Source organism: Pseudooceanicola profundus (assembly GCF_054919315.1).
Window position 1 is genome coordinate 1,919,919 of sequence record NZ_CM142898.1, and the last position, 55,176, is coordinate 1,975,094.

Consider the following 55,176-nt stretch of genomic DNA (forward strand, 5'->3'; position numbering starts at 1 on the left):
AATCTCGCTTTCTTTGCGCCCGTCAATAACAAAGGCTCTATAGATTTCACGGACAAGATCGACTTCTTCGGAAGGGCCCAAGGCTAGGATCACGCGGTCAGTTTGGATGCTCTTGTGCTCGCCGCGCCTCAACACGCCTTTGATGGCTCCATGCTCGTCGATTAGGGTTCGTCGCAAGCCGAAACCGGCTGGCCCCCCTTGGCGATATCCTTTTTCGATCAGCCGACCTTGCCCGGCGAAGACTTTGGTGGATAGCTCGCGGCTGTATTCACCAGCCATCGCCCGCTTGACGCCCTTGACGATGGTTGAGACAGGGCTGCCATCATTCTCGAACTGCTCGGCACAGTACTGAACGGAAATTCCGGCACGTCGGCAGATATACTCGTAATATGCGCTTTCGTCTGCGTCCTGAAACCGGCCCCAGCGGCTGACATCATAGACCAGAACGACCGTGAAATCAGCGCTGCCGTTCTGCACATCCTCGATCAGTTGTCGGAGTGCATCGCGTCCCTCGAGCTTCAGGCCGCTTTTTCCCGCATCTGCGTAAGTGCGCACCACTTCTATGCTACGCGCCTGAGCATATTGCCGGATCGCGTCAGATTGGTTTTCCGTCGAATATTTCTGATGATCAGTTGACATGCGGACGTATTCGGCTGCCCGAACAGGATGATCCGGCTTCCATGAGCATTCATCGCGAGGTTCCTGGCTCTTCAAAATCTTGCCCCTTCACCGTTCTGGCAGCGGTGGTCCGGGCGACCTACCGCTGCAGCGCCTGACAGGTCTGTGCCGTAGCTCCGCACTGTCGTGAATCTAACAGCGGAGGAAGCGGAATATGTTGCCGAAAAAGGGCAGGAGATTGCCGGTATGGGAGGGCGTCCTCAGTGGGCGCGATGCCTATACTCAGACCATCGCCGAACTGTTGCGAAAGGAGCATGGGGACAGCCACCGCGCGGTCAAGCAACTGATGCGCCAGACGCATGCGAGCGAGCGTGCGGTCAAGCACTGGCTTTCTGGACAACATGGCCCGGATACGGTGTTTTTCCTACGCTTAGCGGTTTCATCGCCAATCATTCGCGTCTTCTTGCTCGGCCTGATCGAGAAGCCAGCTGCGAACAGCTCGGCTGACCATGTGGATCGGAATTCTCTTTCGGCGGCACGGGCGGCATATGTCGCGGGTGAGAATACGACCGCCGTCCCGAGAAAGCGCCAATGGCACAATGACCCTATGTATGACCCTGATCGTGACACTATAGATGACCCTGAACCAGCGGAACTTAACGAGCGCCAGCGTTGGTTCCTCGTTCGAGTTGAGGCGGGTGATCGCTGTAGCGCAAATGAGATTGTTTCAGCCTGGCAAGTAAGCCTGAAAAGCGCGCGCCGAGATATCGCGGGCCTGAAAGCGCAACGCCTCATCCAGTATGTCGGGTCACGGCGAAAGGGCTGTTACAAAAGGTGCGTGCGACGAAGTAGATGACGGCTGCAGATTTGCCTTCCGGGGATCACGCCGTCATGAGACGCGCTTTGTTGCGACGCGCAAATTCGGACTAAGGTGACTGCAGCGTGACTCTTTACACTTCGTGTGTTTTGTTAAGAGTTGTTCAAGGCCAAGCCTTACCATGCGGAGACTTGTGAGAGGCACCAGAACCATGCCCACCCGGCGAAGTGTCAAGAGTGTGGATGACCGGGCGACCGACGCCCATGTGCGGAGCCGTGACTACCTTGGTCAGCCGGATATCAATCGGCTTCTCGCTGCCGCCAAAAAGGGCCGCCACGGGGTTCGCGACCACCTTTTGATCCTGATGATGTTTCGGCATGGCCTGCGCGTCTCCGAAGTGATCGCGCTTCGACAGCGAGATGTGGATCTCGCGCAGTCGCGGATCTGGATCACACGGCTGAAGAACGGGCTCAGCGTCGAGCAGCCAGTCGCTGGCGACGAGTTGCGGGCTATCAAACGCTGGCTCGCGCGCAGGGACGATGCACTGCCCTGGCTCTTCGTCTCCGAGCGCAAGCTGCCGCTCACACGGCAGGCCGTGAACTACATTGTCGGGACCGCTGGCACCCGTGCCGGACTCGAGCGCGTCCATCCACATATGCTACGCCATTCCTGCGGTTTCGCGCTGGCCAATAAGGGCCGCGATCTGCGAGTCATTCAGGACTACCTCGGCCACCGAGATCCCCGACACACAGCGCATTACACGCGGACGGCGGCGCACCGGTTCGACCACCTCTGGTAGGCGGAAGCTGCAGTGCCTAAGACGAGGAGGAAGCGGCGAACAACCGACATTCACTGCGGACGCAAGTTCATTCTCAACAGGACGGACTACAGGTAAAACTACGTGCCCTATAGAAGGCCGAAACGACCTGTACTCGGATTGCCCGTAAACACAGTCAGAGCCACCTGGTCCGCGATGCGCTCCGGCGGATGCTGGTTTTCGATGATGATGATTTGACTGTCCTGGCCGTGGTGCTCGATGAGATAGTCGTAGAAGCGTTCTTTCAAGTCTGTGCCTCTCAGAGCAATATCTTCTTCACCTTCCGGTTTGAAATAGGCGAGCAACGGGGAGTCGAGGACCACAAAGCCAGGATGAGATAGACCGTTCAACTGGCAGTATTCGAGCAGGGCAATATTAACTGCGGCATGAGTTATTGCGCGAAGGCCTTTGCCACGACTCGACCTTGGTTTTCCGTCAATAACGAAATCTGACGAGTCCTTGTCGTAGTACACGTGGCATTCACCGGGGAAACTCCAGGCTTTCAATATCTCGGAGACCGTTGAAGAAAACTCGTGCGCAACGGATTCCGGTATGCCGGTCGCCACTTCTGAACCTGTAGTCTGAGGACTATCGTCATCTTCGACCAAGCAGGTTTTTCTGGCGACGAGCTTGTCGTATCGGACATATAGATCAGCGGCCCTTTGGGCACTGGAGCGCTCCTCCACGAGCGCGGAAAAGGAAGCCCGCACCTCGGTGACGTCAGGTCCAACGGTTTCCTGAATCTCTTTACTCAGCTTGTCGTAGTCAGCTTCGACAATCTCCAAATCGACCGCAAGCCCTTCGGCTTCCGCCGTCAAGTCCGCAGCCGTCGTCTGGAGTTCTGCCTGGAGGCGTTGAATTTTTTCGATCTCCGCCGTCGCCGCAGCAACGACGGCCTCGACATCGCCATCGCATGTTTCATCAAGGTGCTGCGCGTCCGGGTCTGCGCCGCAAAGCGGACAGGCCACCCGCTCGACATGGGCAAACATCGAGCCGCTCTCTTGAATAGCTGTCAGCCTCTTGAGATCGACATCATAATGCTGGGAAAGCAATCTGAAGCGGGCGAGAAGATCCCTGATTTCGTCGAGCCTCTCCGATGCTTCCTGCTTTTCTTCGAATAGACGCCTCCGCATACTAACAAGCTCGTCGAGGATCTTCTGTGAAGCAGAAAGTTCTTCGCGTCGGGTTTCGATAGAAACTTCCAGTCTCTCGAGCTGCTGTTCCAGCTCTTCCTGATCCTCGCCGAGGTCTTCTATCTCTATCTGTAGGTCCGAGAGAAGCTCGTCGATAAGTGCGATTTGGCGAGAATTGTCGGGGGATTGATCGGCATCAGGCACAACCGCAGAATCGTCGATACCGGTCAGCAGCAGTTTGACTGTCGCGATCTCTGAAGTCTTTGTTGTGTATTGACCGCTCCAGAAAGGCGATCCAGCATACTGAATTTCGCCTTCCTGAATTATCACGAGCCTCGCAAGATTTCTGAAGCTCAGACTCTGGGTCGTGCCCTTCGCTTTGCTCTTGAGGATGCGCTTTCCGAGGAGGCCGATCTTGTCGAGGAGATATCCTGAAAGGTTGTCTGTTTTGTCGTGTGCGTGTTTTTGTTTAAGCGTCTTAGGCTCGAGTTTATCACCTTCACTCAGATCAAACACCTGAAAATTGCCGCCGGACATCGAGCGTTTCAGCTTGAAGTTTACGTCTCCGATCGCCGTGAGACTGAGGTCGAGTTGATCATACTTTGCCCGTTCCGGAATTTCCTTAAGTGCAGACCCACCCAACATAAAGTCGATTGAATCCGCGAGAAATGATTTTCCGGTGTCGGAAGCACCGCAGATCACATTGACACCGGAATGAAACTCGAGCTGTGCCTCGGCCTTTGGACCCCGAAAATGTATGCTTCTAAGCTGGAGATAGCTGTCGCTCATACGCCATCTCCTAACTTCTGGACGGACTGGAACTGGCTCGACCAGTTCGCAAAGAACTGATGCGTAAAGCGTCGGACTTCATCAGTCGGCATATGGGCAAAGCGTTGCACAGCCCACAAAGCTCGCTCTTTCAGGTTCACAGAATACTCGTCGCTCAATGAGGCGATGAACGGAGCGGCAACCTCACCGGCGACATAGGTGAATCCCTCCTTTGTAGGCAGTCTTCGCACGAGACCACGACTCATCATCAGAATCAGGCCCTTTTCAATCAGGCCACGCCGAACCAGCAGCTCTCCGGCACGCAGCGGCAACGGGGCATGCAGGCTTTCCGGGCCTTGGGCGTCACCGGAATGGACGACCAGATAGTCCATCTCAACCAGACGCTGCAGATCGAACGCCGCGGGAAAGGCGGCATGCAAGATTGCCAGCGACCGTACACCGGTCTCCAACGGGCTATTGAACGGTGTGGGTCTGAGATCGCTATCCATTGTCCGGCACCCAGATCAAACGGTCGTCGTTGGCCAACTGGTGACAAATCCCCTGACAGTCCTGCTTCTTAGTTACAGACGAGAGCGGATTTGCCGTGAGCGAGAGCGCAGCCGCCTGTGTTAGCGTCGTGCGCATCCTTTCGAACCCGTCTTGATGATGACTCTCGCAGATATCGATGACCCCGTGCCAAACCTCGTCTTGTAGCGCTGCGTAAGTTCCTTCCGGCACCGTGTCACGCGCAAAATTGCGCAACGACTCGGCATGGTAGAAGCGCTCTCTCTGGCGCAGGAAGTCACGCTTTATGGGAGCATGGGCCTCAAGTGCAACCGGATCGCACATGGCTGTCCCGAGCTGATCACCATAGGCGTCCAGAAGCTGTCTGATGTAGCGACTTTCTGTTTCCTTCGGTGTCGTGGGCGGCTTGTTTGGGTGGGGACGCGGTGGCAAACCTCCACCGAAACGGACGGCGTGATAGCCAGTCGTGCTATGCCCTTCGATCAACTCGACATGAGACTTTGAGGTAAAAATCCTGAAGTCAAAAGCGTCAAAGTGATCTTCGAGAGCGCCGGTAAGAGGAATCTCTGCGGTCGATGTAATCTCCTTCTCGCAATGCTTTTCCCAGTTTTCGCGTGCCTTGGCTTTGAGCGTATCAGGTTTATTGAGCAATTTTTCGAGCGACGTGCCAATACCTTGAGAGGCAGCGAAAAAGTGCCGCCTTGGCGGCAAGTACTCATTTTTGAAAGAGTAGTAGATGATCTTTCCTAGTTCGACCCAGATATCACTCGGCCGTAGGGGGTGATCATAGCGCTTACACTGGTAGTTATCCCAAACGCCCTGGAATCCATTCTCGGAAGTGAACCCCGCGATATCTACACCTAAATCGCCTGATCCACCGAAACGCCTGACTTTGACGTACGCACCCGATAGGCTGGTAGACCATTCTTCGATAAAGTCTTCCCAGTCGTCAGGACTGAAAGTGCGGATACGCATGGCCTTGGGGATCGGCACACCGCTGCTCACATGTTCCGCTGATGCTACGGAAGCCAGAGGCTTTGGTTTAATTTCACTCAAATCGCAATCTTCAATCAAGCCGCGCAACCTCAATCCTTCGAAACCGTAATTGAACTACCAATGGGTGCCCGGGTCCCAAAGATCAGATGGTTCCGAAGCAAATTTGCCTTAGAGCAACTCGAAAGGTTGCGTCACTTTGAACATTGTCAGCCTTTGAGGAGCTCGTCAAATCGAGCTTCTCCAATCAGGTCGCCGCTGTAGTGCAGCTCTTGGCGCAACGCGAATGTGCAATCTGCGTCAGTTCCGGACAGGCCCGACCAAGGCGCTGAAAGCGCCTTCCTGCGCCGCTACATTGTCCATAATGACAGTTTTCCTCTTGCGCCGTCCCATTCCTCGCCCTGCTGAGAGAAGCCGACTTTCGAGAGTATGGTCTTCATCGAAGAATCGTCAGTGGTGGCATAGCAGGTTAACCGATCCTCCGTAATCGCCGCCTCCACAAGCCGCTGACCAAGTTTTTGCCGCCTGTAATCTTCATGTACGGAGACGTAGCCAACTTCTGGCGCGTTCGAGTGATGAGAGATATCCACCTTAGCTTTCGCAAAGACCCTTTTTCGGTAGCTATCCTCCGGCTCCTTGATTGATACGACACCCACGATGACCGAGCCGTCTCGACATAGCCCAAGCTTTCGCGATTTTCGCAGCCGTAAGGCAATTGTGTCTTCATCGGCGGGTAGAGCCCCACCTATTTTGACAAGGTGCGCAGCAACCGCGATATCCGCGTCAGAAAATTCACTGGGTGCCTTCAACTCTATATCGGACATTGTGCTCCTCTGCCTTCAACGCAATATTAACAGAACTCCCTAAGCGTCAGACGGAAGCTTCCTAAAATCTGCGATGCAGCACAACCCAGCATCTTACGGTCGGTTTCTGGTCGACGCGCATCGTAGTCCATCCGCAGACAATCCCCGCTCGACCGGTGCCGACCCTGCACGACGCTGAGAGAGACCAATCTCGTGAAGCTGCTGCGCAGTATTGCACACCATTGCGAAGGTCCGGCAAGGGCCGTCGGCTTCAGGGAGTAGGAGGCAGGAGGGAGCTGCGCGGTTTGTCCGCTTCAGTAGGTTCTCCGTTCATCTGGAGAATTCGGTCAATTTGCCAGTTGCGCACAGACAAAGTTGGCGCGTGTTGCAATGTCGGCGCGCGGCAACTCAGTGATTTGGTATCCGAGCGCGGTGTAGGTCTCCCGCATGACGGCGCAGGTCGCTTCGGCCTCGGCGCGGGTCTGCTTGCGTTCGGTGTCCCGTGTGAAGATCTCATCCCAGTAGGGGGTAAGGAAGACGCGGGCGTTGTAGCGGGCTGCCTTGGCCGCTGTAGCGACGTGGGGCGGCAGGTGGAGGCTGCAGAGGATCAGGTAGCCCATTATGTCGGGAATGCCGCGGTCGAAGATCACGGGGGCAGACAGAGCCCGTGCGGCTCTGTGGGCGCTCAGATCGCGTTCCAGCATCCGCTCCGCGTAGGCCATGCGGTCCGCCCAGGGGAGGGCGTCTCCGCCGCGCGCCATCTCCTCGCGAATGATCGCTCGGCCGGATTCGGGGGTCGTATGAAAGCCGCGTCGGGCAAGCTCGGTGATCAGGCTGGTTTTGCCCGCACCGGGACCGCCCGTCACGACGAAGAAATGGTCGCTCATGGGCCATCCTCGGATTTGACAGGGGAAAGCGCTGTGAAGTGATCGACACGCCAAGAGCGGCGATCAAGGCAGCATGGATTTTCGTAGGGAAAACAGCACCCGTCTGCGCGACAGAGGCAAATCCTCTGACAAGAAAGGCAGAACTATCTGGTGCGTTTCAGGGGAATTTGGTGGAGCCTAGGGGGATCGAACCCCTGACCTCTTGCATGCCATGCAAGCGCTCTCCCAGCTGAGCTAAGGCCCCGTACCAAGACCCGTTCGGGTCTGTGCGGCGTTCTCTATGGGATGGCCGGGGCGGGATCAAGCGGAAAAATCACGCCCCGGGGAATTTCTTGCCGTCGCTTGCGCGACGTAAACTTACGACTCGTCGTCGTCGCCTGCGACGTCGGCCAGATCGTCCAGCGAGACGTTGTCGTCGTCGTCGTCCTCGTCCAGCAGATCATCATCGATGTCCACGTCGACGTCGTCTTCCAGATCATCGTTGTCCGCGTCCGACGCATCGGTACGCGACTTCTTGGACTGCGAATCCTCCGCGTCGGCCGCGATCATGCGGCTGCGGTTCGCTTCCACTTCCACGACCTCGCCCGTGTAGGGGCTGACGATCGGGTTCTTGTTCAGATCGTAAAAGCGTTTGCCCGTGGTCGGGCAGACGCGCTTCACGCCCCATTCTTCCTTGGGCATCGGGCTCACCTTTCGATGGTCTCTCTTGTCGACGATCCGCGCCACCTGCCATAAGCAGGACAGGGTGTCAAAGCCTTTCCGCCCGGTCTGCAACGCCTGTCAACCCATGCCGGGAAACCGGTGCAGGATCGGGACACTTGCGGAGGGCAGCGGCAGCAACAACGGCCGGACCGGCCTTCGAGGGGCTCATATGGGGCAGCATATCCTTCCGGGCAACCCCCCGGTGGAGATCAATCTGAAACGATCGGGGCGCGCGCGGCGGATGTCGCTGCGCGTCTCCTCGCTCGATGGCCGCGTGACGCTGACCCTGCCGCGCGGGGTGAGCGAGCGCGACGGGCTCGCCTTCGCCAGCGAGAAGGCCGACTGGCTGCGCCGCCAGCTGGCGGGCCAAGGGGCGCCGGTGGCCGTGGGAATCGGGGCAGAAGTGCCCCTGGGCGGGCGTTTGCTGCCCGTTCTGGGCGCCGAAACGGGCCGCGCGCCCCGGGTAGAGGCCGATGCGATCCGCGTGCCCGGAAACCCCGAGACCGCGCCGCGCCGTGTGCAGGCCCTGCTGCGCCAGATCGCGGGGCAGCAATTGGCCGAGGCTTCGGATCTCTACGCCGGGCGGCTGGGGCGGCGCTACGAGGCGATCACCCTGCGCGATACCCGCTCCCGCTGGGGGTCCTGCACCTCGACGGGCGGGCTGATGTACTCCTGGCGGCTGGTGATGGCGCCGAAGGCGGTGCTCGACTACGTGGCGGCGCATGAGGTGGCGCATCTGGCGGAGATGAATCACTCCGCGGCCTTCTGGCTTCTGGTCGAGCAGATCCATGGCGACTATGCGGCGCCGCGGGACTGGTTGCGGCGTCATGGGGCGGGGCTGCATCGCTACCGATTCGAGTGAGGTTGGTGTGGGAGGGGGGCTGTCTGCCCCCCGGCTGCTGCGCAGCCGCCCCCCGAGGATATTTGTGAGCGAAAGATGAATAGGGTCCGGTATTGACCGCCGGCTCGTTTGTGATCACATGTCGGTCATGCTGCTCACGCCACGCCCCGAAAGCCCCCGTTCCGATCCGACGCCCGCCGCCCATGACCGGGTCTATCGCGGGCTGCGCACCCGTATCATGCATGGGGCCATCGCGCCGGGGCAGGCGCTGACCCTGCGCGGCATCGGGGCGGAGTTCGGCGTCTCCATGACGCCGGCGCGGGAGGCCGTGCGGCGGCTGGTGGCGGAAGGGGCCTTGCAGCTCTCCTCCTCGGGACGGGTCTCCACGCCGGAGCTCACGAACGAGCGGATCGAGGAGTTGGCGGCGCTGCGGGCACTGCTGGAGGTCGAACTGGCGAGCCGGGCCCTGCCGCGGGCGCATATGGCGCTGATCGACCGGTTGCAGACCATCAACGCCTCCATTGGCGAGGTGATCGAGGCCCATGACGCCGTGGGCTATATCCGCACCAATCTCGAGTTCCACCGGACGCTCTATTTGCGGGCGCAGGCGCCGGCGATGCTGGCCATGGCCGAGACGGTCTGGCTGCAGCTGGGGCCCACGATGCGCAAGCTCTATGGCCGTTTGCAGCGCCGCGAGACGCCGCATTTCCACAAGCTGATCATTGCCGCGCTGAAGGCCGGCGACGAGCCGGGGCTGCGGCTGGCGGTGCGGTCCGACGTGACGCAGGGCCTGCGGATGCTGACGACCTAACCCTCGCCGAGGTAGGCGCGCAGCGCCGGTGTCGGATCGTCCAGCAGGGTGATCGGCGCCGGGGGTGCGGCGTGGTTGTCGGAGACGAGGATCAGCCTGTCGGCGATGCGGCGGGCATCCTCCGGCGCATGGGTGACCATGAGCAGCGTGGCGCCGGTCTCCTCCACCACCGCGCGCACGAGGGCGAGCATCTCGGCGCGCAGGGCGGGGCCGAGGGCGGCGAAGGGTTCATCCAGCAGCAGCAGCGGGCGGTTCTGGACCAGCACGCGGGCCAGTGCCGCGCGGCTCTGCTGGCCGCCGGAGAGCGCGCCGGGGCGCCGGTCGCCGAGGCCGTCGAGACCCACGCGGGCGAGGGCCACGCGGACGCGGGCGTGATCGTCGGGGGTGAGGCGCAGGTTGGGCTTGAGCCCGAGCGCCACGTTGCGGGCGATGTCGAGATGCGGGAAGAGATTGCCATCCTGGAACAGCATTGCCACGGGGCGCGCGGCGGGGGCGAGGGGCGTCAGGTCCCTGTCCTCCCAGAGGATGCGGCCCGTGAGGGGCGGCAGGAAGCCCGCGATGGCATTGAGCAACGTGGATTTCCCAGCGCCCGAGGGGCCGATCAGGGCGCAGCGGCTGCCCGGCGGCAGGCTAAGGTCCGCGGTCAGGGAGAATTCGCCCTGTTGCAGGGTCAGGTGATCAAGCCTCAGCACCGGCGCGCCCCCATCGGTCGAAGATCCAGAACAGCCCGAAGCTGAGCGCCAGCAGGACCAGCGCCGCCCCCTGCGCGGCCTGCATCTGGTAGGCGCCCATCAGGCGGTGCATCTGCAGCGGCAGCGTCGCCTGCTGCGGGTCGGCAAAGAGCGCGATCACCCCGAGGTCGCCCATGGCGAGGGCGGCGGTGAGGCCGGCGGCAAAGCCGAGGGCGGGGCGCAGGCGCGGCAGGGTGAGCAGGCGCAGCCGGGCGAGGCCTGTGAGGCCGAGGTGATCGGCGAGGCGACCGTGCTCCGCCTCGATCTTTGCCGCGACGGGGGCGAGGATGCGCAGGGCGAAGGGCAGGGCCATGAGCGTGTTGACCAGCACCGTCACCGGCAGGGCGAGGGTGGCCGGGGCCGCGAAGGGCAGCACCAGCAGGAAGAGCCCGGTCCCGAGGACGAGGCCGGAGACCGCAAGCGGCAGCAGGCCCGCCGTTTCGACCCAGGTGCGGCGCGCAAGCGCCATGGCAAGCGCAAGCGCCATGGTGGTGGCGGTGGCGGCAAGGCTGACCACCAGCGAGTTCAGCGTGGCGGGCCAGAGGCTGGCGGGCAGGCGGGTGAGGCCGCCGATTCCGTTCAGCACGATCACCGCCAGCGGGACCAGCAGGAAGGCGGCGGCCAGGGCGATTGCGGCGCCGTCGATCAGGCGCAGCGGCAGGCTGCCCGCGTCCCAGCGGGTCACGGGCCGGTCGAGGCCGCTGCCGAAGCCCGCGGGCCGCCCGATGCGCAGCGAGATCAGCGCGGCCCCGGCCACGAGGGCCAGCTGGATCAGGGCCAGTGTGGCGGCGCGGGTCAGGTCGAAGTCGAAGCGGAAGCTCTGGTAGATGGCGAGCTCGACCGTGGTGGCGGCGGGGCCGCCGCCGAGGGTGAGCGCCACGGCGAAGGAGGACAGGCAGATCGCGAAGATCACCAGCGCCGTGCCGGGCAGCGTGGCGCGCAGCATGGGCGCCTCCAGCAGGCGGAAGACCCCGGCCGGGCGCAGGCCCAGCTGCGCGGCGAGGCGGAAGCGTTCCGCGGGGATCGCCTGCCAGCCCTGAAGGATCAGCCGCACGGCGAGGGGCAGGTTGAAGAAGACATGGGCCAGAACCACCCCGTGCAGCCCGTAGATGCGGATCGCCGGCAGGCCGAGGGCGGTGAGCCCCTCGTTCACCAGCCCGCCGCGTCCGAAGACGGCGAGAAGGGCGAGCACGGCGACGATCACCGGCAGCAGGAAGGGCGCGCCCATCAGCGTGATGACGAAGCCCCGGCCGGGAAAGCGACGGCGGGCAAGGGCGCGGGCCACGGGCACCGCCAGCAGGGTCGAGATCAGGGCCGAGAGCAGCGCCTGCCAGAGCGTGAAGCGCAGCGCGGCCAGATCGGCGGGGCCGAGGCGGAAGAGGCCCATGACGGAGGCCGGGCCCGGGGTGTCCGTTGCCGCCCGCCACAGGATCGCGGCGAGCGGCAGGACGAGGGCGAGACAGACGGCCCCCGCGGCGAGGCGCCCGGCAAGGGCCCCCGGTCCGTGAGTGGGGGCGGTGGCCGTCCAGCGGCGACGGGCCGGAAATTGATCCGCCGCCTGTGTCTCGCCTCGTGTCGCGTGCATCGGGTCAGGGCTCCGACGTGAGGTCGACCGACGCCCGGCTCCTTGGGCCGGGCGTTGCACGGGGCCGGGCAGGTGGTGCCGGGGCCCTGGGCGGGGCCTGCATCGGGCCTGTCACTTCGCTGTGCATTGCGCCCGTCACTTGGCGAGCGCGGCGCGCCATTCCTCGAGCGCGGCATCGCGGGCGGCCTGCGCCTCCGCGACCGGCAGGAGCAGCGGCGTGGTGGGGACGGTGAGCGTCTCGTAGCCCTCGGGCAGGCCCGCATCGGGGATCACGGCCGGGTACATCCAGTTCGTCGTGGGGATCGCGGATTGCACCGCCTCGCCGGTCAGGAACTGGAGGAACTGCTGCGCCAGCTCGGGCTGATCGGAGGAGGCCAGCCTGGCCGCCACTTCGACCTGCATGTAATTGCCCTCGTCGAAGGCGAGCGCGGTCTTGCCGGCGTCATCCTCGGCGATCAGGTGATAGGCGGGCGAGGTGGTGTAGGAGAGCACGAGGTCGGCCTCGCCCTCGAGGAAGAGGCCATAGGCCTCGGACCAGCCGGGGGTGACGGTGACGATATTGTCGGCCAGCGCCTCCCAGATCGCCGGGGCCTCGTCGCCGTAGGCCTGTTTCACCCAGAGCAGCAGGCCGAGACCGGGGGTTGAGCTGCGCGGGTCCTCGATCACGATGGAGGCGTCGCTGTCGGCCAGTGCGCGGAAGCTCGTGGGCCGGGGGCCGTCTGTGAGGCCGACGAAGGCGAAATAGCCCCAGTCGAAGGGCACGAAGGTCTCGTCCGTCCAGTCGATCGGCAGGCTGTACTCGGCGGTGACGTCCGAGGCGGCGAAGAGGCCGCTCTCCGCGGCCGCGCCCATCAGCGCCGTGTCGAGGCCGAGCACCACGTCGGCCTCGGTGCGGGCCCCTTCGAGCCGCAGCCGCGAGAGCAGCGCTGCGCCGTCGCCTGCAGTGACGAAGGTCACGTCGCAGCCGCAGGTCTTTTCGAATTCCGCCTCGATCACGGGGCCGGGGCCCCATTCGGTGGCGAGGCTGTCGTAGGTGTAGACGGTGAGCTCAGGGGTCTGCGCGGCGGCCTGTGTGGCCATGAGCAGTCCCGCAGCAATTGCCAGATGTCGCATTGTCATCCTCCACTTGCGACGGGCGGGGCAAGTATCGGATGGCCGTGAAGCGCGGATCCGGACCTTCCCTCCGCCGGTCTTAACCGGTTCAGGTTCAACGGGTTCGCGGATCAGCGCATCTCAGCCCCTGTGGGGCACCCCGAGGTGGGGGCGACACTAGTGAGCGGCGGGGCGGCTGGCAAGGGGGGCGGTCGGGCCTGCGCGAGGGTGGCGAGGGGGCAGGGGGGCTGTCTGCCCCCCCGGGCCTGCGGCCCTCCCCCCGAGGATACTTGTGAACAGTGGATGGGGGGCGGGCGGCGCGCCGGAGCCTTGCGCAATTGAACTGCGGGGCGGTTCGGGATAACGGGGGGCGAAGTCAGGAGGACGCGCCCCATGTCGATGAACAGCTTTGGCCATCTTTTCCGTGTCACCACCTGGGGCGAGAGCCACGGGCCGGCGCTGGGGGCGACCGTGGATGGCTGCCCTCCGGGGGTCGAGATCGACGAGGCGATGCTCCAGCAGTGGCTGGACAAGCGCAAGCCGGGCCAGTCGAAGTACACCACCCAGCGGCGCGAGCCCGACCAGGTGGAGATCCTCTCGGGCGTCTTCGAGGGCAAGACCACCGGGACCCCGGTGCAGCTGATGATCCGCAACACCGACCAGCGGTCGAAGGATTACTCCGAGATCTCGCAGACCTTCCGGCCCGGTCACGCCGACATCACCTATTTCCAGAAGTACGGCATCCGCGACTATCGCGGTGGTGGGCGCTCCTCGGCGCGGGAGACCGCGGCGCGTGTGGCGGCCGGCGGGCTGGCGCGGGCGGCGCTGGCACAGCTGGCCCCCGAGGTGAAGATCACCGGCTACATGGTGCAGATGGGGCCGAAGGCGATCGACCGGTCGCGGCTGGACCTCGGCCAGGTCGGCGAGAACCCCTTCTGGTGCCCCGACGCGGTGGCGGCGCAGGACTGGGCCGACTACCTCGACAGCCTGCGCAAGAGCGGCAATTCCGTGGGCGCCGTGGTCGAGGTCATCGCCTCGGGCGTGCCGGCGGGGCTGGGCGCGCCGGTCTATGGCAAGCTCGACACCGAGCTGGCCGCGGCGATGATGTCGATCAATGCCGTGAAGGGTGTCGAGATCGGCGAGGGCATGGCCGCCGCCGCGCTGACCGGCGAGGAGAATGCCGACGAGATCTTCATGGGCAATGACGGCAAGCCGGTCTACGGCTCGAACCATGCGGGCGGCATCCTCGGAGGGATCTCCACCGGGCAGGACCTCGTGGTGCGCTTCGCGGTCAAGCCGACCTCCTCGATCCTGCGCCCGCGCGCCTCGATCACGCTGGAGGGCAAGCCCGCCGAGGTGATCACCAAGGGGCGTCACGATCCCTGTGTCGGCATCCGTGCCGTGCCGGTGGGCGAGGCGATGATGGCCTGCGTGGTTCTGGATCACCTGCTGCTGCACCGCGGGCAGATCGGCGATGCGGGCGGCAGGATCGGCTGAGCGCCCCCCTTAGCTGCCTGCTGCGTAGGACCCCCCCTGTTCTGGCGTATAGTTTGAACGCCCCTGCACGTGTATCTCACAAACCGGAATTGACGTGACGCCAGATGGCGTCACGATTGGCCCGAGTTGATTGGCCGTCTCCGCCCGTGCCCCGGCCCGGGTGGTGCGGCTGCTTGAGAACATGGTGTTGCGGATGTTGACGCTCTATTACGCCCCGATGAGTCGCGCCTCGCGGGTCTATCAACTTTGTGTCGAGCTCGGGGCGCTGCGGAATGTGAACGTGGTCCCGGTCTCGATCGTGCGCAACGACGGCTCCGGCTGGGTCGATGCGATCAACCCCCACCCCGAGGGCAAGGTGCCCCTGCTGGATCATGATGGCGAGCATATCTGGGAAACCGCCGCGATCTTCGCCTACCTGACCGATCTCTTCCCCGAGAACGGGCTGGCGCCGATGGCGGGGCATACCGGGCGCGGGCAGTACCTGTCGTGGCTCACCTGGTACGCGGGCACGCTGGAGCCGGTGATGCACTTCCATCTCTACAAGGTCGAGCATCCGGCCCTGCAGCGGACCTTCCGCAGCCTGCGCGAGGTAGGTCGGCGACTGGAGGCGGCGTTGAGCGGCGGCGGCTATCTCATGGGGCCGCAGTACAGCGCGGCGGATCTGCTGATTGCGGATGCCTTTGCCGCGGTGCCCGACGCGATGCCCCCGGGGGCTGCGGTGGCAGAGTGGGTCCGGCGCTGCCGGAACCGGCCCTCGGTCACCGATACGATGATCTTCGACAAGCAGCTGGCGGCGGAGTGACGCGGCCCGCGTAGGGCGGGCCGCAGGGTGTCGAGCCGCAGCTCCGGGGCGCGGACCGATGTCGTCGGCCCGCGGGTCCCGTGAGACCTTAGCCCGTGCGCCGCGCCCGGCCGAGTTGCACTGCGAGGATGCCCGCGGCCACCACGCCGACGCCGAGGATGTCGAGAGGGCGCACCGCTTCGCCCAGGACGATGGCCGCGACCAGCACCCCGAAGAAGGGGTTCAGGAAGTGGAATGTCGCCGCCCGCACCGCGCCGATCCGGTTCACCAGCGTGAACCAGACCCATGTGGCCAGCAGCCCCGGCACGAAGACCGTGTAGGTGAAGGCCCAGAGCAACTCGGGCGCATAGGCCAGCGGACGTTCGTCGAGGAAGAGCGCCGCAACGAAGAGGAACGCGCTGCCGGCCAGCATCTGGAGCCCGACCACCATCAGCACGTTGCCGCCCGAGGAGGCGCCCCGCGCGCTGAGGGTCGCGATGGAGAGCGCCAGCGTGCCCGCAAGGCAGAGCGCCACGCCGATCGGATCGGTGCCTGTGCCAAGCCGCGTGCCCATGATCAGGATCACGCCCGCCACGCCGAGGCCCAGCCCCAGCACCGTCATGCGGTTTAGCCGGTCGCCGAGCACGGCCCAGCCGATAAGCCCGACCATCAGCGGCATGGTGGAGGCGATGATCGAGGCGAGCGAGGCCTCGATCCATTGCATCGCGATGAAGAAGAGCCCGAGGTAGAGCGCGTTCTGGCACAGGCCGAAGATCACCGTGCCGCGCCATTGCGGGCGGGTCAGGCGCCAGCTCTGGCCAAGGGCGCGGGCAATCGCGACGCCGACGAGGCCGGAGATCAGGAAGCGCAGCGCCAGCGAGGCCACCGGCGGGGCGTGGGCCACGATTACCCGGGCCGAGGAGAAGGCCGAGGACCAGAGCAGGGAGAACAGGACGCCCATGGCGATGGCGCGAATATCCATCTTGGCCAACCTCTTGTATTCAGGAAACAACAAAAGGGCCGCCCGGGCATCGGCCCGGCGGCCCTGAAGGGATGTCGGAGGCCGCGCGGAGGGCGCAGCCGGTCCGAGATCAGCCGTTCACGCTGTCTTTCAGCGCCTTGGCGATCGTCATCTTGACGACCTTGTCGGCTTCCTTCTTGATCTGCTCGCCGGTGGCGGGGTTGCGCACCATGCGCTCGGGGCGCTCACGGCAGTAGATCTTGCCAACGCCGGGCAGGGTCACGGCGCCGCCCTCTGCGACTTCCTTGGTGATCACCGAAACGACGGCGTCCAGCGCGGTCGAGGCGGTTTTCTTGTCTGCGCCCATTTCTTCGGCCAGTGCGGCAACGAGTTGGGTCTTGGTCATCGGTTTGGCCATTTCTGGTCTCCTTTTCACTGCCCGATGTCTTGGGCGTATCGGTCAACATCTAACCGGATATTGGGGAAAAACACAATAAATAGTGGTCTTCAAGGGGTATAAAGTCACCTCTTGTAGACAACTGTGACGAACAACGCGCGGTTGAGTGAATCATAGGAAAGCCGTCTCGTCGAAAGAGCGCAGTTTCCGGCTGTGGATCCGCTCCAGCGGCATGTCGCGCAGGGTTTCCATGGCGCGAATGCCGATCATCAGGTGGCGCGCCACCTGGGTCTTGTAAAAGTCGCTGGCCATGCCGGGCAGCTTCAACTCTCCGTGCAGCGGCTTGTCGCTGACACAGAGCAGCGTCCCGTAGGGCACGCGGAAGCGGAAGCCGTTGGCGGCGATGGTGGCACTTTCCATGTCCAGCGCCACGGCGCGGGACTGGCTGAGGCGCTGCACGGGGCCGGAGTGGTCCCTGAGCTCCCAGTTCCGGTTGTCGAGGCTGGCGACGGTGCCCGTGCGCATGACGCGCTTCAGGTCGTAGCCGGTCAGGGCGGTCTCTGCCTCGACGGCATCTTCAAGCGCGACCTGGATCTCCGCCAGGGCCGGGATCGGCACCCAGAGCGGCAGGTCGTCGTCCAGCACCTTGTCCTCGCGCAGGTAGGCATGGGCGAGGACGAAATCGCCGAGGCTCTGCGAGTTCCGCAGCCCCGCGCAATGGCCGACCATGAGCCAGGCATGGGGCCGCAGCACGGCGATATGGTCCGTCGCCGTCTTGGCGTTGGAGGGGCCGACGCCGATGTTCACCAGCGTGATGCCCTGACTGTCGGGCCGCTTGAGGTGATAGGTCGGCATCTGCGGCATCTTGGCCGCCACCGGCAGATCGCCGAGCGCCTCGGTGATCTCGGCGTTCCCGGTCGAGACGAAGCTGGTGTAGCCGCTCTCGGGATCGGCCAGCATCCGGCGGGCGTAGGCCTCGAATTCCGAGACGTAGAACTGGTAGTTCGTGAATAGAACGTGGTTCTGGAAATGCTCGGGGTCGGTAGCCGTGTAATGGGCCAGCCGCGCCAGCGAGTAATCCACCCGCTGCGCCGTGAAGGGCGCCAGCGAGAGCGTGCCGTCGGGCGCGGGCTGGGCCGTGCCGTTCACGATGTCGTCGTTGGTCGTCGTCAGGTCCGGCACGTCGAAGACGTCGCGCAGCGGGAAGCTGGCCGCGCCCTCGTGCGGGACGGTCAGGGCGCTGTCGCGGGCGACGGCGAAATGCACCGGCATCGGCGTGTCCGACAGGCCCACCTGCACCGGCACCCCGTGGTTTTCCAGCAGCAGCTTGATCTGCTGTTCGAGGTAGTTGCGGAACAGGTCGGGCCGGGTGATGGTCGCGGCATAGGTGCCCGGCGCCGCCACGTGGCCGAAGCTGAGGCGGCTGTCGATCTTGGCGTGGGTCGTGGTGGTGATCCGGACCTCGGGATAGAAGGCGCGCACGCGCTGATCCGGCTGACCATCGGAGAGGGCGGCCACGAACTCGGCCTTGAGGAACTCTGTCGCGCCTTCATAGAGGGCGATCAGCCGGTCCACCGCCGGGCGGGCGCTGTCGAAGACTTCTGCGGCGGGCAGCTGCGGGCTGCGGTATGTCGTCTGCGCGTATTCCATCGGGTCCTTGCCGGTTCGGGCCGGTTTTGGCCTATCTGCCTTGAAAACAAGGGGGAGGGCAAGCCCAGATACGGCGCGATTCAGGCGGTTCGCGGCCATGGGCGGGCATTTGCCTTGACTTGATGCCCTGCCCGACACACTTCGCTGGCATGACCCTGCTTCTGTCCTTCGGCCACGGCTATTCCGCCCGCGCCCTGACCCGCCACCTGCTGCCCGAGGGCTGGCAGGTCCATGGCACCACGCGCAGCGAGGAAAAGGCCCGGGCGCTCGCCGCCTCCGGGGTGATCCCGCACATCTTTCCGCGTGCCGACCTGACCCCGGTTCTGGCGCGCGCCACCCATGTGCTGATCTCCGCCGGGCCCGATGCCGAGGGCGATCCGGTGCTGCGCGAGATGCGCGAGGCCTTCGTTGCGGCCGCGCCCCGGCTGGAATGGGTGGGCTACCTCTCCACCACCGGGGTCTACGGCGATCACGCGGGCGGCTGGGTCGACGAGGCGACGCCGCTGACGCCCTCCACCCGGCGCGGCCAGTGGCGGGCCGGCGCCGAGGCCGAATGGCAGGCGATCCCCGGGCTGCCGCTGCATATCTTCCGGCTGGCGGGGATCTATGGCCCGGGCCGTGGCCCCTTTGCCAAGGTGCGCGCGGGCAAGGCGCGGCGCATCCTCAAGCCCGGGCAGGTCTTCAGCCGCATCCACGTGGAGGATATCGCGCAGGTCCTTGCAGCCTCCATCGCGCGGCCCGATCCCGGCGCGGTCTACAACCTCTGCGATGACGAGGCCGCCCCGCCTGAGGACGTGATCACCTACGCGGCAGGGCTGCTCGGCGTCGATCCGCCGCCGGAGGAGGATTTCCGCACTGCCGAGATGACGCCCATGGCGCGCAGCTTCTATGCCGAGAGCAAGCGGGTGCGGAACGACCGTATCAAGGAGGACCTGGGGGTGCAGCTGCTCTACCCTGACTACCGCAGTGGGCTGAAGGCCCTGCTGGAGGAGGAAGACCGCGCAGCGGGCCCCTCGCCGACGAATCCATGAAACCGGATGCGCTCCAGCGCGTTGGCTGTCCATGAGCTCCACCGAGATGACATATGCCCCTCCCACGGCTGCGACCCGCGCGGAACCCGAACTGCGCAGCCTGACGGACATCCTCGACGCCCTCGACCGCATTGCAGGCGATGCGCGGGTGTCGGTCCGCGATATCCTCGACGAGATGGGCGTACGGTCGTTTGCGCCCATCCTGCTGGTGCCCTCGATGATCCTCGTCTCGCCGCTCTCGGGGATTCCCGGGCTGCCGACGCTGGGGGCGCTTTTCATCTTCCTGCTGACCGCACAGAAGCTGATGGGCCGTTCCCGCACTTGGCTGCCGCAGTTCTTGCTGCGCCGGACCGTGGATGGTGCCAAGTTCGGCCGGGCCATCGACTGGCTGCGCAAGCCCGCGGGCTGGATCGACCGGCGCACGCACCAGCGGCTGTCGCTGATGGTGCGGCGCCCGATGAGCATGGTGAACATGCTTGTGATCATGGGGATCTGCGTGATCATCCCCTTCCTTGAGGTGCTGCCGATGGTGACCTCGATCTTCGCTACGGCGATCACCTTCTACGCGATCTCGATGCTGGCGCGGGACGGGCTCTTTGCCGTGCTCGGGCACATCTGGTCGGGGGCGGCGCTCTTCGGGATCTGGTGGCTGGTCAGCACGGGCGCCGGAGTCTGAATGCCGGAGTCTGAGTTGCGTGTGAACCGCTGACGGGGTTCTCGGCCGTGAGGTCGGATGCCTCCGGCGGGGATATTTGGGAGCGAAAGATGAAGGGGCCGTGGCCCCCTTTTTGTTGCGTCAGGCGCGGGACTGAAGCTGGGCGACGCCGAGGGTGTCGAGGACCTTGGCCTCGATATCCGAAGCGTTCAGCTTCGCCACGGCGTACATGTCCGCGGGGCTGGCCTGGTCGATGAAGATGTCGGGCAGGACCATGGAGCGGTATTTCAGGCCGCTGTCGAAGACGCCTTCCTCGGCCAAAAGCTGGGCCACGTGGCTGCCGAAGCCGCCGATCGCGCCTTCCTCGATGGTGATCAGCGCCTCGTGGTGGCGGGCGAGTTGCAGGATCAGGTCGCGGTCCAGCGGCTTGGCAAAGCGGGCGTCGGCCACGGTGGCCCTGATGCCGCGGGCGTCGAGCGCCTCGCAGGCTTTCAGCGTCTCGCCAAGGCGGGTGCCGAAGGAGAGCAGCGCCACGCGGCTGCCCTCGCGGATCATGCGGCCCTTGCCGATTTCCAGCACCTCGCCGCGTTCCGGCATTGTGACGCCTTCGCCCTCGCCACGGGGGTAGCGGAAGGCGATCGGACCTTCGTCATGGGCGGCGGCGGTGGCCACCATGTGGACCAGCTCCGCCTCGTCCGCGGCGGCCATCACGGTGATGCCGGGCAGGTTGGCGAGGAAGGCGGTGTCGAAGCTGCCCGCGTGGGTCGCGCCATCGGCGCCCACGAGGCCCGCACGGTCGATGGCGAAGCGCACGGGCAGGCGCTGGATCGCCACGTCGTGCACGATCTGGTCGTAGCCGCGCTGCAGGAAGGTGGAGTAGAGCGCGCAGAAGGGCTTGAGCCCGCCCGCCGCGAGGCCCGCGGCAAAGGTCACCGCGTGCTGTTCCGCGATGCCCACGTCGAAGAGCCGCGAGGGGTATCGCTCGGCAAAGAGGTTGAGGCCGGTGCCATCGGGCATGGCCGCGGTGACGGCGCAGATCCGGCTGTCCTCGGCGGCTTCCTTCAGCAGGCTCTCGGCGAAGACCTTGGTGTAGCTCGGCGCGTTGGAGGGCGCCTTGTGCTGCTTGCCGGTGAGCACGTCGAACTTGGCCGTGGCGTGGCCCTTGTCGTCGGCCTTCTCCGCCGGGGCGTAGCCCTTGCCCTTCTTGGTGATCACATGCAGCAGGATCGGCCCGGTCGCCCGCGCCTTGACGGTGCGCAGCACCGGCAGCAGCTGCTCCATGTCGTGCCCGTCCAGCGGGCCGACATAGGAGAAGCCCAGTTCCTCGAACAGCGTGCCGCCGACGGTAAGGCTCTTCAGCAGTTCCTTGGCGCGCTTGGCGCCTTCCTGGAAGGGGGGAGGCAGCAGCGAGACGGCGCCCTTGGCGGCGGCCTTGAACTCCTGGAACGGGGCCCCGGCATAGAGCCGCGACAGGTAGGAGGAAAGCGCGCCCACCGGCGGGGCGATCGACATCTCGTTGTCGTTCAGGATCACGATCAGCCGCTTCTTCAGCGCGCCGGCGTTGTTCATCGCCTCGAAGGCCATGCCCGCCGACATTGCCCCGTCGCCGATCACCGCGATGGCGTCGCCCAGGCCCTCGGGCACCTGTCCGCCCAGATCCCGCGCCACGGCAAAGCCGAGCGCCGCCGAGATCGAGGTCGAGCTGTGCGCGGCGCCGAAGGGGTCGTAGGGGCTTTCCGAGCGCTTGGTGAAGCCCGAGAGACCGTCCTTCTGGCGCAGGGTCCGCATCCGGTCGCGGCGACCGGTGAGGATCTTGTGCGGGTAGGACTGGTGGCTGACGTCCCAGATGAGCTTGTCGCGCGGGGTGTCGAAGACCGCGTGCAGCGCCACGGTCAGTTCCACCACGCCGAGGCCCGCGCCGAGATGGCCGCCGGTCTCGGAGACGGCGGCGATGGTCTCGGTCCGCAATTCGTCGGCGACTTGGCGCAGCTGCGCGTCGCTGAAACCCTTGAGGTCGGCGGGGATCCGGACCTTGTCCAGAAGGGGCGTCTCGGGTGTGGTCATGTCAGCCTCCGGGGCCTTTTCGCGCAAGCTGCGTCAGCTGTCGCGCGAGATAACGAAGCGGGCCGCCTGCCGCAAGCTTTCGGCGGCCTCGCCATAGGGGGCGAGGGCGTCGCAGGCCTCCTGCGCCAGGGCCGCGGCCCGCGCACGGGCAGGCTCCAGTCCCAGCAGCGAGACGAAGGTCGCCTTGCCGGCGGCCGCGTCCTTCTGCAGCCGCTTGCCGGCGGTTTCCTCGTCACCCTCTACGTCCAAGATGTCGTCCGCGATCTGGAAGGCAAGGCCCATGGCGCGCGCATAGGCCGCGAGCGGCGCGGGATCGGCCCCGGCCATGACGGCGCCTGCACAGGCGGACCATTCGAAGAGCGCACCGGTCTTGCCGGCCTGCAGCTCGGTGATTTGCTCCAGCGTCAACGGGGTCTCGGCGGTTTCGGCCGCGATGTCGAGCTCTTGCCCGCGCACCATGCCGCGCGCGCCCGCAGCCCGGGCGAGCGCGCCCACGAGGTCGCCCCGGCTCGCGGCGGAGGCCGCCAGTTCGAAGGCGAGGCTCTGCAGCGCATCGCCGGCGAGGACGGCGGTCGCTTCGTCCCATTTCACGTGCACCGTGGGCTGGCCCCGGCGCAGGTCGTCGTCGTCCATGCAGGGCAGGTCGTCGTGGATCAGCGAATAGGCATGCATCGCCTCGATGGCGGCGGCAGCCTTCAGCGCCTCGGCGCGGGGCACGTCATGCAGCCGCGCGCTCTCCAGCACGAGGAAGGCCCGCAGGCGCTTGCCGCCCTGCACGCCATAGCGCATGGCTGCGCCGACTTCGCCCGGGGTCTCCGCAAGGGTGGCGTCGAGAAAGCCTGCGACCGCGTCAGCCGCCTGCGTCAGGGAGGTGCGGAACACTCACAGCCCCTCGACCGGTTTCAGGCCCGCGGGGTTGCCCTCGCCGTCGAGGGTGATCGCGGCCACCTTCTCCTCGGCTTCCTTCAGCTTGGCCTCGCAGCGCTTCTTCAGCTCGGCGCCACGTTCGTAGAGACGGATCGATTCCTCCAGCGGAACGTCGCCCCGCTCGAGCCGGCCCACGACGGTTTCCAGCTCTTTCATGGCATCCTCGAAGCTCATTTCGGCGACGGGGGTCTGCGCGGTCTCGGTCATGATGCGTCCTCGGTCTGGCGGTCGCGCGCACCATAGACGCCACGGGGGGCGGGTTCAATCGGCCCCTGCCGTGGCGGATGGGGGCTGCCGGTTGACCGCCGTCCGGCGACAGTCCAATGATCACCGCCATGACCGACTTCATCCGTCCGACACAGGACAGCCACCCGAGGATCGCCGAGGCCCTGCGCGAGGGGCTGCTGACGCTCTGCGTAACCGATCCGGCCCTCACGGGCGCCCATCCCGGCGAGATGCTGCGCTTCGTCCCCGGCCGACGGGTGGTCTTCGACGGCACTCTCGACGGGCGGCCCGCGATCTTCCGCATGGCGAAGTCGGACCGGGACGCAGAGGCCTTCGCCGCCGAATGGCAGGAGCTCACCCGCGCCGCTGCCGCCATGGCGCAGGGCGCAAGTGCGGTGAACCGCCCGCTGGTGCTTGGCGCCGGGGGGCGCGTGCTGGCCGTAGAGCATGTCGCAGGCCGCCCCCTGCTCGACCTGCTCTGGTCCTCCGGGACCGAGGACCGCCTGCGCTGGTGTGTCCGCGCCGCACATTGGCTCGCAGGCTTCACCGGTACGACCGAGGCGCGGGCCCCGATCAATCGCGGCCCGTGGCGCACCTGGGCCGAGGAGGCGGCGGCAAAACAGACCCACGCCGAGCTGGCCGAGATCGAGGGTCGCGTGCTTCAGAAGATGAAGAAACTCTCCCGCGGGCTGCGCGAGGCCACCTGGCGCACGGCGATCTGCCACGGGGATTTCCACCCCAACAACCTGATCGCCGCCGGGGACCGGCTCACCGGCATCGACCTCGGTGGCTCACGCCGGGCGCCGATCTACCGCGACATCGCCCGCTTCCTGACCCACATGGCCCGCCGCGGGATGCTGCCGTCGGGCCAGCGCCGCTTTGGCGTCGACGCTGCCGCCTACGAGGCCTTCACCACCGCCTTCGCCATGGACGAGGAGGAGGCCACCCGCATCCTGCCCTACCTGATCTGCTACGAATGCCTTGTCCGGGTCGAACATCCCGACATGTCCCGCGACCGCATCACCCACGCCCGCACCATGGCCGAGGGCCTCTTCGACGACCTCCGGCAGATCGCCTGATCATCTTTCGCTGAAAAATATCCTCGGGGGGAGTCGCGGCACGCGACGGGGGGCAGACAGCCCCCCTTCCCACGCCCGCCGCAGGCGCAACTCCCGGTTCTGGCCCCCGTTCGGCCCCGCTCGCCCCTCAGTCCGGCGCCAGCATGTACCCCGCGCCGCGCACGGTCTGCAAATAGCGCGGCTGCTTCGGATCGGACTCGATCTTGCGCCGCAGCCGGGTGATCTGCACGTCCACCGCGCGGTCCTGCGCCGGGCCGCCATCGCGCCCCGTGGCCCGGCCGAGGTCCTCGACCAGCTGCGCCCGGGTGATGGCCTCGCCGGGGCGCGCCGCGAAGAGCCGCATCAGCTGCGCCTCGGTGGCGGTCAGCCGTACGAGGTCCTGCCCCTGCCACAGCTCGCCGCGGTTGATGTCGTAGCGCACCTCGCCCAGGTGCAGCACTTTGGGCACCTCCGCCGCGGCGCTGTCGCGGTCCGGCATACGGCGCAGGATGGCGTTGATCCGCAGCAGCAGTTCGCGCGGCTCGAAGGGCTTCGACAGGTAGTCGTCCGCCCCGGCTTCCAGCCCGGCGATCCGGTCGTCGGTCTCGCCCCGGGCGGTCAGCAGCAGGATCGGCGTCGCCATCCGGCGGCGCAGGTCGTTGGTCAGGGTCACCCCGTCCTCGCCCGGCATCATCACGTCCATGATGATCATGTCGAATTCCAGCCCCGCCAGCAGGCGCCGGGCATGGGCCGCGTCGCGGGCGGCCGAGACGAGGAAGCCGTTCTTCTTCAGGAACCGCGCCAGCAACTGGCGGATGCGCTCGTCGTCGTCGACGATCAGCAGGTGGGGGGCGGGATCGCTCATGCCGCACCCTCCCGCAGGGCCGCACAGAGACGGCGCATTTCCGGATCCATCATCGCGTCCAGCACCTGCCGGAAGCCGGCCACGGCCTCGGGCCCGGCGGCACGGTAGGCGGCGCGCATGTTGCGGCGCTGCGCGTCCGAGAGGCGGTGTTCGAGGTCGGTGCCCTGCGGCGTCAGGTAGAGGTGGCGTTCGCGCTTGTCGACGTTGCCGACGCGGCTCTCGACGAGGCCATCCTCGATCAGGCTGCGCAGCACGCGGTTCAGCGACTGCTTGGTCACGCCGAGGATCGCCAGAAGGCGGTTCACGTTCATGCCGGGGTTCCGGGCGATGAAATGCAGTGCCCGGTGATGCGCCCGGCCGTAGGCCAGCCCGTCGAGGATCTGGTCCGGGGCGGCGGTGAAACCGCGGTAGGCAAAGAACATCGCCTCGATGCCCTGGCGCAGCTGTTCGTCGGTCAGGAAGAGCAGGCTTTCACCCATGGGAACCTCTGACATGACCACCTCTCTTCGTTCACAAACTGCCCAAGTGCCGGGCATCTTACGTCAGCGTTATTGACATTCCAAGAGCGAACTGTTAGCGACTCGCCCGTTCCGCGCAACTTTATGACCGGTTTCGGCTTTGGTTTCGCAATTTTCGCAAAGCGTAGGAGAGTGTCATGGCTGGCGCATATGATGATCGTGACGGCAAGATCTGGATGGACGGCAAGATGGTGGAATGGCGCGATGCCAACGTACACCTGCTGACCCACGCGCTGCATTACGCCTCCTCCGTCTTCGAGGGCGAGCGCTGCTACAACGGCAAGATTTTCAAGGGTGTGGAGCACTCGGAGCGGCTGCGCAAGTCGGCGCAGATGCTGGACTTCGAGATCCCCTACTCGGTCGAGGAGATCGAGAAGGCGAAATACGAGATGCTGGCCGCCAACGGCTGGACCGACGCCTACGTGCGGGCCGTCGCCTGGCGCGGCGCGGGCGAGGACATGGGTGTCTCGGCCAAGCGCAACCCCGTCCGCCTCGCCATCGCGGGCTGGGAATGGGGCAACTACTACGGCGACGCCAAGATGAAGGGCGCCAAGCTCGACATCGCCAAGTGGAAGCGCCCCTCGCCGGAAACGATCCCGGTGCACGCCAAGGCTGCCGGTCTCTACATGATCTGCACCATGTCCAAGCACCAGGCCGAGGCCAAGGGCTGCTCGGACGCGCTCTTCATGGACTACCGCGGCTACGTGGCCGAGGCGACCGGCGCCAATATCTTCTTCGTCAAGGACGGCGAGGTGCACACGCCCAAGCCCGATTGCTTCCTGAACGGCATCACCCGCCAGACTGTCATCGGCATGCTGGAGGAGCGCGGCGTGACGGTGCACGAGCGGCACATCATGCCGGAGGAGCTGGAAGGCTTCCAGCAGTGCTGGCTGACCGGCACCGCGGCCGAGGTCACCCCCGTGGGCCAGATCGGCGACTTCACCTTCGAGGTCGGCGCCCTGACGCAGGAGATCGCACAGGCCTACGAAGAGCTCGTGCGCCGCTGATCCCGGCGGGAGAATGTGACGAAGGGCGGGCCCTGGCCCGCCCTTTCGCGTTTCGGGGTGTCGGTCACCTGCGCACCCCAAACCGTCGTGTCGGGCGGGGCCCGTCTTGCGTGGCCGGGGTGCGCGCACCCCGCCCGGCCCTCAGCCTGCGAAGGCCGGACCTGCCCCCCCTCAGCCCTTGCCCATCTCGCGCGCCTTCCTGCGGGCGGCCTCCAGCCCGGCGGCGACTTCGCGCAGCAGGGGCCCCTCCTGCATCCGGGTCAGCCCGGCGGCGGTGGTGCCCGCGTAATCCACCATGTCCTGCACCCGCACGGCGGGCGTGGGCCCCTCCGCCATCATCTCCGAGGCCGCGCGGAAAAGCTGCCGCACCGCCCGGTCGGCCACCCCGGCGGGGGCGCCCTTGGCCCGCGCATAGGCGGCCATGCTCTCGGCGAACAGCGCCACGAAGCCGGGCACCGGCCCGGTGATCGCGGTGAAGACGTCGATCAGGTCCTCGTCGTCGACCTCGTCGCTCAGCCCCAAGGCCCCGAACAGCGCCGCCGCGCGCGCTGCATCCTCCCGCGTGGCGCCGGGGCCGGGGAGGAAGGGCGAATAGGCCATCCGCTCCGCCGCCGCCGGGCTGCTCATGGCGCGGATGATCCGCGCCCCGCCCGACTGCGCCGCCAGCCGCGTCACCGGCACGCCCGCCATGACCGAAATCACCAGCTTGCCCGCTGCCGCTATGTCGATGCCTGCGTAGAGCGCGGGCGGCAGGGACAACACGACCGTGTCACAGGCCGCCACCAGCGCGGCCACATCCGCCGTCACGGTCACGCCCCGCCGGGCCTCCCAGCCCGCCCGGCTGCCGGAGCGGTTTGCGAGCCAGAGCTGGTCCTCCCGCAGCGCCCCGCTCTCCAGCAGCCCGGTCGCGATCGCCGCGCCCAGCATCCCCGTTCCGCCGATGATCCCGACCTTGCCGTCCAGTGCCATGACCTGCTTGCTCCCTTCATCTTTCCAAAAATACTCTCGGGGGGAATTGGCCCGCAGGGCCAAGGGGGGCCGACAGCCCCCTCCCTCTCGGCCCATCCCTTCAGACCCAGTCCGCGCCGCTGAGGATCTCGCGGTAGTCCCGCCCGCTCTCCACCCGCAGGCCCATCTCGCGCAGCGCTGCCATGTCGCGCCGGTCGCGCCGGTCCGGTCCGCGCCCCGGTTCGCGCAGGATCACGCCCGCGATCCGCCCGGGGTGGCGCCGAGCCGCCTCGAGGTAGACATGGGGATCATGCTGCCCGGTGTCGCCCACGAGGACGAAGCGCCGGTCGGGATGGGCCGCGAGGATGGCGTCGATGGCGAGCGACTTGTGATCGCCCCGCTTGCGGTTCAGGAACCGGCGCGACGTCAGGCCGAAATCCCGCAGGAAGAGCGGCCCGCGCGGCGCGCCGTGGCGTTCCAGCACGCGGGTCAGGAAATGGTGCAGGTTCCACGGCGAGGAGCTGACGTAGAACACCGGCCCGCCGCCCTCTGCCAGCCGGGTCAGCAGTTCCACCGCGTCGGGGAAGACATGGCGGGTCAGCGCGTTGCCGGTCAGCGAGGTCCAGAGATTGCGTACCAGAGAATAGGCCCCGGTCTCCATCACCGTGTCGTCGATGTCGGTGATCACCGCGATGCCCGGCCCCGGTGGCGGCACGAGGGCCTCGACCGTGGCGGCGCTGGCGGGCTGGCCCGAGACCTGCGCCGTGACGCCGTGCCAGCCGGTCTCGTTCCCGTTGCGGGGCAGGCGCAGGGTGAAGTAGCCCTCGCTGTCCGTCACCGTCCGCTCGCCGTCGGCCTTGACGACGACGTGGGCGACCTCGTCGGTGAGGAAAAGCGCCAGCATCTGCAGGAAGTTCACCCAGCGGCTCTGCTCCGGCTCGGGGGCGAAGCGGCGCAGGGCCGACAGGACGCGGCCCCGCAGGATCAGCTCATCCGGCGTGGCGTACCCCAGGTAGGGGTCGATGACGGGTGGCCCCTCTGGTGGGGTGCCCCGGGAAAGACCGATCCGGCCGAACAGGAATTCGGCCGGATACCAGAGTCGTTTGAGCAACTTGATCAGGCGCATGCGCCTTGCGCTATATCAGCCCGGAGACATGCCCCGCAAACGTTCAGAACGCCGCCGCAGGATTTCCAGCGTCGCCAGCAGGCAGATCGAGATCGCAACCAGCAGCGTCGCCACCGCGAGGATCGTGGGCGAGATCTGTTCGCGCAGGCCGATGAACATCTGCCAGGGCAGTGTTTTCTGGCCTGCGGAGCCCACGAAGAGCACCACGACCACCTCGTCGAAGGAGGTGATGAAGGCGAAGAGCGCGCCAGAGATCACCCCGGGCAGGATCAGCGGCATCTGGACGCGGAAGAAGGTCGTGACCGGATCCGCCCCCATGTTGGCCGCAGCGCGGGTCAGAGAGTTGTCGAAACCCACCAGCGTCGCCGTCACCGTGATGATGACGAAGGGAATGCCGAGCGCGGCATGCGCCAGCACCACGCCGAAGTAGGTGCCCTGCAGCCCGATGCGGGAGTAGAAGAAATACATCCCCGCGGCCGAGATGATCAGAGGCACGATCATCGGCGAGATCAGGATCGCCATGATTGCCCTGCGGAAGGGCACATGCGGCTGGCTGAGGCCGATGGCCGCCAGCGTGCCGAAGCCGACCGAGAGCAGCGTCGCCACGGGCGCGATCTTCAGCGAGTTCCACATGGCGGCCTGCCAGTCGGAATTGGTGAAGAAGTCCTGGTAGTGCTTCAGCGAATACCCGTCCGGGTCAAGCCGCAGCATCTCGGGCGTGAAGGTGAAGAAGTTCTCGGCGTTGAAGCTGAGCGGGATGATCACGATGATCGGGGCGATCAGGAAGAAGAAGATCAGCCCGCAGATCACCCGGAACGCGTAGTACCAGATGGTCTGACCCGTCGTGGCATAGGGAGGAAGTGAACTCATATCTGATTACCCCAGCTTCACGTTGTCGATGCCGACGATCCGGTCGTAGACCCAGTACAGGAGCAGAACGACCGCCAGCAGGATGGTCCCGAGCGCCGCAGCCAGACCCCAGTTCAGCGAGCTGGAGATGTGGTAGGCGATCCGGTTCGAGATGAATGTGCCCGTCGTCCCGCCGACGATTTCCGGCGTGATGTAGTAGCCGATGGCGAGGATGAAGACGAGGATCGACCCTGCGCCGATGCCCGGCACCGACTGCGGGAAGTAGACCCGCCAGAAGGCTGTCCAGTTGGTGGCCCCCAGCGATTTCGCGGCCCGCAGGTAGGTGGGCGGGATGGTCTGCATCACCGAGTAGAGCGGCAGGATCATGAAGGGCAGCAGGATGTGGGTCATGGCGACGATCGTGCCGAACTGGTTGTTCATCATGATCAATCGGTTGCCGTCATCCACGAGGCGCAGCCAGACGAGGATGTCGTTGATCACCCCCTGCTGTTGCAGCAGCACCTTCCACGCCGAGGTCCGCACGAGGAGCGAGGTCCAGAACGGCAGCAGCACGAGGATCATCAGCAGGTTGGCCGTGCGCATCGGCAGGTTGGCGAGGATCCAGGCCACCGGGTAGCCCAGCAGGATGCAGCTGAGCGTGATGGTGACCGACATGAAGATCGTGCGCTTGAAGAGGATGCCGTAGATCCGCTCGTTGTCCGGGCGCATCTCGACCCCTTCGGGCGTCAGCTGCATGTCCACGGCGTTCAGGAAGTAGCCCGGCGTGTAGCGCGGCGCATAGGTCTGGATCACGCGCCAGACCTGCGGATCGGCCCAGTCCTCGTCCGCGTCGAGGAACTGCTCTTGCAGGTCCACGGTCTCGAAGGAGGGCGCGGCGGCCGCGGCCTGCTGGATACGCTCGGACAGGCCGGACACCGGCGGCTGCGCGGCAAGGTCGAGGTAGAGCATGGTGAAGAGCAGGTCTTCGATGTCTTCCTCGGCCGGGTCGTCGCCCTCGGTGTCGAGGTAGGCGGTCCAGCGGTCCCATGCGGAGGCGGTCATCGGCAGCGCCTCGCGGGTCGCGTCGTCCTCCATCATCGAGACCCAGCTGGCCGGGTCTTCCCAGCTCTCGTCAAGGTCGGTGAACTGATCCGTGTAGGTATCGGTGTCGAAGCGGCCCACGGCGCGGCCCGTCTTGCGGAACAGCGAGGAAACACCCGTCAGCTCGTAGTTCAGCCGGGTGCCGAGCCGCGTGTGCAGCTTCTTCTCCTCGGCGAAGAACATGTCGGTGTAGAAGGCCGGCCAGATCGCGTCGGGCGGCAGATCGGAGGCGGTGTGATCCCAATCCGCCAGCACCTCGACCGTTTCGGGCAGGGTATCGGCCACGATGTCGTTCTCGACCGAGCGGAACAGCATGTCCGCGATCGGTGCGATGAAGGTGATCAACACGAAGATCAGCAGCGGCGCGATCAGCATCAGCGCGCGCAGCTTCTGGCGGCGCAGGGCCCGGTTCAGGCTGCGTTTCAGCGGCGTGCCGTCGGCGGCCAGCATCGGGCCGTCCTGGGTTGCATCGCTCATCAGACGCCCTCCACTAGAATGATGTCACTGTCCGAGGTGCGCCGACGAATTTCGGCAACCTCTTGATATTCGGGGAATAGAAGGCGCGTTTCGCGTCCTCGAAGCTCGGGAACTCGATCACGACATGGCGGTCCTTCACGGGCCCTTCCGGGGCCTCGCTGGCACCGCCGCGAATGATGAAGCGGCCCCCATAACCCTGAAGGATCGGCGTGTCCCGTTCGACGTACTCCTTGTACGCCTCCGGATCCCTCACGGTGATATGGCCGATGATATAGCCCTTGGGCATGTATTTCCCCTGTTGATGCGGCCCTCTGACGGGGCTTGATGCGGGGAAGGGGCCGCGGGGGCCCCTTCCGGTCGTGTCAGCCGTGCTTACTGCGCCAGCCAGGCCTGGAACTTCGCGTCGATGTCGTCGCGGTAGTCAGCCCAGAAGTCGTAGTTGTAGAGCAGGGTATTCTTCGAGTTCTCGGGGTCCGTCGGCATGTGCATCTTCATGTCCTCGGGAACCATCGGTGCCGAGGAGGCACGGGCCGGGCCGTAGGAGATGTACTTGGCCTGGTCGGCCAGACGCTGGGTGTCGGTGGCGAACTTCACGAAGTCTTCCACGCGGGCCAGGCGATCTTCGGACAGGCCGGTCGGGATGATCCAGCCGTCGAGGTCGAAGACCTGCATGTCCCAGAGCATGCCTACGGGCTGGTCCTGCTCCTCGATGACCGAGTAGAGGCGGCCGTTGTAGGTCGAGCCCATGAAGACTTCGCCGTCAGCCAGCAGCTGGGGCGTGTCGGCACCGGCGGACCACCAGATCACCTCGTCCTTGATCTCGTCGAGCTTGGCGAGGGCTTGCTCCTGACCTTCCTCGGTCTCGAGGACGTCGTAGATCTCGTCCTTGGCGACGCCGTCACAGTAGAGCGCCCACTCCATGTTGTTGATCGGGCGCTTCTCCAGCGCGCGCTTGCCCGGATAGGTTTCCAGGTCCCACAGGGCGCAGATGTCGGTGGGGGCGTCGGCGCCTTCGGGCACCAGGTCGGTGCGATAGCCCACGGTGGTCGAGTAGACGATCTGCGGGATGAAGCAGTCGGAGACCAGCAGGTCGCCGAAGTCGTCCGAGGCGTCCGAACCGTCGTCGCCGGGCAGCAGCAGCTCGTCCGCGTCGAATTCCATCGCGAGGCCTTCGTCGCAGAGGCGGATCGCGTCAGCGGCGACCACGTCGACCAGGTCCCAGGTGATGTTGCCGGCTTCGTTCATGGCGCGCAGCTTGGCCACGGCCTCGTTCGACGATTCGTCCCAGGTGGCCGAAACGCCGTCGTTGTCTGCCAGGTAGGGCTCGACGTAGGCTTTCAGCTGCGAGTTCTGGTAAGCGCCGCCCCAGGACACGATGGTCATGCTGTCGGCCATGTCCTGTGCAGACAGACCGCCGGCGGTCATCGCCAGTGCGGTGCTCGCCAAAAGGGTTTTCGTCAGTTTCATACTAGGCTCCCATTTGACCCGTTTGGGTTTTGTGAGCCCCGCGTCACGGGTGAGACGGCGGGGGCTTCTCTTTCCCCTGCGCGGTGGGGCGCACGGGGAAACTCGCGTATGGCGCCGGGCGTCAGTCCACGCGCCGAACCGCCCCGGTGCGCGGGGCACCGGCGGGGGCGGGACGGGGCTTGGTGGTCAAAAAGGCCATGGCGCTCCTGTCGTGTGGCACGGAATGCGGGACCGCGGGGCGGTCTCAGGCGTCCAGTGCGCGGCAATCCTCCGGCAGCCAGCCGATCTCGATCATCTGACCGGGGGTCATGCGCTGCTGGTCCGGGGCGTTCCGGGTCTTGATGACGAAATCCTCGTTGCCGGCCACCTTGAGCCGGGTGCGGAAGATATCGCCCATGTAGATGAATTCGAGCACTTCGGCCTTCAGCAGGTGGGCATCGGGCGAGAGGCGCTCCTTGTTGGTCTCGACGCGCTCGGGGCGGATCGAGACGCGGGTCCGCTGGCCGGGCTCGGTCACGTTGACCGGCTTGCAGTCAATCACCTCGCCGCCGTCGAGGCGGACCGTGGCGATGTCGCCGCGGATCTCCTGGACCACGCCCTCCAGCGTGTTGTTCTCACCGATGAACTGCGCGACGAAGCTGTTCTCGGGGCTCTCGTAGAGCACGTCCGGCGGCGCGAGCTGCTGGATGCGGCCATCGTTGAAGACGGCGACGCGGTCCGACATGGTCAGCGCTTCGGTCTGGTCGTGGGTCACGTAGACCACGGTGATGCCGAGGCTGTCCGCGATGCGCTTGATCTCGAACTGCATGTGCTCGCGGAGCTGCTTGTCGAGCGCGCCGAGCGGTTCGTCCATCAGCACCAGTTCCGGTTCGAAGACGAGCGCGCGGGCGAGGGCGATCCGCTGCTGCTGACCACCCGAAAGCTGCGCCGGGCGGCGGCCGCCGAAGGCGCCCATCTGCACCATGTCGAGAGCGCGTTTGACCTTTTCCTCACGCTCGGATTTGCCCATCTTCCGCACTTCCAGCGGGAAGGAGAGGTTCTCGGCGACGGTCATGTGCGGGAAAAGCGCGTAGTTCTGGAAGACCATCCCGATGCCGCGCTTGTGGGGCGGGATGTTGTTGATCGGCCGGCCGTCGAGGGTGATCTCGCCATGGGTGGCCGTCTCGAAACCCGCCAGCATCATGAGGCAGGTGGTTTTGCCCGAGCCTGACGGCCCCAGCATGGTGAGAAATTCGCCCTTCGGAAGGGACAGGTTCAGGTCTTTGACGACCAGTGTCTCACCATCGTAGCTTTTCTGGACGCGTTCAAACGCCACGAAAGCATCGCTGCTTTGCGTTTCAGCCAAAGGCTATCTCCCGGTTGATGTCGCGCGGGTTGACCCGCTTCTATGATGGCCCCGAGTAAAACGCCCCATTTGGCTGTGTGCAACCAATTAGCCCAAAAAACTGGCAAAACTGCTTGGTTTCCCGGGGACCGATTGACCAAATGGTCTGAAATTACCCAAAGTCTAGCAAGGATTCTCCGAAAACCGGGGGCTGTCCTAGCGGAAAGCGACAGTCCTTCGCTGCAGTGCGACATGAAACGGACAGGAGATTCCGGCGGCCCTGCCGCAGGACTGAAAATCAGGGAGCAGACATGCAGACAGATGCCGTGCCGTTCAGCGCCGCCGAGTACCGGCGCCGACTCGCCAAGACGCGGAAGGCCATGGAAGAGGCCGATCTCGACGTGCTCTTCGTCGAGGATCCGTCCAACATGGCCTGGCTCACCGGCTATGACGGCTGGTCCTTCTACGTCCATCAGGGCGTGATCGTGACCCATGATCAGGACCCGGTCTGGTGGGGGCGCAACATGGACGCCAATGGTGCGCGGCGCACCGCGTGGATCGGCGAGGACAGCATCCGCCCCTACGGCGATCAATACGTCCAGTCGACCGAGCTGCACCCGATGCAGAACCTCGCCTTCCTGCTGACGGAGATGGGCTTCGGTCAGGCCCGCGTCGGGGTGGAGATGGAGAATTACTACTTCTCCGCCAAGGCCTACACGACGCTGGTCTCCTCGATGCCCGCCGCGACGATCTGGGACGCCACCGCGCTGGTGAACTGGCAGCGCGCGATCAAGAGCGACGAGGAAATCGCCTTCATGCGCAAGGCCGCCCGCATCGCCGAGAAGATGGTGGACGGCGCGATTTCCCGAGCCCGGCCCGGCCTGCGCAAGAACGAGCTGGTGGCCTCGATCTACCACGACGCGCTGATGGGCGTCGGGGACGACTGGGGCGATTATCCCGCCATAGTGCCCATGGCGCCCTCGGGCGCCGATGCCTCGGCCCCGCACCTGACATGGGACGGCAACACCCTAGAGGAGGGCGAGGCGACCTTCTTCGAGCTGGCGGGGGTCTATCGCCGCTATCACACGCCGTTCTGCCGCACGATCTTCCTCGGCACGCCGCCCGACGACCTCGTGCGGGCCGAGGCCGCGCTGGTCGAGGGGCTGGAAGCGGGGCTGGATGCCGCCCGCGCGGGCAACCAGGCACGCGACATCGCCGCCGCCCTGGCCCTGCCGCTGGAGCGGGCCGGCATCGTGCGCGGCGCGCGCTGCGGCTATTCCATCGGGCTCAGCTATCCGCCGGACTGGGGCGAACGGACGATCTCGCTGCGTCTCGCGGACGAGACGGTGCTGGAACCCGGCATGTGCTTCCACTTCATGCCCGGTATCTGGAAGCCGGAATGGGGTCTCGAGATCACCGAGCCGATCCTGATCACCGAGGACGGCCCCGCGCAGCCTTTCTGTGACCGTCCGCGCAAGCTGTTCGTCATCGATGACTGACCTGAAGACCACGACCGACATCCTGGCGGAGCTGGTGGCCTGTCCCACCGTCTCCTCCGACAGCAACCTGCACATGCTGGGGCTGATCGCGAACCGGCTGCATGCGGCCGGCGCGCGGGTCGAGCTCTACCACGATGCCGAGGGCAACAAGGCCAACCTCGTCGGCACCCTTGGCCCGGACCGGCCGGGGGGCATCATGCTCTCGGGCCATTCCGACGTGGTGCCGGTGGAGGACCAGCCCTGGAGCTCCGATCCCTTCACCCTGCGCGAGGAGGCCGGGCGCTTCTATGGGCGCGGCACCTGCGACATGAAGGGCTTTATCGCCTGCAGTGTCGCCATGGCAGAGCATTACGCCGCGCTGGACCTGAAGCGCCCGGTGCATTTCGCCTTTACCCACGACGAGGAGATCGGCTGCCTTGGCGCACAGGCGCTTGCGCCGATCCTCGCGGCGCGCAGCGACACGCCCGCCCTCGCCGTCATCGGCGAGCCGACGTCGATGCGGATCATCGAGGGGCACAAGGGCTGCTGCGAGTACCACGTCACCTTCACCGGGCGCGAGGGCCATGGCTCGGAACCCGACAAGGGGGTCAACGCGGTGGAGTTCGCCACCCGCTACATCACCCGTCTGCTGGAGCTGCGGGCCGAGTTGCAGACCCGCGCGCCCGAGACCTCGCGCTTCGATCCGCCGTGGACCACGGTGAACATCGGGCGGCTGACCGGGGGCTACGTGCCCAACGTCATCCCCGGACATGCCGAGGTCGACTGGGAAATGCGCCCGGTGCGCGACGAGGACCGCGTCTTCGTCAAGGAGGCGATCGAGAGCTATACGCAGGACGTGCTGCTGCCTGCCATGCGGCGGGTCTGGCCCACGGTGGGGATCGAGACCACGATCCTCGGCGAGGTGGCCGGGCTGGAGCCGATGGAGGAGAACGCCGCCCGCGATCTTGTGGCAGAGCTGACCGGCGCGAACGGGACGGATCTCGTCTCCTTCGGGACCGAAGCGGGGCTCTTCCAGCAAATCGGGATGAGCGCCGTGGTCTGTGGTCCCGGTTCCATCGAGCAGGCGCACAAGCCCGATGAATATGTCTCCGGCGACCAGCTGGAGATGTGCCTCGCCATGCTGCGCGGCCTCGGCTCCCGTCTGGCGCGCTAGAGCGCCAGCGGTTTCGCCGCCAGCGTCCGGCGGAGCATGGTGTCGGTGAAGGGGCGGACGAGCAGGAACCAGCCCCGTTCGGCGATCTTCTCGCGGTCGACCTCGCCCGCGGTCAGGATGATGCGTGCGCCGAGGGACCCCAGCAGCTCGGGCAGGCCGCTTTCGAGAAATTCGGCATAGCGCATCTCGACCAGCGCGGCCGAGATATGGGCGATGCCGTTCAGCCGGGTCGGGATCTCGGCTGGATGTGTGACCTGCACGACTTCGCAGGGGCCCTGCATGGCAAGGGCCCCGGCGATATCCGTGGCGATCAGGGCATCCCGTTCCAGCACGAGGAAAACAGGTGTGGCCGCGGCCGGTGTCCCGTCCGCAGCGACTCGTTCGGTCATGGTGGCCTCCACTATTGCTCCCCCTCGTGGAACGAAACGGCCGCCCGTGCATTAAACTGTGACATACAGACGAGGATGACTTCGGTGGCGACCGCCTGTTCCCAATGCCCGCTGCGCAAGCGCGGGATCTTTGACCCCCTGACCGACGCGGAAGTGCGCTTCATGCAGAAGTTCAAGACCGGCGAACTGCAGGTCGAGGCCGGGGCCGTGCTGATGATGGAGGGGGCGAACTCACCGCATCTCTACACGACGCTGGAGGGTCTGGGCCTGCGCTACAAGACGCTGGAAACCGGCGAGCGGCAGGTGATCAACTTCGTCCTGCCCGGCGATTTCATCGGTCTTCAGGCGGGCGTGATGAACGAGATGCAGCACTCTGTCGAGGCAACGACCGCGATGAAGCTTTGCGTTTTCAATCGCAGTGGCCTGTGGTCCCTGTTCAAGGAGCAGCCTGGGCGTGCTTATGATCTGACATGGGCCGCCGCCGTGGAGGAACATCTTCTGGGCGAGACGCTGGCCACGCTGGGCCGGATGAACGGGATCGAGCGTGTGGCGCGGGTCTTCGCGCGGCTGTTCGACCGGGGCCGCTCCCTCGGGCTGGTGTCGGGGCGCGAGATGAAGCTGCCCTACAAGCAGCAGGACCTCGCGGATGCACTGGGCCTGTCGCTGGTGCACACCAACAAGACCCTCAAGAAGCTGCGGGAACGGCATGCGCTGGACTGGCAGCGTGGCGTGCTGCGGATGCTGGATTACGACCGGTTGTGCGAGATCGGGAAGCTGGAGGCGGACGGTCCCTTGCCGACCCGGCCGCTGCTGTGAGCGGGTGAAAATCAGGATCGCCCTGTGTGTTCGTCAACGCAGTGACACGAAATGATGACTCTGAAGAATGTTTTACACTCTGGTTTTGAAGCCAGGGGCGCTATAGTTTCATCTACGGTGGAAAATAATTGCCTCGGCGACCGGGGTCGCCAAGGCCAATCTTGATCGAAATATACGGCAACGACACCACTCACGGAACGAAGCCGGCTTTGTGATACCATGGAACCGGTTGAGCGAAAAGAGATTATCAGTTTGAGAAAATTGTACACGGATCAATTACGGTCTGGTCTCGTCCGGGCAGTCAGGTGCGAAGAGACTGGGAACGATGGATAAACTCAGGTCGATTTTCGAATTGCGTGAAATGCTGCGCCAGCTTGAGCGCGACGTGGGCTTCGATGATCTCAGCCGGACGGAACGGGATGTCCTGCTGGCGGCGCACTCTCTCTGCGACGCCCCGGGCGACGTGATCAGCACCGAGCAGATTCGCTCCCATACGCTGGTGGAGCCGGTGGCGCAGGCCACGCTCTACCGGGCGATCCGCACCCTGCTGCGGCTGGGGCTGCTGGAACGTGCGGCGCAGACCAAGGCGCGTGCCTACGTGGTGCGCAGCGATCTCGTCGGGCAGGACCTGCCCGGTTCCTGACGCAGGACGGTTGGCCCGCGGGCCCCGAGGGGGGTGCCGGGCGGCGCCTCTTCTTGGAATACCCAAAGGTGAAACTCCTCCAGAACTTCGTGGTCGTGATCGGTGCCTACATCCTGGCGCATGGCCTGACCGATTTCCTCATCACGCCGCTGCAGATGCGCCTGCTGCCCGATGTCACCGCCTTTGCCAGCCTCGTCTACCTGCCGCACGGGGTGCGGGTGCTGACCACGTGGCTGATGGGACGGATCGCCTTCCTGCCGCTCGCCGTCGGGGCCTTCTTCTCCGAGGTGCTCTTCACCCCGGTGGAGATCAGCAGCGCCACGGACCCGGTGATCCTGACCTCCATCGCCGTGGGGGCGGCCTCCTCCATCGCGGCCTTCGAAGTGCTGCGCCTGCTGGGGCTGTCGCTCTATGCCGGGCAGGCGCGCCGGGTGAACTGGCGCTGGCTGCTGCTGGTGGGGGCGATGGCCTCGGTGATCAACTCGGTCGGGCAGGCAGTGGTCTTCTCGGGCGTGATCCTGTCGGAGACCTTCGCCCTCGTCATGCTGACCTATGCGCTCGGCGACCTGATCGGGCTGAGCGTGACGGCGCTGGTGCTGATGCTGATCTTCCGCTGGATGCGGCTGCGGCCCGCGCGGGGCTGAGGCGTCGCCCGCGTCGCGCGGCGCTGGATGTGAAAAGCCGCGCGGCCCGGGGGGGCGGCGCGGCTTTCGTTTGTGCTGCCGCGGGGATCAGGCCGGGAACAGGCCCTTTTCCTTGGCCTGTGCCATGCACTCGTCCAACGACGTGCGGGCGCGTTCGATCAGGATGTCGATCTCTTCCTTGCTGATCACCAGCGGCGGGGAAATGATCATCCGGTCGCCCACGTGGCGCATCACGAGGTTGTTGGCAAAGCAGCGTTCGCGGCACATGTAGCCCACGGTTCCGGCGTCGGCGGCAAAGGCGGCGCGGGTGGCCTTATCCGGGGTCAGCGCGATCGAGGCCATCATGCCGACGATCTTGGCCTCGCCCACCATCGGGTGATCGGCGAGGCTTTCCCACTTCTCCTTGAGGTAGGGCGCGGTCTCGGCGCCGACCTTGTCGACGATGCCTTCCTCTTCCAGCAGGCGGATGTTTTCCAGCGCCACGGCACAGGCGACCGGGTGGCCGGAATAGGTGTAGCCGTGGTTGAACTCGCAGGCCGAGATGACGGCGTTCACCTCGTCGCAGACGATCGAGGCACCGATCGGCTGGTAGCCCGAGGACAGGCCCTTGGCGATGGTCATGATGTGCGGCTTGATGTTCAGCGTCTGGGAGCCGAACCACTTGCCGGTCCGGCCAAAGCCGCAGATCACCTCGTCCGCGATCAGCAGGATGCCGTACTTGTCGACGATGCGCTGGATCTCGGGCCAGTAGGTCTCGGGGGCGACGATGACGCCGCCCGCGCCCTGCACCGGCTCTGCGATGAAGGCGCCGACGCGCTCGGGGCCGTAGTGAAGGATCGCCTTCTCAAGTTCCTGCGCGCGGGCGAGGCCGAAGTCCTCGGGCGTCATGTCGCCGCCTTCGGACCACCAGTCGGGCTGGGGAATGTGGTGGATGTCGGGGATCGGCAGGCCGCCCTGGCTGTGGATGCCTGCCATCCCGCCGAGCGACCCGGAGCCCACGGAGGAGCCGTGGTAGCCATTGGTCCGGGCGAGGATGATATTGCGCTCGGGCTGGCCCTTCTCGGCCCAGTAGGTGCGCACCATCCGCAGGTTGGTGTCGTTCGCCTCGGAGCCGGAGCCCGCATAGAAGACGTGGTTCAGGTCCCCCGGGGCGATCTCGGCCAGCTTGGCGGCCAGTGCGATGGCCGGCACGTGGGAGGTCATGAAGAAGGTGTTGTAGTACGGCAGTTCCTTCATCTGCCGGGCGGCGGCCTCTGCCAGTTCGTCGCGGCCATAGCCGACGTTCACGCACCAGAGCCCGGCCATGCCGTCGAGAATCCGCTCGCCTTCGCTGTCCGTCAGCCAGCAGCCATCGGCGCTGGTGATGATGCGGGCGCCTTTTTCGGCGACCTGCGTCTGGGTCGAGAAGGGATGCATGTGGTGCGCTGCGTCCAGCGCCTGCAGCTCCGCGGTCGGCATGTGGTTGGTAATCGCGGGCATGTGACACCTCGTTGATCATTTCACGGAATTGTCGCGACGCTAGCCTGCCCTCACGGGAAACGCCATATTGCCTATCCGTGATTTTGTTGATCAACTCCCGCTCATGGACGAGCGCTTAAGACTAAGTCCAAGGGAGATAAACCAAATGACCAATAAACTGCTGACCTTCACCGCAGTCATGGCCCTCGGTGCGACCGCCGCCATGGCCGAGGAGGTCCACGTCTACAACTGGTCCGACTACATCGACGAAGAGCTGCTGACGAAGTTCGAGGAAGAGACCGGGATCGAGCTGATCTACGACGTCTTCGACTCCAACGAACTGCTCGAGACGAAGATGCTGGCGGGCGGGTCCGGCTATGACGTCGTCGTGCCGACCGGCTCGTTCCTGCAGCGCCAGATCGCGGCAGGCGCGTTCCAGAAACTGGACAAGTCCAAGCTGCCGAACCTCGAGAACATGTGGGACGTGATCGAGGAGCGCACCGCGCAGTACGATCCCGGCAACGAATACGCGATCAACTACATGTGGGGCACCACCGGCATCGGCGTGAACACCGGCAAGGTGGCCGAGGTCCTGGGCGATGACGCGCCGATCAACAGCCTCGACCTGGTCTTCGACCCGGCGAACATGGAAAAGCTGTCCGCCTGCGGCGTCTACTTCCTCGATGCGCCGACCGAGATGATCCCGGCCGCGCTGAAGTACCTGGGCCTGAACCCCGACAGCAAGGACCCCGACGAGATCGAGAAGGCGGGCGAAGTGCTGATGGCCGTGCGGCCCTACGTGGCGAAGTTCCACAGCTCGGAATACATCAACGCGCTCGCCAACGGCGACATCTGCGTGGCCTTCGGCTGGTCCGGGGACATCCTGCAGGCCCGTGACCGTGCCGCCGAGGCCGACAACGGTGTCGAGGTGGCCTACAACGCCCCGACCGAAGGCGCGCTGATGTGGTTCGACCAGATGGCGATCCCGACCGATGCGCCGAACCCCGACGCGGCCCACAAGTTCCTGAACTTCATCATGGATGCGCAGAACATGGCCGCGGCGTCGAACTACGTCTACTACGCCAACGGCAACAAGGCCTCGCAGGAGTTCCTTGTCGAGGACGTGATCGGCGACACGGCGATCTATCCCGACGAGGCGACGCTGGAGAACCTCTACACCGTTTCGCCCTATGATCCCAAGGTGCAGCGGGTGGTGACGCGGCTCTGGACCAAGATCAAGTCCGGGACCTGAGCCCTCCCCTGAAAGACAGGCCTGCGCGTATCCCCGCGCGGGCCAACTGCACCAGAGGACATCATGCCCCAGAAAGTCTTCGCCCCGTGGGATGACCCGCAGGAAAAACCGCTGATTCAGTTCAAGAACGTGACCAAGCGGTTCGGCAGCTTCACTGCCATCGACAATCTGAACCTCGATATCTTCGAACGTGAGTTCTTTGCCCTTCTCGGTCCCTCCGGGTGTGGCAAGACCACGCTGATGCGGATGCTGGCGGGCTTCGAGACGCCCACCGAAGGCACCATCGAGCTGTCTGGCAAGGATATCGGCGGCGTGCCCCCGAACCAGCGCGCCGTGAACATGATGTTCCAGAGCTACGCGCTCTTCCCGCACCTCTCGGTCTGGGACAACATCGCCTTTGGCCTCAAGCGCGAGGGCAAGGACAAGGGCGCGATCGAGACCCGTGTCAGCGAGATGATGCGCCTCACCCGGCTCGAGAAATTCCGCAACCGCAAGCCGCACCAGCTCTCCGGCGGGCAGCGGCAGCGGGTGGCACTGGCGCGCAGCCTCGCCAAGGCGCCCAAGCTGCTGCTGCTGGACGAACCGCTCGGCGCGCTTGACCGCAAGCTGCGCGAAGAGACCCAGTTCGAGCTGATGGACATTCAGGAGAAGACCGGCACCACCTTCGTCATCGTGACCCACGATCAGGAAGAGGCGATGACCGTCGCCTCCCGCGTGGCGGTGATGGACGAGGGCAAGCTGGTGCAGGTCGCCACACCCGACCGGATCTACGAAGGCCCGAACTCGGTCTACGTGGCCGATTTCATCGGGGACGTGAACATCATCGAGGGCCGCGCCCACCAGACCGGCGACAAGGTGCAGGTGATCTGGACCGAAAGCGAGCCGCCCCTGATGGCGACGACCCAGAAGAACTTCTCGCTCGACCAGAAGTGCTACATGGCGATCCGCCCCGAGAAGGTTGCGATTTCCGCGGACCGGCCCACGGCCTCCAACGCGCTCAAGGGCAAGATCCTCGACATTGCCTACCTGGGCAATATCTCGACCTATCATGTCGAACTGCCCACCGGCCACGTGATCAAGGCGCAGGAAGCCAACACCCGGCGCATCGCCCGGCGGCATTTCACCTGGGAAGACGAGGTCTGGATCAGCTGGACCGACACCGCCGCCGTGCTGCTGGAGCAGTAAGGATGACGCCCGGAACGGAGGAGAGCTGACATGCGCCGCCTGATCCTGATCGCCGTGCCCTACCTGTGGCTGCTGGCCTTCTTCCTCGTGCCTTTCCTGATCGTGCTGAAGATCGCGCTCAGCGACTACAACCTCTCGATCCCGCCCTACGCGCCGCAACTCGACCTGTCGCAGGGCTGGCAGGGGATCAAGGACTTCTTCGGCGACCTGGATTTCGAGAATTTCACCTTCCTGACCACCGATGACCTCTACTGGAAGGCCTATCTCTCCTCGCTCAAGATCGCGCTGATCTCGACCTTCATCACGCTGCTGGTGGGCTATCCGATCGCCTACGGCATGGCGCAGGCGCCCGACGAATGGCGGCCCACGCTGATGATGCTGGTGATCCTGCCGTTCTGGACCTCGTTCCTGATCCGGGTCTACTCGTGGATGGGAATCCTCTCGAACGAGGGGTTGCTGAACAAGCTGCTGCTGTCGCTGGGCATCATCGACCAGCCGCTGATCATCCTGTCGACAAACACGGCGGTCTACATCGGCATCGTCTACACCTACCTGCCGTTCATGATCCTGCCGATCTATGCCGCGCTGGAGAAGCTGGACGGCTCGCTGCTGGAAGCGGCGGAGGACCTGGGCTGCTCGCGGCTCTCGGCCTTCTGGCTGGTGACCTTCCCGCTGTCGCGCAGCGGCATGGTGGCGGGCTGTTTCCTCGTCTTCATCCCGGCGCTCGGCGAATTCGTGATCCCCTCGCTGCTTGGCGGCTCCTCGACGCTGATGATCGGCAAGGTGCTGTGGGAGGAGTTCTTCTCCAACCGCGACTGGCCCGTGGCCTCGGCGGTGGCGGTGGTGCTGCTGCTGATCCTCGTGATCCCGATCGTGCTGTTCCAGCGCAACCAGCAGCGCCAGCAGGAGGCAGACCGATGACCCTTTCCCGGACCCTTCCGGCGCTGTCCGGAAAATTCGAATTTTCCGGACCGTTTTCCGCGCGGAAAACGGGCAGCAAGACGGGCAAGGCGGAGGCCGTGGCATGAGACGTTTCAGCTGGTTCAATGCGACGGCGCTGACGTTGGGCTTCGTCTTCCTCTACCTGCCGATGGTGATCCTGGTCATCTATTCCTTCAACGCCTCCAAGCTGGTGACGGTCTGGGCGGGCTTCTCGACCCGCTGGTACGGCGAGCTGATGCGCAACGAGGCCTTTCTCGACGCCGCGCTCGTCACGCTGAAGGTGGGCATCGTCTCCTCGACGTTGGCGACGGTTCTGGGGACCATGGGCGCCTATGTGATGATCCGCGCGGGCCGCTTCACCGGGCGCACGCTCTTCTCGGGGATGATCTATGCGCCGCTGGTGATGCCCGAGGTGATCACCGGCCTGTCGCTGCTGCTGCTCTTCATCGGCATCGGGCTCGACCGGGGGATCGTGACGATCATACTCGCCCATACGACCTTCTCGATGTGCTACGTCTCGGTGGTGGTGTCCTCGCGGCTGGTCTCCTTCGACCGCTCGCTGGAAGAGGCCGCGCTCGACCTCGGGGCCTCGCCCTTCGAGGCCTTCCGGCTGGTCACCCTGCCGATCATCGCGCCCGCGGTGATCTCGGGCTGGCTGCTGGCCTTCACGCTGTCGCTCGACGATCTCGTGATCGCCTCCTTCACCGCGGGGCCGTCCTCCACCACGCTGCCGATCAAGATCTTCTCGGCGGTGCGGCTTGGGGTCAGCCCTGAGATCAACGCGCTCTCGACCATCATGATTTCCATCGTGACCGTGGGCGTGATAAGCGCCTCGCTCGTCTCGAAACGCGCCGCGGTGAAGCGGCAGGAAGAGGAGCGGGCCGCCGTCCGCACCTGAAAGACCCCATGAAGCACATCTACCCCGCCCATGCCTATTCCATGGGCCCGATCCGCGAGTGTTACTGGGCCGAGGACGTGCCCTCCGAGAGCCTTGCCCGGCCGCCTGCACAGGGCTCGCTCCGCACCCGCACCGTGATCATCGGCGCGGGCTTTACCGGCCTCAACGCCGCACTGCGGCTGGCGGAGGCGGGTGAGGACGTCGTGGTGCTGGAGGCGGAGTTCCCGGGCTTCGGCGCCTCGGGCCGCAATGGCGGATTCTGTTGCCTCGGGGGCGCGCGGATCTCCGACGCGGGGCTGCTGTCGCTCTACGGGCAGACGGGGCCGCAGGCGGTGCGCCGGGCCGAGGTCGGGGCCATCGCCCATGTTGAGGACCTGCTGGCGCGTCACGGCTGGGACGTGGACCGTCATTCGCAGGGCGAGACGATCATGGCCCATACGGCGGCCAAGATGGACAGCCTGCGATCCTGGGCTGCGGAGTGCGAGGCCGAATACGGCGCACCCGCGCAGGTGATCGAGAAGGACGCCCTGCGCGCCCACGGCATGAACGGCACCTTCGAGGGCGCCGTCTCGCATCCCATGGGCTTTGCCCTGCATCCGCGCAAGTATCTCGCCGGGCTGCTGGGGGCGGCCGAGGCGGCGGGCGCCGTGGTCCATGGTGCCTCACCGGTGCTTGAGACCCGGCAGGTGGCCGATGGCTGGGTGCTGAAGACGCCGCAGGCCGAGGTGACGGCGGATCGCCTGATCGTCGCCACCAATGGCTATTCCAGCGAGGACCTGCCGCGCTGGATGCGGGGCCGCTATTTGCCCGCGCAGAGCTCGGTCATCGCCACGCGGGTCATGACCGAGGAGGAGCTGGAGCGGCAGGGCTGGACCACGCGGCAGATGTGCTACGAGGACCGCCGCCTGCTGCATTACTTCCACCTGACGCCCGAGGGGCGGATGGTCTTTGGCCAGCGGGGCGGCATCCGGTCCCATCCGCTGATCGAGAAGAGCCTTCAGCGCAAGGTGCGGGCCGATTTCGACCGGCTGTTCCCGGACTGGCGCGGGGTCGAGACGCCGTATTACTGGTCCGGAATGGTCTGCATCACCGGTTCGCTGATGCCCTTCTGCGGGGCGATCCCCGGGGCGCGCAACGCCTATGCGGCCTTCGGCTACCACGGCAACGGGGTGGCCATGGGCTCGCTCTGCGGTGCGGCGGTGGCCGATCTGGCGCGGGCGGGAGAGACCAATCTGCCGCTGCCGGCCTTCTTTGGCGATACGCCGCGCCGGATGCCGCCGGGCCGCTTGCGCCGTCTGGCGCTGCTCGCGGACTACAGCTGGGCGACCCTGACACGGGGCTGACCTTGGGCTGGCCCGGGTCTCAAATGGGCCTGAAACGGAGCGACCCGCCCCGGGAGGGGCGGGCCATCGGCCGGGCACAGAAAATTCTTCGAAGAATTTTCCCAAGAATTTTCCAAAATTCTTGGTCGCGGGCCGGAGGGGTCAGACCTCCAGCCACTCCTTGCGCACGTCGTCGCGGGTGCGGAACTCCGCGGGCGTACCCTCGAAGACGATTTCCCCGTGGCCCATGACATAGACCCGGCTGGCGATCCTCAGCGCGATGGAGAGCTTCTGTTCCACCAGCAGGATGGCGACGCCGGTCTTGGCGATCTCGGCGATCATGTCGCCGATCTGCTGCACGATCTTGGGCGCCAGCCCCTCGGTCGGTTCGTCGATGATGATCAGGTCCGGGTCGCCCATCAGGGTCCGGCACATGGTCAGCATCTGCTTTTCGCCGCCCGAGAGGACCCCCGCCGGGTTGTCGGCCCGGGCCGCGAGGTTGGGGAACATCTCCAGCATCTGCTCGATCGAGTACTTGCCCGGCCGCTTCATGTCCTTGATCCCGAGGATCAGGTTCTGGCGCACCGTCATCGTCGGGAAGATGTCCCGGCTCTCGGGCACGTAGCCGAGCCCGAGCCGCGCGATGCGGTGGCTTTCCAGTCCCGCGATCGGCTGTCCCTTGAAGGTGATCTCGCCCTTGGGCGCGACCTCTCCCATGATCGCCTTGGCGGTGGTGGACCGGCCCACGCCGTTGCGGCCCAGCAGGGCGATGACCTCGCCCGGCTGGATGTGCAGGGTGACGCCCCGCAGCACATGGGACTTGCCGTAATAGGCGTGCAGGTCCCGGACCGAGAGCATCGGCTCCTGCATCTGGCTTTGCGCGTTCATGCCGCGTCCTCCACTTCCTCGCCGAGGTAGGCCTCGCGCACCTTGGGATCGTTGCGGATCTGCTCGGGCGTGCCGGTGGCGATGATCTCGCCGTAGACCAGCACCGAGATCCGGTCGGCGAGGTTGAAGACCACGCCCATGTCATGCTCGACGATGATCAGCGTCTTGCCCTCGGTCGCCTTCTCGATCAGCGCCACGGCGCGGTCGGTTTCGGAATGGCTCATGCCGGCCGTGGGTTCGTCCAGCAGGATCACCTCGGCCCCGCCCGCGATGGTGATCGCGATCTCCAGCGCCCGCTGGTCGGCGTAGGGCAGGAGGGCGGCAGGCGTGTTCGCCTTGTCGATCAGCCCGCAGTGTTCCAGCACCGCCGAGGTCTTCTCCTGCACGTCACGCTGCGATCCGATGTTGCGCCAGAAGCTGTAGCCCTGTCCCAGCGAATGCAGCACGCCGCAGCGCACGTTTTCCCGCACCGTCATCTTGGCAAAGATGTTCGACACCTGGAACGAGCGCGACAGCCCGCGGCGGTTGATCAGGAAGGGTTTCATCCCGCCGATCTCCTCGCCGTTCAGCCGGACCGAGCCGGAGGTGGGCGCGAAGAGCCCCGAGACGAGGTTGAAGAGCGTCGACTTGCCCGCCCCGTTGGGTCCGATCACCGCGTGGCGTTCGCCGCGCGGGATCGTCAGGTTCACCCCGTTGATGATCTGCGCCGGGCCGAAGCTCTTGCGCAGGTCGGTGATCTCGAGCGCGTTGGTCATGCCGGGTCCTCCTCGCGGTTTAGCCGGCGCAGGATCGCCACGCCCGCCGCGAAGGGCACGACGATGAGGACCCAGGTCAGCGGGTTGGTGAAGGTGAGGTGCAGGCCGAAGGGTTCGAAGATCTCGCCATAGCCGTTCGACCAGCGGGTCGAGACCTCGACCAGCACGATCAGCCCGGCGAGCGCCAGCAGGATGCCCGCCGCCTGACCACCCCAGCGTTTCAGCACCGCGCCGGTTTCACCATTCCGGGCCGTATGGGCGAGGCCGAAGACGATGCCCGCCAGCCCGCCGGGGGCGAACATCACGATCGAGATGAAGAGCACGCCGAGGTAGAGCAGCCAGGCCTCGGTGTAGTCCGACAGCATCGACTGCATGAAGGTCAGCAGCACCGCGCCGAGGATCGGCCCGACGAAGTAGCCGATGCCGCCCACGTAGGCCATGATCAGCACGAAGCCCGACGGGATGAGCGAGACGGCCTCGGGGGTGAAGATCTCGTAGTTCACCGCCGACATGCCGCCCGCCATCCCGGCGAAGGCACCCGCCGCGATGAAGACGAGGTAGCGCACGCGGGTCGGGTCGTAGCCGATGAACTGCACGCGCTGCGGGTTGTCGCGCGTCGCCTCCGACAGCTTGCCGAGCGGCGTGCGCGTGAAGGCATACATGCCCACCAGCCCCGCCACGACCCAGAAGGCCATGAACCAGTAGACGTCCTCGACCGGACCCATGGAGAGGCCGAAGAGCGCGGGCCCGTTCATCCGGTCGCCCGAGACGCCCATTTCCCCGCCGAAGAAGGACAGGAACATGAAGCCCGCCGCCGCGATCAGCTCGGCCACGCCGAGCGAGATCATGGCGAAGGGGGTGCCGGCCCGGCGGCAGGAGGGCCAGCCGATGATGGCGCCTGCAAGCGCCCCGCCGGCAAAGCCCACCAGCGGCAGGCCGAAGACCGGGAAGTTGGCCCAGAACGGGCTGGTGCCCGCTTCGATCCAGGTCATGGCATGGACGGCGCAGTAGCCCCCCAGCCCGTAGTAGACCGCATGCCCGAAGGACAGCAGCCCGCAGCGTCCCAGCAGCATGTTGTAGCTGAGCGCGAAGACGATGTTGATCGCCATGACGTTCAGCAGCGAATACATGGTGCGGGACGGCCCGAGGAAGGGGATCACCACGACCAGCAGGGCAAAGAGCAGGATCGGCAGGATGCGCCCATAGAACTTGGCCGAGGCCGAGGGCGCGAGATCCGCGTAGTCTTGAGTCATGTCGGTCACAGTTCACGTTCTCCCATCAGGCCGCGCGGGCGGACGAAGAGGATCAGGACGAGCAGCAGGTAGGGCAGCATCGGCGCCAGCTGCGCAATGGTGATGCGGCCGACCTCGGTCGCCGATGACAGGCCGATCCAGCCGAAGAGATCGGCAAAGCTCGCATCCACCGAGACCGCGAAGGTCTGCAGCAGGCCCAGCAGGATCGAGGCGACGAAGGCGCCCTCAAGGCTGCCCATGCCGCCGATCACAACGACCACGAAGACGATGGGCCCCATGTAGGCGGCCATGAACGGATCGGTCACGAGGTAGTTGCCGCCGATCACCCCGGCGAGGCCCGCAAGCGCACAGCCCACCCCGAAGACGGTCATGAAGATCATCGGCACGTTGTGGCCCAGATGGCCGACCATGTGCGGATGGGTCAGCGCCGCCTGGATGATCAGGCCCGCGCGGGTGCGCTTCAGCAGCACCCAGAGCGCCACCAGCATCGCCACGGCGACGAAGAGCATGAAGATCCGGTAGGCCGGGTATTGCGCGCCGTAGAGGGTGAAGAGCGGGAAATCGAGCGCCTCGGGCACCCGGTAGTCCACGGCGTTGCGCCCGTAGACGATCTTGATCACCTCGTCGATCAGGTAGGCCAGACCGAAGGTGAAGAGCAGTTCCGCCACGTGGCCGTTGGCGTGGACGCGGCGCAGGCCCCATTTCTCCACCCCCGCGCCGACGAGGCCCACGAGGATCGGGGCAAAGATCAGCGCGAACCAGTAGCTGGTCGCATCGGTGACGGTATAGGCGAAATAGGCGCCGAGCATGTAGAAGCTGGCGTGGGCGAAGTTCAACACACCCATCATCGAGAAGATGAGCGTCAGCCCCGATGACAGCATGAAGAGCAACAGGCCGTAAATCACCCCGTTCAGGAGCGAGAATACGATCGTTTCCATGGTTCCCTCTCTGGATCGCGGAGGCGCCGCGTCGTTGCACGGCGCCCCTGTTTCAACTGCGGATGACGGGCCCCGTCACATCTCGGGGCGGTCCATCTTGCAGGTGGTCTCCATCGAGGTCGCCGCGGCGGCGATATGGTCCTTGTCCTCGGCCATCCACCCCAGCGGCAGACCCTCGACCCCGCGCGGCGGGTTGGCCGAGAAGGTGCCGACGAAGAGATCCTGAAGGATCTGGTGGTTGTCCTTGCGCATGGTCAGGTGCCCGTAGGCGCCGTCCATCTCCATGCCTTCCATGGCGAAGGCGACCTTGACCGGATCGTTCGATCCCGCCTTCTCCGCCGCCGCGTCGAGGAAGTGCATCAGGTTGAAGGCACGGTGGTAGTAGTAGTTGTTCTCGGGATACTTCTCCTCGAACTTGGCGATCCTCTCCTCCTGCTCGGGGGAGGAGGGGTAGTTCACCACCACTTCCGACACCTGCTTCACCTTGCCGACCGCCGCCTCGCCCATGGCGGTGGCCGCGCCGGTGGAGCCGCCGTAGTAGGTCAGGATCGGCTTGTCCCAGCCCGCGTCGATCGCCGCCTTCACCAGCAGCACCATGTCGGAGCCCCAGTTGCCGGTGATGATCGCATCCGCGCCGGAGTTGATGATCTTCTGCACGTAGGGGGTGAAGTCCTTCACCTTGGCCAGCGGGTGCAGTTCGTTGCCGACGATCTTCACCTCGGGGGCCTTCACCTCCAGCATCCGCACGGCGGCGGCGGCCACGGCCTTGCCGAAGGAATAGTCCTGCCCGATGATGTAGACCGACTTGATGTCGGGGTGTGCCGCGACCCAGTCGGTGACCGCTTCCATCTTCATGTCGGCGTCGGAATCGAAGCGGAAGTGCCAGAAGCTGCACTTCTCGTTGGTGAAGGCCGGGTCGACGGCGGCGTAGTTCAGGAACAGCACCTCCTCGCCCGGGTTGCGCTTGTTGTGCTTCTCGATGGCGTCGATGAGCGCCGAGGCCACGGACGAGCCGTTGCCCTGCACCACGTAGCGGATGCCCTGGTCGATCGCCTTCTGCAGCTGCACGAGGCTTTCCTTGGGGTTCACCTTGTTGTCGAAGCCGACGACCTCGACCTGCGCCCCGTTCACGCCGCCTTCGGCGTTCAGCTCCTCCGCTGCGAACATGAAGTGCTTGAGCCCGGATTCGCCCGAGGGGCCCATGGGGCCGGACAGCGGGTCGATGAAGGCAACCTTCAGGGTGTCTGCCGATGCGCCAAGGGCGACAAAGGACATGGCCGCCGCGAGAGCGGCGGATGCGATGAGTTTCATGATGTCTCCTCCCGTTTGGAGAGAGCCCTCCCAAGCCCTCTCGCTGGGCCTGATCAAAAGCCGGGCAGGGCGGCTTGTCAAGAAATCTGTGAAATTCTATTCTGCATTGCGAACATAAACCGTCTGGGAGGAACGGAATGTCCAAGGAGGCAGGGGATCTGGAGCGCTTCAGATCCACGATAGCAAGCTGGATTCACGAGGCTTTACCTGAGGATCTGCGCAATCAGCCGCGCACCGAGGATAGCATCTGCTGGGGCGGAAAGCGGTGGCAGTTCCGCTCCGAATCGCAGCGTCACTGGCTGGAGCGCTGCGCCGAACGCGGCTTCACCGCGCCCCGCTGGCCTGAACAATACGGTGGCGCAGGGTTCACCCGCGCGCAGGAGAAGGTCTTCCGCGAGGAGCTGGCCCGCGCCGGGGCGCCGACCCCGCTGGAGAGTTTCGGGCTGTGGATGCTGGGCCCCGCGCTGCTGGCCTTCGGCAGCGAGGCGCAGAAGGCCCACTACCTGCCGCAGATCACCCGGGGCGAGATCCGCTGGTGCCAGGGCTATTCCGAGCCGGGCGCAGGCAGTGACCTAGCCAACGTGCAGACCCGGGCCGAGGACAGGGGCGATCACTGGCTGGTCAACGGACAGAAGATCTGGACCTCCTACGCCGACAAGGCGGACTGGATCTTTGCCCTCGTGCGGACCGACCGCGAGGCGCCCAAGCACAAGGGCATTTCCTTCCTGCTGATCGACATGGAAAGCGAGGGCATCACGACCCGCCCGATCCGGCTGATCTCGGGCAAGTCCCCGTTCTGCGAGACCTTTTTCGACAACGTGAAGGTGCCCAAGGTCGATGCCATCGGGCTCGGCCGTGTCGTGGGAGAGGTGAACCGGGGCTGGGACGTGGCCAAGCACCTGCTGACCCACGAGCGCGAGATGATCGGCGGCGGGGCGCGTGGCCTGCTGGGCGGGCGGTCGCTGGGCGACTTCCTCGGCTCGCTGGACGAGGGCATCCTCGACGATCCCGCCCTGCGCGCCGAGGCGATGGAGGTGGAGATCGGCACGCTCGCCACCGCCCTCACGCTGGAGCGCTACAAGGACATGTCCGAAAGCGGGCAGGGTGCGGGCCATGCCTCGGCCATGCTCAAGTACATGGGCACCGAGCTGAACAAGCGCCGCTACGAGTTGCTCATGTCCGCCACCGGCAGCGACGGGGCGGAATGGGAGGGCCCGCATGGCGGTCTCGCCGCCGAATGGCTGCGCACCAAGGCCAATTCGATCGAGGGCGGAACGAGCGAGATCATGCTCGACATCCTCTCCAAGCGGGTCCTCGGCCTGCCTTCAGCATAGGGAATTCCGGCAATGACGAGCCTTCTGCCGACAGAAGACGAGGGAATGCTGCGCGACATGGCGCGGGGGTTCCTTGACGACAGCGCGCCGGTCCGGGCCCTGCGCGAAAACCGTGACCGGGGCCGGGCCTGGGACCCGGGCCTCTGGCGCGAGATGGCCCAGATGGGCTGGGCCGGGGTGCTGGTGCCGGAGGCGGCGGGGGGCTCCGACATGGGGCACCGCGCGGCGGGCATCCTCGCCGAGGAGATGGGCGTGACGCTGGCCGCGACGCCCTTCCTCTCCTCCGCCGTGCTGGCCGCTACGGCTCTGCGCGGTGCGGCCCATGACCGGCTGGCGGCGATTTCCAGCGGTGAGTTGACCTATGCGCTTGCGGTGGACGAGGGGGCGAAACATGCCCCCGCCCGCACCGCCATGACGGCGGAGGCGGCGGGCAATGGCTTCCGCCTGACCGGGCGCAAATGCTTCGTCGCCGACGGCAGCAGTGCGGATCGCCTGCTGGTGCTGGCGCGCACCGCGGGCCGCCCGGGCGAGGCGCAGGGCCTGACGCTCTTTGATATCGAGGCGGAGCGCGCGGGTCTCACGCGGCAGGTGCAGGCCACCGTCGACAGCCGCGACCATGCGCGGATCGCCTTCGCCGGGGTCGAGGCCACCGGCGCCGACGTGGTGGGCGAGGTGGACGGCGGTCTGGCTGCCCTCGGCCCGGCCCTGAACGCGGGTCAGGCCGCCATGGCGGCAGAGCTTGCGGGCCTCTCCACCGGCGCCTTTGCCATGACGGCGGGCTACCTGAAAGAGCGCAACCAGTTCGGTCGCACCATCGGCGCGTTCCAGGCGCTGCAGCACCGGGCGGCGCACCTGTGGTGCGAGATCGAGGTGACCGCGAGCGCCATCGCCAACGCGGGCCGGGTGCTGGACGACACCCCGGACGAGGCCGACCTCGCCGTGTCGCTGGCCAAGGCCCGCGCCGCGCGCACCGCGCGGCAGGTGGTCAGCGAGGGCGTCCAGATGCATGGCGGCATCGGCATGACCGATGACTTCGACATGGGGTTCTACATGAAGCGCGCCCGGGTGGGCGCGGAATGGCTGGGCGACTACGGCTATCACGCCGGGCGCGTGGCACAGGCGAGAGGGTTCTGAAGCATGGTGACACGGCAGGAATTGCGCGGACTGGTGGGGCAGGAGGTCGGAACCTCGCGCTGGTTCACCATCGACCAGAAGCGGATCGACCGCTTCGCCGACGTGACCGAGGATCACCAGTACATTCACATCGACCCGGAGCGCGCCCGGGACACGCCCTTCGGCACCACCATCGCCCATGGTTTCCTGACGCTCTCGATGCTCTCGGCCATGGTCATCGACGGCGGGCCGGAGCTGGAGGGCGTGACCATGGGGGTGAACTACGGCTTCGACCGGGTGCGCTTCGTCTCGCCGGTGCCCTCGGGTGCGCGGGTCCGGGGCGTCTTCGTGCTGAAGGCGGTCGAGGACAAGAGCCCGACGGAAATCCAGACCATCTACACCGTCACGGTCGAGATCGAGGGACAGGCCAAGCCCGCCCTCGTCGCCGACTGGCTGGGACGGCGCCACTTCGCGGAGGCCTCATGAGCATCAGGTTCGACGGCCGGGTGGCCATCGTCACGGGCGCGGGGGTCGGCCTTGGCCGGTCCCATGCCCTCGGGTTGGCGGCGCGCGGTGCGAAGGTCGTGGTCAACGACCTTGGCGTGGCGACGGACGGCAGCGGCAGCAGCACCGCCGCCGCCGATGCCGTGGTGGCCGAGATCGTGGCGGCAGGGGGCGAGGCCATGGCCCACGGGGCCAATGTCACCGATCCGGAGGCCGTGCAGGACATGGTCGATCAGGCGATCGCCCGCTGGGGCAAGGTCGACATCCTCGTCTGCAATGCGGGCATCCTGCGGGACAAGACCTTTGCCAAGATGACGCTGGAGGACTTCGCCCGCGTGGTCGAGGTGCACCTCATGGGCTCCGTCGTGCCGACCAAGGCGCTCTGGGATCATTTCCGTGCGAATGCGTATGGTCGTATCGTCTACACCACCTCGGCCTCGGGGCTCTACGGCAACTTCGGCCAGTCGAACTACGGCGCGGCCAAGGCGGCGATGATGGGGCTGATGAACGTGCTGGCGCAGGAGGGCGAGAAATACGACATCCGCGCCAACCTGCTGGCCCCCACCGCGGCGACGCGGATGACCGAGGGCCTGCTGCCGCCCGAGGTCGCGGAACTGCTGAAGCCCGAGACGATCACGCCGGGCCTGCTGGCGCTCGTGAGCGAAGAGGCGCCCAGCCGGATGATCCTCGGCGCGGGGGCCGGGGCCTTTACCGAGACCCGGATCACCGAAACCCGCGGCGTGACCCTGACCGGCGCGGAGCTGAGCCCCGAGGGTGTCATGGCCGCCATGGGCCGCATCCGCGATCCGGAGGGCGCCGAGGTCATGC

Annotated in this window: 55 protein-coding genes, 1 tRNA gene, 1 pseudogene and 1 riboswitch (2 of these 58 running past the window's edge); of the genes and pseudogenes, 24 read left to right on the top strand and 33 right to left on the bottom strand. The window is 65.8% G+C overall.

Translation table 11 applies throughout. From position 1 onward, the window contains the following. Positions 1–639, bottom strand: partial view of a recombinase family protein gene (locus ACX9MO_RS08780; protein WP_462214253.1) — the 5' portion only. The gene continues 855 nt to the left of window position 1, outside the view; only the first 639 of its 1,494 coding nucleotides appear in the window; the start codon lies at positions 637–639; the stop codon falls past the left edge of the window. Positions 640–832: 193 nt separating this feature from the next. Here ACX9MO_RS08780 and ACX9MO_RS08785 point away from each other — a divergent pair, with 193 nt between their 5' ends. Continuing rightward, positions 833–1,474: a hypothetical protein gene (locus tag ACX9MO_RS08785; RefSeq protein WP_462214254.1), complete on the top strand. Its 642-nt coding sequence runs from the start codon at positions 833–835 to the stop codon at positions 1,472–1,474. Between the two features lie 199 nt (positions 1,475–1,673). Further along, positions 1,674–2,234: a tyrosine-type recombinase/integrase gene (locus tag ACX9MO_RS08790; protein WP_462214255.1), complete on the top strand. Its 561-nt coding sequence runs from the start codon at positions 1,674–1,676 to the stop codon at positions 2,232–2,234. Between the two features lie 107 nt (positions 2,235–2,341). Here ACX9MO_RS08790 and ACX9MO_RS08795 read toward each other — a convergent pair whose 3' ends face one another. The 7 genes from ACX9MO_RS08795 to ACX9MO_RS08825 all read right to left on the bottom strand — a co-directional run bounded on the left by ACX9MO_RS08795 (position 2,342) and on the right by ACX9MO_RS08825 (position 8,042). Then, complete coding sequence (locus ACX9MO_RS08795) at positions 2,342–4,174, bottom strand: AAA family ATPase (protein WP_462214256.1); 1,833 nt, start codon at positions 4,172–4,174, stop codon at positions 2,342–2,344. Next, positions 4,171–4,662, bottom strand: a complete 492-nt coding sequence (locus ACX9MO_RS08800; protein WP_462214257.1) for an ABC-three component system middle component 2 — start codon at positions 4,660–4,662, stop codon at positions 4,171–4,173. Before ACX9MO_RS08800 ends, ACX9MO_RS08795 begins: the two co-directional genes overlap by 4 nt. Continuing rightward, complete coding sequence (locus ACX9MO_RS08805; RefSeq protein WP_462214258.1) at positions 4,655–5,761, bottom strand: ABC-three component system protein; 1,107 nt, start codon at positions 5,759–5,761, stop codon at positions 4,655–4,657. Before ACX9MO_RS08805 ends, ACX9MO_RS08800 begins: the two co-directional genes overlap by 8 nt. A gap of 260 nt (positions 5,762–6,021) precedes the next feature. After that, on the bottom strand, positions 6,022–6,495 hold the full coding sequence (locus ACX9MO_RS08810; RefSeq protein ID WP_462214259.1) for a GNAT family N-acetyltransferase: 474 nt from the start codon (positions 6,493–6,495) through the stop codon (positions 6,022–6,024). A gap of 326 nt (positions 6,496–6,821) precedes the next feature. Continuing rightward, positions 6,822–7,361, bottom strand: a complete 540-nt coding sequence (locus ACX9MO_RS08815; protein WP_462214260.1) for an AAA family ATPase — start codon at positions 7,359–7,361, stop codon at positions 6,822–6,824. A 168-nt stretch (positions 7,362–7,529) separates the two neighbouring features. Beyond that, positions 7,530–7,605, bottom strand: a tRNA-Ala gene (locus tag ACX9MO_RS08820). Positions 7,606–7,718: 113 nt separating this feature from the next. Then, positions 7,719–8,042 (bottom strand): TIGR02300 family protein, encoded by a 324-nt coding sequence (locus tag ACX9MO_RS08825; RefSeq protein WP_222490690.1) that lies wholly within the window; start codon positions 8,040–8,042, stop codon positions 7,719–7,721. 190 nt (positions 8,043–8,232) lie between these two features. On the opposite strand from ACX9MO_RS08825, the gene ACX9MO_RS08830 reads away from it, so the two are divergent. Both ACX9MO_RS08830 and ACX9MO_RS08835 read left to right on the top strand, forming a co-directional pair. Then, positions 8,233–8,925: a M48 family metallopeptidase gene (locus tag ACX9MO_RS08830; RefSeq protein ID WP_462214261.1), complete on the top strand. Its 693-nt coding sequence runs from the start codon at positions 8,233–8,235 to the stop codon at positions 8,923–8,925. Between the two features lie 127 nt (positions 8,926–9,052). Beyond that, positions 9,053–9,715, top strand: coding sequence for a GntR family transcriptional regulator (locus tag ACX9MO_RS08835; RefSeq protein ID WP_222490688.1), 663 nt, complete (start codon positions 9,053–9,055; stop codon positions 9,713–9,715). Here ACX9MO_RS08835 and ACX9MO_RS08840 read toward each other — a convergent pair. From ACX9MO_RS08840 to thiB, 3 genes are all read right to left on the bottom strand, one after another. Continuing rightward, positions 9,712–10,407: a thiamine ABC transporter ATP-binding protein gene (locus ACX9MO_RS08840; RefSeq protein ID WP_462214262.1), complete on the bottom strand. Its 696-nt coding sequence runs from the start codon at positions 10,405–10,407 to the stop codon at positions 9,712–9,714. The genes ACX9MO_RS08835 and ACX9MO_RS08840 overlap by 4 nt on opposite strands. Next, on the bottom strand, positions 10,394–12,031 hold the full coding sequence (locus ACX9MO_RS08845; protein WP_462214263.1) for a thiamine/thiamine pyrophosphate ABC transporter permease ThiP: 1,638 nt from the start codon (positions 12,029–12,031) through the stop codon (positions 10,394–10,396). The genes ACX9MO_RS08840 and ACX9MO_RS08845 overlap by 14 nt, the downstream gene beginning before the upstream one ends. Positions 12,032–12,166: 135 nt before the next feature. Beyond that, entirely contained in the window at positions 12,167–13,144 is a 978-nt protein-coding gene (gene thiB / locus ACX9MO_RS08850) for a thiamine ABC transporter substrate binding subunit (protein WP_462214264.1), read from the bottom strand. Between the two features lie 48 nt (positions 13,145–13,192). Continuing rightward, a riboswitch (TPP riboswitch) is annotated at positions 13,193–13,296 on the bottom strand. Positions 13,297–13,516: 220 nt separating this feature from the next. Here thiB and aroC point away from each other — a divergent pair. Continuing rightward, positions 13,517–14,620: a chorismate synthase gene (gene aroC / locus ACX9MO_RS08855; protein WP_462214265.1), complete on the top strand. Its 1,104-nt coding sequence runs from the start codon at positions 13,517–13,519 to the stop codon at positions 14,618–14,620. A 130-nt stretch (positions 14,621–14,750) separates the two neighbouring features. After that, on the top strand, positions 14,751–15,422 hold the full coding sequence (locus ACX9MO_RS08860) for a glutathione S-transferase family protein (RefSeq protein ID WP_462214266.1): 672 nt from the start codon (positions 14,751–14,753) through the stop codon (positions 15,420–15,422). Between the two features lie 88 nt (positions 15,423–15,510). On the opposite strand, the gene ACX9MO_RS08865 is transcribed toward ACX9MO_RS08860, so the two are convergent. The 3 genes from ACX9MO_RS08865 to ACX9MO_RS08875 all read right to left on the bottom strand — a co-directional run bounded on the left by ACX9MO_RS08865 (position 15,511) and on the right by ACX9MO_RS08875 (position 18,409). After that, positions 15,511–16,383 carry a DMT family transporter gene (locus tag ACX9MO_RS08865; RefSeq protein ID WP_462214267.1) on the bottom strand — a complete coding sequence of 291 codons (873 nt, stop codon included), beginning with the start codon at positions 16,381–16,383 and terminating at the stop codon, positions 15,511–15,513. A 109-nt stretch (positions 16,384–16,492) separates the two neighbouring features. After that, entirely contained in the window at positions 16,493–16,780 is a 288-nt protein-coding gene (locus tag ACX9MO_RS08870; protein WP_222490683.1) for an HU family DNA-binding protein, read from the bottom strand. A gap of 150 nt (positions 16,781–16,930) precedes the next feature. Then, a complete protein-coding gene (locus tag ACX9MO_RS08875; protein ID WP_462214268.1) occupies positions 16,931–18,409 on the bottom strand; it encodes an AMP nucleosidase in 1,479 nt (492 codons plus the stop codon). A 149-nt stretch (positions 18,410–18,558) separates the two neighbouring features. On the opposite strand from ACX9MO_RS08875, the gene ACX9MO_RS08880 reads away from it, so the two are divergent. Then, on the top strand, positions 18,559–19,440 hold the full coding sequence (locus tag ACX9MO_RS08880) for an SDR family oxidoreductase (RefSeq protein WP_462214269.1): 882 nt from the start codon (positions 18,559–18,561) through the stop codon (positions 19,438–19,440). Positions 19,441–19,471: 31 nt separating this feature from the next. Continuing rightward, positions 19,472–20,116, top strand: coding sequence for an exopolysaccharide biosynthesis protein (locus ACX9MO_RS08885; protein WP_222490680.1), 645 nt, complete (start codon positions 19,472–19,474; stop codon positions 20,114–20,116). A 120-nt stretch (positions 20,117–20,236) separates the two neighbouring features. On the opposite strand, the gene dxs is transcribed toward ACX9MO_RS08885, so the two are convergent. From dxs to ACX9MO_RS08900, 3 genes are read right to left on the bottom strand one after another with little or no spacing between them, the layout of a single operon-like run. Further along, a complete protein-coding gene (dxs, locus tag ACX9MO_RS08890) occupies positions 20,237–22,159 on the bottom strand; it encodes a 1-deoxy-D-xylulose-5-phosphate synthase (protein WP_462214270.1) in 1,923 nt (640 codons plus the stop codon). 33 nt (positions 22,160–22,192) lie between these two features. Further along, positions 22,193–23,041 (bottom strand): polyprenyl synthetase family protein, encoded by an 849-nt coding sequence (locus tag ACX9MO_RS08895; RefSeq protein ID WP_462214271.1) that lies wholly within the window; start codon positions 23,039–23,041, stop codon positions 22,193–22,195. Further along, complete coding sequence (locus tag ACX9MO_RS08900) at positions 23,042–23,293, bottom strand: exodeoxyribonuclease VII small subunit (protein WP_222490678.1); 252 nt, start codon at positions 23,291–23,293, stop codon at positions 23,042–23,044. It abuts the gene before it with no gap. A 128-nt stretch (positions 23,294–23,421) separates the two neighbouring features. Here ACX9MO_RS08900 and ACX9MO_RS08905 point away from each other — a divergent pair, with 128 nt between their 5' ends. Further along, entirely contained in the window at positions 23,422–24,390 is a 969-nt protein-coding gene (locus ACX9MO_RS08905; RefSeq protein ID WP_462214272.1) for an aminoglycoside phosphotransferase family protein, read from the top strand. Between the two features lie 127 nt (positions 24,391–24,517). On the opposite strand, the gene ACX9MO_RS08910 is transcribed toward ACX9MO_RS08905, so the two are convergent. Then, positions 24,518–25,234: a response regulator gene (locus tag ACX9MO_RS08910; protein WP_462214273.1), complete on the bottom strand. Its 717-nt coding sequence runs from the start codon at positions 25,232–25,234 to the stop codon at positions 24,518–24,520. Beyond that, positions 25,231–25,728 carry a MarR family winged helix-turn-helix transcriptional regulator gene (locus ACX9MO_RS08915; RefSeq protein ID WP_222490675.1) on the bottom strand — a complete coding sequence of 166 codons (498 nt, stop codon included), beginning with the start codon at positions 25,726–25,728 and terminating at the stop codon, positions 25,231–25,233. Before ACX9MO_RS08915 ends, ACX9MO_RS08910 begins: the two co-directional genes overlap by 4 nt. Before the next feature lie 161 nt (positions 25,729–25,889). On the opposite strand from ACX9MO_RS08915, the gene ACX9MO_RS08920 reads away from it, so the two are divergent. Next, positions 25,890–26,759: a branched-chain amino acid aminotransferase gene (locus tag ACX9MO_RS08920; RefSeq protein ID WP_222490674.1), complete on the top strand. Its 870-nt coding sequence runs from the start codon at positions 25,890–25,892 to the stop codon at positions 26,757–26,759. A gap of 171 nt (positions 26,760–26,930) precedes the next feature. Here ACX9MO_RS08920 and ACX9MO_RS08925 read toward each other — a convergent pair whose 3' ends face one another. From ACX9MO_RS08925 to ACX9MO_RS08955, 7 genes and pseudogenes are all read right to left on the bottom strand, one after another. Further along, complete coding sequence (locus ACX9MO_RS08925; RefSeq protein WP_462214274.1) at positions 26,931–27,728, bottom strand: pyrroline-5-carboxylate reductase family protein; 798 nt, start codon at positions 27,726–27,728, stop codon at positions 26,931–26,933. Positions 27,729–27,828: 100 nt separating this feature from the next. Beyond that, on the bottom strand, positions 27,829–28,833 hold the full coding sequence (locus tag ACX9MO_RS08930) for a phosphatase domain-containing protein (protein ID WP_222490672.1): 1,005 nt from the start codon (positions 28,831–28,833) through the stop codon (positions 27,829–27,831). A gap of 15 nt (positions 28,834–28,848) precedes the next feature. Further along, a pseudogene (locus ACX9MO_RS08935) lies at positions 28,849–29,694 on the bottom strand (ABC transporter permease); the annotation flags it as partial. Positions 29,695–29,709: 15 nt separating this feature from the next. Further along, a complete protein-coding gene (locus ACX9MO_RS08940) occupies positions 29,710–31,260 on the bottom strand; it encodes an ABC transporter permease (RefSeq protein WP_462214275.1) in 1,551 nt (516 codons plus the stop codon). Between the two features lie 13 nt (positions 31,261–31,273). Beyond that, the gene (locus tag ACX9MO_RS08945) at positions 31,274–31,546 is read right to left on the bottom strand and encodes a DUF1330 domain-containing protein (RefSeq protein WP_462214276.1); all 273 of its coding nucleotides are present in this window, start codon (positions 31,544–31,546) and stop codon (positions 31,274–31,276) included. Positions 31,547–31,632: 86 nt separating this feature from the next. Continuing rightward, a complete protein-coding gene (locus tag ACX9MO_RS08950; RefSeq protein WP_222490668.1) occupies positions 31,633–32,727 on the bottom strand; it encodes an extracellular solute-binding protein in 1,095 nt (364 codons plus the stop codon). Positions 32,728–32,971: 244 nt separating this feature from the next. Next, positions 32,972–34,072: an ABC transporter ATP-binding protein gene (locus ACX9MO_RS08955; RefSeq protein ID WP_222490667.1), complete on the bottom strand. Its 1,101-nt coding sequence runs from the start codon at positions 34,070–34,072 to the stop codon at positions 32,972–32,974. Between the two features lie 290 nt (positions 34,073–34,362). Here ACX9MO_RS08955 and ACX9MO_RS08960 point away from each other — a divergent pair, with 290 nt between their 5' ends. Next, a complete protein-coding gene (locus ACX9MO_RS08960) occupies positions 34,363–35,550 on the top strand; it encodes a M24 family metallopeptidase (RefSeq protein WP_462214277.1) in 1,188 nt (395 codons plus the stop codon). Then, positions 35,543–36,703: an acetylornithine deacetylase gene (gene argE, locus ACX9MO_RS08965; protein ID WP_462214278.1), complete on the top strand. Its 1,161-nt coding sequence runs from the start codon at positions 35,543–35,545 to the stop codon at positions 36,701–36,703. The genes ACX9MO_RS08960 and argE overlap by 8 nt, the downstream gene beginning before the upstream one ends. Here argE and ACX9MO_RS08970 read toward each other — a convergent pair. Continuing rightward, complete coding sequence (locus ACX9MO_RS08970) at positions 36,700–37,092, bottom strand: hypothetical protein (RefSeq protein ID WP_462214279.1); 393 nt, start codon at positions 37,090–37,092, stop codon at positions 36,700–36,702. The genes argE and ACX9MO_RS08970 overlap by 4 nt on opposite strands. Positions 37,093–37,176: 84 nt before the next feature. Between ACX9MO_RS08970 and ACX9MO_RS08975 the strand changes: the two genes are divergently transcribed. From ACX9MO_RS08975 to ACX9MO_RS08985, 3 genes are all read left to right on the top strand, one after another. After that, a complete protein-coding gene (locus ACX9MO_RS08975; RefSeq protein WP_462214438.1) occupies positions 37,177–37,908 on the top strand; it encodes a Crp/Fnr family transcriptional regulator in 732 nt (243 codons plus the stop codon). Positions 37,909–38,269: 361 nt separating this feature from the next. Next, positions 38,270–38,551, top strand: a complete 282-nt coding sequence (locus ACX9MO_RS08980; RefSeq protein ID WP_315900445.1) for a hypothetical protein — start codon at positions 38,270–38,272, stop codon at positions 38,549–38,551. Positions 38,552–38,619: 68 nt separating this feature from the next. Then, positions 38,620–39,195: a hypothetical protein gene (locus tag ACX9MO_RS08985; RefSeq protein ID WP_462214280.1), complete on the top strand. Its 576-nt coding sequence runs from the start codon at positions 38,620–38,622 to the stop codon at positions 39,193–39,195. A gap of 87 nt (positions 39,196–39,282) precedes the next feature. Here ACX9MO_RS08985 and ACX9MO_RS08990 read toward each other — a convergent pair whose 3' ends face one another. Then, a complete protein-coding gene (locus ACX9MO_RS08990) occupies positions 39,283–40,674 on the bottom strand; it encodes an aspartate aminotransferase family protein (protein WP_462214281.1) in 1,392 nt (463 codons plus the stop codon). A gap of 145 nt (positions 40,675–40,819) precedes the next feature. Between ACX9MO_RS08990 and ACX9MO_RS08995 the strand changes: the two genes are divergently transcribed. The 5 genes from ACX9MO_RS08995 (at position 40,820) to ACX9MO_RS09015 (ending at position 46,273) form a co-directional block, all read left to right on the top strand. Beyond that, the gene (locus ACX9MO_RS08995; protein ID WP_462214282.1) at positions 40,820–41,905 is read left to right on the top strand and encodes a polyamine ABC transporter substrate-binding protein; all 1,086 of its coding nucleotides are present in this window, start codon (positions 40,820–40,822) and stop codon (positions 41,903–41,905) included. 63 nt (positions 41,906–41,968) lie between these two features. Then, positions 41,969–43,090 (top strand): ABC transporter ATP-binding protein, encoded by a 1,122-nt coding sequence (locus ACX9MO_RS09000; protein ID WP_222490658.1) that lies wholly within the window; start codon positions 41,969–41,971, stop codon positions 43,088–43,090. 30 nt (positions 43,091–43,120) lie between these two features. Next, positions 43,121–44,011, top strand: coding sequence for an ABC transporter permease subunit (locus tag ACX9MO_RS09005; protein ID WP_222490657.1), 891 nt, complete (start codon positions 43,121–43,123; stop codon positions 44,009–44,011). A 103-nt stretch (positions 44,012–44,114) separates the two neighbouring features. Continuing rightward, positions 44,115–44,930, top strand: coding sequence for an ABC transporter permease (locus tag ACX9MO_RS09010; RefSeq protein WP_222490656.1), 816 nt, complete (start codon positions 44,115–44,117; stop codon positions 44,928–44,930). A gap of 8 nt (positions 44,931–44,938) precedes the next feature. Beyond that, complete coding sequence (locus tag ACX9MO_RS09015) at positions 44,939–46,273, top strand: NAD(P)/FAD-dependent oxidoreductase (RefSeq protein ID WP_462214283.1); 1,335 nt, start codon at positions 44,939–44,941, stop codon at positions 46,271–46,273. A 141-nt stretch (positions 46,274–46,414) separates the two neighbouring features. Here ACX9MO_RS09015 and ACX9MO_RS09020 read toward each other — a convergent pair whose 3' ends face one another. The 5 genes from ACX9MO_RS09020 to ACX9MO_RS09040 form a co-directional block, all read right to left on the bottom strand. After that, positions 46,415–47,140: an ABC transporter ATP-binding protein gene (locus tag ACX9MO_RS09020; protein ID WP_261397959.1), complete on the bottom strand. Its 726-nt coding sequence runs from the start codon at positions 47,138–47,140 to the stop codon at positions 46,415–46,417. Beyond that, on the bottom strand, positions 47,137–47,895 hold the full coding sequence (locus ACX9MO_RS09025; protein ID WP_222490654.1) for an ABC transporter ATP-binding protein: 759 nt from the start codon (positions 47,893–47,895) through the stop codon (positions 47,137–47,139). Before ACX9MO_RS09025 ends, ACX9MO_RS09020 begins: the two co-directional genes overlap by 4 nt. Beyond that, a complete protein-coding gene (locus ACX9MO_RS09030) occupies positions 47,892–49,148 on the bottom strand; it encodes a branched-chain amino acid ABC transporter permease (protein WP_462214284.1) in 1,257 nt (418 codons plus the stop codon). The genes ACX9MO_RS09025 and ACX9MO_RS09030 overlap by 4 nt, the downstream gene beginning before the upstream one ends. Before the next feature lie 5 nt (positions 49,149–49,153). Further along, positions 49,154–50,086, bottom strand: coding sequence for a branched-chain amino acid ABC transporter permease (locus ACX9MO_RS09035; RefSeq protein ID WP_222490652.1), 933 nt, complete (start codon positions 50,084–50,086; stop codon positions 49,154–49,156). Between the two features lie 75 nt (positions 50,087–50,161). Beyond that, positions 50,162–51,397: a branched-chain amino acid ABC transporter substrate-binding protein gene (locus ACX9MO_RS09040; protein WP_462214285.1), complete on the bottom strand. Its 1,236-nt coding sequence runs from the start codon at positions 51,395–51,397 to the stop codon at positions 50,162–50,164. Between the two features lie 137 nt (positions 51,398–51,534). On the opposite strand from ACX9MO_RS09040, the gene ACX9MO_RS09045 reads away from it, so the two are divergent. The 4 genes in view from ACX9MO_RS09045 to ACX9MO_RS09060 are tightly spaced (at most 12 nt apart) and all read left to right on the top strand, a layout consistent with a single transcriptional unit that may run on beyond the window. Then, on the top strand, positions 51,535–52,731 hold the full coding sequence (locus tag ACX9MO_RS09045; protein ID WP_462214286.1) for an acyl-CoA dehydrogenase family protein: 1,197 nt from the start codon (positions 51,535–51,537) through the stop codon (positions 52,729–52,731). 12 nt (positions 52,732–52,743) lie between these two features. After that, the gene (locus ACX9MO_RS09050; RefSeq protein ID WP_462214287.1) at positions 52,744–53,865 is read left to right on the top strand and encodes an acyl-CoA dehydrogenase family protein; all 1,122 of its coding nucleotides are present in this window, start codon (positions 52,744–52,746) and stop codon (positions 53,863–53,865) included. A gap of 3 nt (positions 53,866–53,868) precedes the next feature. Beyond that, positions 53,869–54,330 (top strand): MaoC family dehydratase, encoded by a 462-nt coding sequence (locus tag ACX9MO_RS09055; protein ID WP_462214288.1) that lies wholly within the window; start codon positions 53,869–53,871, stop codon positions 54,328–54,330. After that, positions 54,327–55,176 carry the 5' portion of an SDR family NAD(P)-dependent oxidoreductase gene (locus ACX9MO_RS09060; RefSeq protein WP_462214289.1) on the top strand. Its footprint extends 80 nt past the window's final position, so the window shows 850 of its 930 coding nt (coding positions 1–850); the start codon lies at positions 54,327–54,329; its stop codon lies beyond the right edge, outside the window. The genes ACX9MO_RS09055 and ACX9MO_RS09060 overlap by 4 nt, the downstream gene beginning before the upstream one ends.

Coding starts and splice junctions, on each gene's coding strand:
- ACX9MO_RS08795 (WP_462214256.1), bottom strand. CDS start 4,174: ATGAGCGACAGCTATCTCCAGCTTAGAAGCATACATTTTCGGGGTCCA.
- ACX9MO_RS08995 (WP_462214282.1), top strand. CDS start 40,820: ATGACCAATAAACTGCTGACCTTCACCGCAGTCATGGCCCTCGGTGCG.
- ACX9MO_RS09005 (WP_222490657.1), top strand. CDS start 43,121: ATGCGCCGCCTGATCCTGATCGCCGTGCCCTACCTGTGGCTGCTGGCC.
- ACX9MO_RS08925 (WP_462214274.1), bottom strand. CDS start 27,728: ATGGCACTGGACGGCAAGGTCGGGATCATCGGCGGAACGGGGATGCTG.
- ACX9MO_RS08940 (WP_462214275.1), bottom strand. CDS start 31,260: ATGAGCGATGCAACCCAGGACGGCCCGATGCTGGCCGCCGACGGCACG.
- ACX9MO_RS08915 (WP_222490675.1), bottom strand. CDS start 25,728: ATGTCAGAGGTTCCCATGGGTGAAAGCCTGCTCTTCCTGACCGACGAA.
- ACX9MO_RS08900 (WP_222490678.1), bottom strand. CDS start 23,293: ATGACCGAGACCGCGCAGACCCCCGTCGCCGAAATGAGCTTCGAGGAT.
- ACX9MO_RS08930 (WP_222490672.1), bottom strand. CDS start 28,833: ATGCGCCTGATCAAGTTGCTCAAACGACTCTGGTATCCGGCCGAATTC.
- thiB (WP_462214264.1), bottom strand. CDS start 13,144: ATGCGACATCTGGCAATTGCTGCGGGACTGCTCATGGCCACACAGGCC.
- ACX9MO_RS09040 (WP_462214285.1), bottom strand. CDS start 51,397: ATGAAACTCATCGCATCCGCCGCTCTCGCGGCGGCCATGTCCTTTGTC.
- ACX9MO_RS09055 (WP_462214288.1), top strand. CDS start 53,869: ATGGTGACACGGCAGGAATTGCGCGGACTGGTGGGGCAGGAGGTCGGA.
- ACX9MO_RS08980 (WP_315900445.1), top strand. CDS start 38,270: ATGCTGCGCCAGCTTGAGCGCGACGTGGGCTTCGATGATCTCAGCCGG.
- ACX9MO_RS08950 (WP_222490668.1), bottom strand. CDS start 32,727: ATGAAACTGACGAAAACCCTTTTGGCGAGCACCGCACTGGCGATGACC.
- aroC (WP_462214265.1), top strand. CDS start 13,517: ATGTCGATGAACAGCTTTGGCCATCTTTTCCGTGTCACCACCTGGGGC.
- ACX9MO_RS09045 (WP_462214286.1), top strand. CDS start 51,535: ATGTCCAAGGAGGCAGGGGATCTGGAGCGCTTCAGATCCACGATAGCA.
- ACX9MO_RS08810 (WP_462214259.1), bottom strand. CDS start 6,495: ATGTCCGATATAGAGTTGAAGGCACCCAGTGAATTTTCTGACGCGGAT.
- ACX9MO_RS08825 (WP_222490690.1), bottom strand. CDS start 8,042: ATGCCCAAGGAAGAATGGGGCGTGAAGCGCGTCTGCCCGACCACGGGC.
- ACX9MO_RS08830 (WP_462214261.1), top strand. CDS start 8,233: ATGGGGCAGCATATCCTTCCGGGCAACCCCCCGGTGGAGATCAATCTG.
- ACX9MO_RS09025 (WP_222490654.1), bottom strand. CDS start 47,895: ATGACCAACGCGCTCGAGATCACCGACCTGCGCAAGAGCTTCGGCCCG.
- ACX9MO_RS08970 (WP_462214279.1), bottom strand. CDS start 37,092: ATGACCGAACGAGTCGCTGCGGACGGGACACCGGCCGCGGCCACACCT.
- ACX9MO_RS08815 (WP_462214260.1), bottom strand. CDS start 7,361: ATGAGCGACCATTTCTTCGTCGTGACGGGCGGTCCCGGTGCGGGCAAA.
- ACX9MO_RS09015 (WP_462214283.1), top strand. CDS start 44,939: ATGAAGCACATCTACCCCGCCCATGCCTATTCCATGGGCCCGATCCGC.
- ACX9MO_RS08960 (WP_462214277.1), top strand. CDS start 34,363: ATGCAGACAGATGCCGTGCCGTTCAGCGCCGCCGAGTACCGGCGCCGA.
- ACX9MO_RS08905 (WP_462214272.1), top strand. CDS start 23,422: ATGACCGACTTCATCCGTCCGACACAGGACAGCCACCCGAGGATCGCC.
- dxs (WP_462214270.1), bottom strand. CDS start 22,159: ATGACCACACCCGAGACGCCCCTTCTGGACAAGGTCCGGATCCCCGCC.
- ACX9MO_RS09000 (WP_222490658.1), top strand. CDS start 41,969: ATGCCCCAGAAAGTCTTCGCCCCGTGGGATGACCCGCAGGAAAAACCG.
- ACX9MO_RS09010 (WP_222490656.1), top strand. CDS start 44,115: ATGAGACGTTTCAGCTGGTTCAATGCGACGGCGCTGACGTTGGGCTTC.
- ACX9MO_RS08870 (WP_222490683.1), bottom strand. CDS start 16,780: ATGGCCAAACCGATGACCAAGACCCAACTCGTTGCCGCACTGGCCGAA.
- ACX9MO_RS09020 (WP_261397959.1), bottom strand. CDS start 47,140: ATGAACGCGCAAAGCCAGATGCAGGAGCCGATGCTCTCGGTCCGGGAC.
- ACX9MO_RS08920 (WP_222490674.1), top strand. CDS start 25,890: ATGGCTGGCGCATATGATGATCGTGACGGCAAGATCTGGATGGACGGC.
- ACX9MO_RS09035 (WP_222490652.1), bottom strand. CDS start 50,086: ATGGAAACGATCGTATTCTCGCTCCTGAACGGGGTGATTTACGGCCTG.
- ACX9MO_RS08910 (WP_462214273.1), bottom strand. CDS start 25,234: ATGAGCGATCCCGCCCCCCACCTGCTGATCGTCGACGACGACGAGCGC.
- ACX9MO_RS08880 (WP_462214269.1), top strand. CDS start 18,559: ATGACCCTGCTTCTGTCCTTCGGCCACGGCTATTCCGCCCGCGCCCTG.
- ACX9MO_RS08800 (WP_462214257.1), bottom strand. CDS start 4,662: ATGGATAGCGATCTCAGACCCACACCGTTCAATAGCCCGTTGGAGACC.
- argE (WP_462214278.1), top strand. CDS start 35,543: ATGACTGACCTGAAGACCACGACCGACATCCTGGCGGAGCTGGTGGCC.
- ACX9MO_RS08945 (WP_462214276.1), bottom strand. CDS start 31,546: ATGCCCAAGGGCTATATCATCGGCCATATCACCGTGAGGGATCCGGAG.
- ACX9MO_RS08785 (WP_462214254.1), top strand. CDS start 833: ATGTTGCCGAAAAAGGGCAGGAGATTGCCGGTATGGGAGGGCGTCCTC.
- ACX9MO_RS08875 (WP_462214268.1), bottom strand. CDS start 18,409: ATGGAATACGCGCAGACGACATACCGCAGCCCGCAGCTGCCCGCCGCA.
- ACX9MO_RS08990 (WP_462214281.1), bottom strand. CDS start 40,674: ATGCCCGCGATTACCAACCACATGCCGACCGCGGAGCTGCAGGCGCTG.
- ACX9MO_RS08885 (WP_222490680.1), top strand. CDS start 19,472: ATGAGCTCCACCGAGATGACATATGCCCCTCCCACGGCTGCGACCCGC.
- ACX9MO_RS08845 (WP_462214263.1), bottom strand. CDS start 12,031: ATGCACGCGACACGAGGCGAGACACAGGCGGCGGATCAATTTCCGGCC.
- ACX9MO_RS09050 (WP_462214287.1), top strand. CDS start 52,744: ATGACGAGCCTTCTGCCGACAGAAGACGAGGGAATGCTGCGCGACATG.
- ACX9MO_RS08865 (WP_462214267.1), bottom strand. CDS start 16,383: ATGGATATTCGCGCCATCGCCATGGGCGTCCTGTTCTCCCTGCTCTGG.
- ACX9MO_RS09030 (WP_462214284.1), bottom strand. CDS start 49,148: ATGACTCAAGACTACGCGGATCTCGCGCCCTCGGCCTCGGCCAAGTTC.
- ACX9MO_RS08835 (WP_222490688.1), top strand. CDS start 9,053: ATGCTGCTCACGCCACGCCCCGAAAGCCCCCGTTCCGATCCGACGCCC.